Source organism: Rubrobacter sp. M3-4, from assembly GCF_059772285.1.
Genome location: NZ_JCBAJP010000002.1, coordinates 224,613 through 279,389, shown reverse-complemented (window position 1 = coordinate 279,389; position 54,777 = coordinate 224,613). Strand labels below are relative to the sequence as shown.

Sequence of the window (54,777 nt, the reverse complement as noted above, 5' to 3'; positions counted from 1 at the left end):
CCGAAAACATAAACCGCAAACGATTATAACAGCAGCCCTGCCCCCGCCCCGCCAGGCCCCATGGTTTACGCTACGGGCGCACGAAGGACGCCGGGGCCTCAGATCATCTTCTTCCAGTACAGGTAGAAGATCATCGCCACCCCGAGCAGCATCATGACCCCGCTCACGATGTACATGCCATAGGGGTTGTGCTGCGCGAGGAAGTTCTCGTGGCTGAAGTTCATCCCGTAGACGCCGGTGATGAAGGTGAGCGGGAGGAAGATGGTCGAGATGGCCGTCAGCCGCTGCATGGTCTTGTTTATCCTCTGGGTCTGCTGAGTGGTGTAGATCTCGAGAGACCCCGCGAGGTAGTCGCGCATGGTGTCGATCATGTCCACCACCCGGTCGAGGTGGTCGCGCACGTCGTCGTAGTGCATCCGGCTCTCCTCGGGGATGAGCCGGGTGGTCGGCCGAAGCAGCACGCTTATCACGTCGCGCAGAGGCACCGCGAGCCGCCTGAGGGCCGTCAGCTCGTGCTTGAGGTGGAAGAGCGAGTCGAGCACCGGAGAGTCCGCGTCGGCCTCTTCGGCCAGAAGCCTGTCCTCTATGCCGTCGACCATCGCCGAGAGCCGGTTCATTATCGGGAGGTACTCGTCGACGACCGCGTCGAAGACCGTGTGCGCGACGTTGGCCGGAAGCGCCGAGACGAACTCGTCACCCTTGAGCAGCCGCCTCCTCACCCGTTCGAGCTCCCGCAGGGGCCGCGGGTGGACGCACACGACGTAGTTGGGCCCCACGTACATGTCTATCTCGACGGTCTGCACCCGGCGGGTCTTCTCCGAGAGGTGGAAGGAAAAGAGCGCGATGAACAGGTAGTCGTCGTAGATGTCCACCTTGGGCAGATGGCTCCTGGTGAAGCAGTCCTCTATCGTGAGGTCGTCGAACTCGAAGACCTCGCGCAACAGCTCGCCGTAGCGCCCGTTCTGCCCCCCCTCCACACTGTAGATGTCGCACCAGATCAGCGCCTCGGGATCAGCGAGATGCTCGGGCAGCTCCTCCACCCCGACGTCGGTCCGCAACACCCCCGACCCGTCGAGGACCAGGATGTCGACGCTCTCCGGCAGGTTCTTGGTCTTCGTATACTCCACGACGTCACAGATTCTACCAGCCCACCCCCCTCGAACGGCCCACAAACAAAGAGATCCCCCAGACGATGCCTGCCCATCTCTCCATATTGCCGTATAATCATCAAGGTATGATTCGTGGAGATCTTTACAGGAGAGCGAGGTGAAGATGGCAGGAGCCGGAAGACGCAGGCTCTCTGAGGAGGGCTTCGAGCTCGTGGCCGAGCAGTTCAAGGTGTTCGCCGAGCCGATGCGGCTGAAGCTCGTCTATGCGCTCATGGACGGTGAGAAGAAGGTATCCGAGCTGGTGGAGGAGACGGGGGGGCTGCAGGCCAACGTCTCCAAGCACCTCGGGATACTGCTGGACGCGGGGGTGGTGAAGCGTCGCAAGCAGGGGACGAGCTCCTACTACCGCATAGCGGACGAGAAGGTCTATGAGCTGTGCGATCTCATGTGCGGCTCGGTGGAGAGCCGGCTCTCCGGCCGTCTGGAAGGGCTCGTGCTCTCCTCCTGAGGATATCTGCAAGACAAGAAGAGGGGGGCGGGTCGTACGACCCGCCCCCCTCTTCTTTACTCCAGAATCGGCCGGGGATACCCTCTCAGGCCACGCGCCCCTCGAAGGGGAGCCCCTCCTTCTTCCAGCTCCTGACGCCCCCCGAGACGTTGGCGACGTCGACGCCCCCCTCGGAGAGCATCTTCGCCGCCATCGCGCTGCGGCTCCCGGAGCGGCAGATCGTCAGGATCTGGCGCTCCTGCGGAAGATCCTGGCGGCGCTCCTGCAGCTCGCCGAGCGGGATGTGCAGCGCACCGGGGACCCGGCCGGCCTCCCACTCGTCGTACTCGCGCACGTCGAGCAGCACGGCGCCGTCGGAGGAGAGCTTCTCGTAAGCCTCGCGCGGGGAGAGGTCCGGCACCGAAGACCCGCCGCCGAAGAGCCACCCGAACATCAGGCGGCCTCCCCGGCGAAACGCTCGAGCCCGAAGGCCTCCTCTATCATCCCCTTGGGCAGGGCCCCGACGACGGCCTGCGGCTGTTTACCCGGCTCGAAGAAGGCGATCGTCGGTATGCTCGATATACCGAACCGCCCCGCTATACCGGGCTCGGCGTCGACGTTCACCTTCGCCACCTTGACCCGGCCGTCGTACTCCTCGGCGATCTTCTCCATCACCGGCGCCACCGCCCGGCAGGGAGCGCACCACTCAGCCCAGAAGTCCACGATCACGGGGACGTCGGAGTTCAGAACTTCCTCCTCGAAATTCTCTTCTCCGACCTGTACCGGAACTGCCATCTCTCGAAAACCTCCCGTCTCTGAAAATCCTCACGAAGCCCGGCGGGCGAGCTCCTGGTCGATGCGCGGCCGGTCGAAACCGACGATCCACTTGCTGCCGATCTTTATCACCGGCACGCCGGCAGAGCCCGTCTTGCGCACCAGATCCCGCGCTGCCGCCGGGTCACGCTCTACGTTGATCTCTTTGAAAGGAACCCGCTTCTCCTGCAGGTACCGCTTCGCCCTCCTGCACCACGGACAGCTCGACGTGGTGAAGACCACGACCTTCGACATACCGCCCCAGAACCTCCTTACTCCTCACCACCGGTGAGCTCGCCCACGATGCGCTCGAAGTCCCCCCGGACCCGCCGCGCGATCGGGTCGAGCTTCTCGTTGCCCACCACGGAGAGCATGGTCTCGGGCTCGACCGCAGCCACCACCGTACGCCCATCCTGCCGGTAGACGGCCAGGTTGCACGGTAGAAGCGCCCCGAGGTCGGGCTCGGCCCCCAGGGCCTCGTTCGCCAGCGGCGGGTTGCAGGCCCCGAGGATCACGTACGGCTCACGCTCCACCCCAAGCTTCTCCTTGAGCTTCGCAGCAACGTCTATCTCACAGAGTACCCCGTAACCGGCCTCCGCCAGCAGGCTTCGCGCCCGCTCGACGACCTCCTCGAAAGGAAGCCCGGTCCTGCCGGAGATCACATACCCTTCACGCGTCACGCTCATCTTGTTAGAACCTCCCACTCGCACTCACTTTACGAGGCTTTATATTACTACATACTCATGCAGATACAAGAAGGCCTGGAAATGGTGCAGCAAGGGGCCGAAATTCTGGTAGAGGATCACGGAGGAGAGCCCGATGAGGAAGAGGGCGAGCCCCCGCTGCAGGCCGCGTTCGGGCAGCGCGCTCGCGAGGCGGGCGCCGGCCAGGCTCCCCGCGACAGCCACTGCGACGAAGGCGGCCAAAAGGGGCCAGTCGAGGCTCACCTGCCCCAGATAACCGGCGAAGGCGGCGGCGGAGTTGAGGAAGATCACCAGCAGCGAGGTTCCCGCAGCCTCCTTCATCGACATGCGCGCGGCGAGGACGAGAACGGGGACGATCAAAAACCCCCCTCCGACCCCCACGAGGCCGGTGAGCACGCCGACGGCGAAGCCCAGCGGGGCGAGCACGATCACCCTCCTCAGCCCGCCCGGTGCCTCCGCTCCATCAGATCCTCCGCCCCCCCTCGCGGCGTCGCGCACCAGCATCATCACCGCCGCCGCCAGCATCACCAGGGAGAACAACAGCATCTGCTCCGGCCCGCTCATGAACCGGGCCAGGTGCGCCCCAGCAAAGGCCCCGGCCATCGTCAAAAGCCCGAAGGAGAGCGCCAGCTTCGTGTTTATGAACCCCCTCCTGAGATAGGCCCAAGACCCGAGCAGGCTCGTCAGACCAACCATCACCAGGCTGGACGCCACCGCCTCCTTTACCCCGAAACCAAGCAGATATATGAAGACCGGCACCGCCAGAATGGACCCCCCGGCCCCCATCACGCCCAGAGAAACCCCTATGAGCGCCGCAGCCCCAAGCCCGACGAAAACCATCTCTCCCATGCACCAACCCTTCACTCGCTCTTAATTTCCTATATAACGATTAAGTTGATGAAGGATATTCTACGTGAGCGATGAGGTGATGGAGCGTGGGATGAGAAACATTTCACGTACTTTTTACGCCGACGGGTTCAGAGGAGCCAGATCCCGGCTCTCCAGGCGAAGTAGAGGCCGGAGACGAGGAGGAGTAGGCCCAGGGCTTTCTCCACGGCGAGGCGGTAGGCGGTTCTCAGGCCTCCCTTGCCGCCGACCAGCGAACCTCCGAAAGTACCTGCGACGACGAGCACGGCCCCCTGTCCGAGGCCCAGGGCGAGCATGGTGAGGGCTCCGACGAAAGGGTTCCCGCTCGCGGCGACGGCGGCGAGCGCGGAAGGGAGGATCAGGGCACAGGACGGACATCCGGCAAGCCCGGACGGAAGCCCCAATAGATACGCCCCGAGCATCCCCCGGCGGGCCTTCTCCGGGTCCGGTGAGGTGAACAGCGGCAGCTCGAAGCGCACCAGCCCGAGCAGCCTCAGCCCCATCACCAGCAGAAACGGTGCGAGCAGACCGTACCAGAGCCACACCGAGCGGTTGAGCAGGTTCATGAGAGCCAGCCCCGCAAAACCGAAAGCCGCCCCGAGCAGCATGTACGTGGTGCTCATCCCCAACACGAACGCGGCGCTGATCCACGACGCCCGCAGCCTGGTCCCAGATCCACCACCGGCCGTACATCCCACCACGACCGGCATCATCAGGTACGTGGCCGGGGTCAGCCCGAGCGCCACACCGGCCACCGCCGCCAGCCCGACCCCCACCACAGACCCCTCCCGTAGATACCCTATCCCCCACGACATGTACGGCTCGAGCCATACCAGCAACCGCGCCACGAGGTCCAGTATCCACCGGCCTGCCTGGTCCACGACACCCTCCCACGAACTTTGTATGAATACATCGTCAGATAGCATTATAATGCCGGCCATGGAACCTTCCGGCACATATCCTTTTCTGAGGGAATCGGGCCTGCGCGGGATGATACGGGGAGCTCTCTCGCTCCTCGCCGCTCTGGTGTTTCTGGCGGTCCTCTCCGGGTGTGGTGCGGGGTCCGGTGGTGGAGGGAGTTCGTCTGCAGGTACGTCGGGGGCGCAGGCGGAGGTTGGTGGAGGGAGGCTCCTCGGGTCGCCCTCCCTGGGGCGCCGGGATGCACCGGTGACCATAGTCGAGTACGCCGACTTTCAGTGTCCGTACTGCGGGCGGTTCGCCCGTCAGGTGGAGCCCAGGATCGTCGCCCGCTACGTACGCAGTGGTGAAGTCAGGCTGGTGTGGCGTGACTTCCCCTACCTTGGTCAGGAGTCGGTCAACGCCGCGCTCGCGGCGCGGGCGGCGCAGGCCCAGGGCAAGTTCTGGGAATACCACGACCTGCTCTACGAGAACCAGGGGCGTCCCAACTCCGGGGCGTTCTCGGATGCGAAGCTGATCTCGCTGGCCCGGCAAGCCCACCTCGACGTCGGGAAGTTCAGGTCTGACTTCGAGGGAGCGAAGTACGCGGGAGCGGTAAAAAGAGACTTCGCCCGGGGGCAGAGCCTGGGGATCTCCGGCACACCCACCTTCTTCATCAACGGCCGAAGGCTCGTCGGGGCGCAGCCCTACCAGGTCTTCGTCCGGGCGATCCGGCAGGCCAGCAGGGAATCCGGGCGCTGAACCATGGTTCAGGCCTCTCTGGCCGCCGCGTTCTTCGGTGGTCTGCTGTCGCTCCTGAGCCCGTGCAGCGCGCTTCTGCTCCCGGCGTTCTTCGCCTACGCCTTTCGGGAGAGACGGCGGCTCCTCGGGATGACCGTGGTCTTCTACGCCGGGCTCCTCGTCACGCTCGTCCCGCTCGGCATGGGTCTGGCCGCCGCGAGCAGGCTCTTCTACGGGCACCGCCAGGCCCTCATCGTGGCCGCGGGAGCGCTCATGATCGCCTTCGGGGTAATGCAGGTCGCCGGGAGAGGATTCGACCTCGGGTCCGCGGTACGCCTGCAGCAGAAGATCCCGGTCGGCTCCGCGCTCTCCACGTTCGCCCTCGGGACGGTCTACGGATTCGGAGGGTTCTGCTCCGGCCCGATACTCGGCGCCGTCCTCACCATCGCAGCGTCCTCCGCGAACGCGCCGTACGGGGCGCTGCTGCTCGCGGTATACGCAGCGGGGATGGCGGCGCCGCTCTTCGCGCTGGCGCTCCTGTGGGAGAAGATGGATCTCGGGCACAGGCGCTGGCTGCGGGGGAAAGAGGTCTCGCTCGGCAGGTTCCGGTTGCATAGCACGAGCCTGATCTCGGGGGCCATGTTCTCGCTGCTCGGGGTCCTGTTCATCGCCACCGGGGGCACCGGCAGCCTTCCGGCACCGGCCGGCGAAGGCCTCTCCCTCACCCTGCAGAACGCGCTGCAGAGGCACGCCGGTGCGGCCACCGCATCGCTGATCGCCGGGCTGTCGCTGATCGCTCTCCTGGTCCTCCGGAGGAGGAAGTCCAGGAGAAAAGAAGACCAACGAGGGTGAAAGGCGCCGGGATCAGGCCCTCAGGCGACCATTATGTAGGTGATGAAGGCCGTCCCGAAGAGCAGCACGCCGAGCGCGATCAGCAGGTACAGCGTCACCCAGCTGGTGAAATAACCCTGTCTTATGTTCCTCCTGAACCTGATGAACAGGATCAGGGCCACGACCTCTATGAGCCCCCCGATCGCGACAACCGTGAGCCCGATGAACGAGAGCTCCGACAGAGACACACGACCGTGCCCTCCAAGCAGGATGCTCGAGGCCTGGGCGATCGCGTGCAGCAGTACACCGAAACCTATGGCGTTGAGGCCGCTGCGCACCCAGGAGAGCATGGTCCGCTCGCTGGCGAGCACCTCCCGCCAGAGCGTCTCCCCTTCCGGAATCTCGCCCCGCACCCTAGCCTCCCACCAGAGCGTAGACGATGAAGGCGGTGGCCAGAAGAAGGCTGCCCACGACCACCACCATGTAAGGGGCGAAGCTCGCGAAGAAGTACCCCTCCCGGATCATGCGCCGGTTGCGGAAGAACTGTATGGAGCCGGCGATCAGGGTCACGCACCCCAGGGCGACCATCAAGATGCCGAAGATCTCCGAAGCTCCCGCTCCCCCTCCCTGTGTGCCGGCCACCAGGGCACCGGCCCGCTCGACGACGAAGCCCACCGAGATCAGGCCGACCCCCGTCCTGACCCACGCGAGTAGGGTCCTCTCGTTGGCCAGGTGTTCTCTGATCTCCGCGTCTCGCGAAGGTCGCTCGGCCTTCCCCTCGAGCATCCCGCGCCAGAAGGACTTCAAGCTCCGCCTCCGGTCAAGGTCCCGCCGCCTCTCACCACACAGCGAAAGGATAACACCCCTCTATCCCCGCCTCAGCCGCCTTCGGGCCGGACGAAGAACATCTCGCGGGCGGGACGGAAGGGACGGTCGAAGACCTCCGGCCGCCTGAGCCCGTTCTTCAAGGGGCCGGGTCGGGTCATCGCGAGCCACCGACGGTAGACCTCGAGGCTCTTCTTCGTATCCACGTAGACGTCCCCGTAGCGGTCTCCCTCGCGGGCCTTCTCGACGAAGACGGCCTGATGCCAGCAGTGCATCCCGCTTATCGGGTCTGGATGGACCGGGAAGGTGAGGTTCTGGTGCACCCCGCCGTCCCCCCAGAAGATGCGCTTGGTGTCGGGGTCGGAAGACTCGTAGGGCCCGGGGCCCTCGATCTGGCGCATCCTCCAGGTGCCGTCCTCGGCCCGCTCTATCTCGACCAGGGCGTTCGACCAGCGGTCCGCCTGGTCCTGCCTCCTGCGCCAGCGACCCAGGTGGTGCGAGCAGGCGACGACACCCGGCGTTATCCCCTCGGTGACCCACGCGTGGTTCACCGAGTAGCCGATCTCGGTCACGACCCGAACCAGGTCCCCGGTCTCTATGCCGCGCTCCTCGGCGTCCTTCGGGTGGATCCAGAGCGGGTTCTTGTTGGAGATCTCGTTGAGCCACTTGGAGTTTCCGCTACGGGTGTGGATGAGCGTGGGCAGACGGAAGGTGGCGTTGAGGACGAGCTGCCCCTCCTCGAGGTTCTCCGGGTGGACGTGGCTCTTCTCGTAGCAGGGCGTGGCGTACTCGGGCCAGCCCCACTCGGCGAGCGTCCGGGAGAAGATCTCGAGCTTGCCGCTCCTGGTCGGGAAACCTTCGCGGGGTTCACCCTTCACCTGCACCCCGACGTGCGGCAGACGGCGTTTCTCCCTTATGACCCCCTCGCTGCGGCTCTCTTCGGTGGTGAGGGTGCCGTCCGGTTCGACGCGGGCACCCTCCACCTCCTCGGGAGAGAGGATGCGCATGTGGCGCTCGTACGTCTCGCGCTTTATCTCGAAGGCCCCGTAACGTCTCATGTACTCGAGCGGCGTGAGCCCCTCCTCGGCGGCCTTCTCCGGCAGGCCGGGTACGGCGTTCTCGAAGATCCAGCGGTAGTACTCCTCGACGGTGAGTTTCTCGCCGGGCCGGTAGGGGCTCTCGAAGTGTTCCCGGATGCCCAGAGCCCCGTCCGGGTCTATCTTCCAGGAGAGCTCGATCCAGAACTCGTCGTCCTCCCAGACCTCGCCGGGGTTGGCTTCGTAGGTGTAAGTGATCTTCTCCCCCCGCCGCCTCGCCGCCTCTCTCAAGACCGGCTGCCTGAAAGACAGCCAGGTTCCCGAGTGGGTCTCCTGGCTCATCAGGTCGTGACGCTCCGGGCCGTGCCCCAAAGGAAGCACGTAGTCGGCGAAGTACGCCGTCTCGTTCCACGTCGGCGTCAGGGCCACGTGGCAGCCGACGTACTCCTCGTTCTGCAGGACCTCCATCCAGCTGAAGCCGTCCGGGAAGGTCCACACCGGGTTGATGACCCGGCTGAAGTACACCTCCATCCTCCCACGCCCTTCCATGAGGAAATGCGGGATGAGGAAGCTCATCTCGTAGTTGGCGAGCGGGTACTCGTCCGGGTAGTTGAGAGAGTTCCACGCCTTCTGCGGCTCGGGGTGCTTCCAGAACTTCGGCACCCACTTGCTCCAGCCGTTCGGGTTGGTCCCACCCTTGCGGCCCCAGCTCCCGGTGAGGACGTTCAGGAAGACGAGCGCCCTGCCGGCCATCCAGCCGTGCAGGTTGGCCGCCGTCGCCGCCCGCCAGGTGTGCGAGGCGACGCGCGGCGCGGCCTCCCCGATGACCCGGGCGACCTCGACTATCTTCCCGGCCTCGACCCCGCTCTCCCTCTCGGCGTACTCTGGGGTGTAGGAGGCATAATCCTCTTTCAAAGCCTCGATGAAGGCGTCGAAGGAGTCCTGCTCCCTCTCCGGATGTTTGTTCTGCATGTACTCGGGCCAGTTGGTCCAGTCGCGCAGGTACTCCGCGTCGTAGAGGCCCTCGTCGAGGATCACCTTCGCCATCGCAAGGAAGAGGGCGGCCTCCGAGCCCGGACGGGCCGGCAACCAGTAGTCGGCCATCGCCGCCGAGTTGGAGAGGCGGGGGTCGACGACGATGAGCTTCGCCCCCTTCATCTTGCCCTCGATGATGCGCTGGGCGTGCGGGTTGAAGTAGTGGCCGGTCTCGAGGTGGGAGCTCATCAGTATTATGGCCCGGGCGTTCGCGTGGTCGGGGGAGGGCCGGTCGAAACCACCCCACACCTGGTACCCGAACCGCCCGCCGGAGGAGCAGACGTTGGTGTGCGAGGTATGGGCGTCCACGCCCCACGCCTTGAAGACGCGGTCCATGTGCTCGAGCTCGAAGCCGGGCCGGCCGACGTGGTAGAAGATCTCGTCGCGCCGCCCCTCCACGATGGCCCGGCGCACCCGCTGCGCTATGTCTTCGAGTGCTTCATCCCAGGAGACGCGCTCCCACTGTCCCGATCCGCGCGGCCCCTTCCTCTTCAGAGGGTAGAGGATGCGGCTGGGGTCCTTGATCTGGTTGATGGTCGCAGGTCCTTTGGCGCAGTTGCGTCCGCGGCTCCCGGGGTGCAGCGGGTGCCCCTCGAACTTGCGGACCTCGCGGCTCTCTTTGTCTATGTAGGCGAGCAGCCCGCAGGCGGCTTCGCAGTTGAAACAGACGGTCGGGACGATCTGGTAGCTCTTCTTCTGTCGGCGGGTCCACCCTTTCGCCTCGTACTCCGTCCAGTCGTCCCACCGCTCGGGCGGGGGATATCCGGTGAGCGAGCTGCCCGGCGCGAGCCGGCGCACGTCCCCCCGCTCCGGCTGGTCCACGTCGGGAATGATGTGGAGTTTCGTCGCCACCCGCTCGATGAGCGGTCTTTTCGGTTCCACGCGAGTCACTCTCTCCTCCTCCTACCTTCAGGCCAGCGGGATGAGCTGCGGGGCCTCGACCCAGGCGTGCTCGGTCGCGAAGATCCCGACGAGCGCGAAGACCCCGGCCGCGGCCGCGAGCACCGGGACCCCGAAGAGCGCCGAGAGCCCGACGAGCCCGAGCGGAACCAGGCTCCCCAGCCCGACCGAGACCCCCCAGAAGAGCCTCCGGTAGCGCCCCTTGTAGATCATCTCGGCCGCGCGCGCCGCATCGCGGTCGGGGTGCCTGACGCCGAGCTCGGCCCAGAAGACCAGCAGCCCGACGAGAAGCCCCGCCGCGAGCACGGCCGAGAGCATGCCCTGCAAAGGAGCGAGCCCCCCGACGAACAGCGAAGCGATCAGAAGCATCCCGGCCCCGGCGACCGCGGCGTGGGTGAGCATGTGCACCGGGAGCGCCGGGCTCTGCCAGAAGCTGCGCCCCTTGGACTGGGCGAAGAGGTACGCGGTGTAGACGGCCGTCGCCCCGGCGGCGGCGACGAGCGGCCAGGCGAGCACGGCGGTCGCCTCCTGCCCCACCTCGTCCGGGAGAACCCCGAAGAAGGCGAGCGCCTCGGCGACCATCCAGAGCCCGAGCAGGGCCCCGAAGCCGGTGATGATGTACGCGCCCTTTACCAGCCAGCTCCTCCACTGCGGCCGCAGCAGGACGTAGTGGAAGCGGTCCGGCCGGTCGAGGTCGAGGATGAGAAGCGCCCCGGTGGCGAGCAGGAACACGAGCCCGAGCAACGCCCCACTCCACAGGGCCACCCCCGAGAGCGCCACCCCGAGCCCGGCCGCGAGGAACGTGATCCCGGCCGCACCGGCCGATATCGCCTTGGTCCAGACGTAGGCGGGAACCTCCCGGCCCCACATCACGCCCTTGTTCGGCTCGTCGTAGGTGCGCCGCGCCCGCTCGGGTTGGGGCTCCGGCTCGCCACGACCCGGCTTCTTCCCGAGCGGGATGATCCCCTGCAGCACACCCCCTCCGCCGGCGTTCGGGCTGTCCGGGGCGTGGTGCCCGACGCCCCGCCTCTGGTTGGACCACATGTAGTCCGACGCGACGGGGGCGTCGTCGGGGGTGAGCGCGGCCTCGTCCCCGTTTATGTAGAAGAGCTTCGGCTTCGTACCCTTCTCCGGCCTGCGGGTGGTCACCTTCTCGCGGGAGAGGAGGCGGCTGATCTCGGTCGTCGGATCGTCCATGTCCCCGCTTATGATCGCGTGCTCCGGGCAGACGTTGACGCAGGCGGGCTCGAGTCCCATGTCCACCCGATGGGCGCAGTAGTTGCACTTGGCCGCCGTGTGGCTGTCGGGATCTATGTACAGGGCGTCGTACGGACACGCCTGGGTGCAGGCCTTGCACCCGATGCACCGGTCGCTGTTGAAGTCCACGATCCCGTCGTCGCGGATGTACAGCGCCGTCACCGGGCAGGCTTCGACACAGGGCGCGTCCTCGCAGTGGTTGCAACGCATCACGTGGAAGGCCCGCTGGGTGTCGGGGAATTCCCCCTTCTCGATGTACTTCACCCAGGTCCGGTTCACCCCGAGCGGCACCTCGTGCTCGGCTTTGCACGCCACCGTGCACGCGTGACAGCCGATGCATTTTCGGTTGTCTATGATGAAGCCGTAGTTCGCCAAGGAACCTCCTCTTCTATCTCCACACGCCGCTGGGGACGCTCACGCGCTCACACCCGGCTCCCCGCCGAGCGGAGCAGGTAGAGCGTCATTACACCCCCCGCCAGAATGAGGACCCCACCGACCAGCGCACCGACCGACATCCCCCCGGTCTCCGGCAGCCCGGGAGCCCCGGCAGGGTCGAGGATCACCCAACCCACCCCGGCTCCTTTGATGGGATGGACGAGCTCGGTGCCGCTTATCTCCGGCGGCACGGGGTTCTTCGTGATTCGAATCGGGCTGCCCGGCTCTACGTCGTAGTAGCCGCTGCTCGTGGAAATGGCCGGGTTGTCGATCACGGCTTTCACCGGCGCCTCGAACATGCCCACCAGTTGACCGGTCTTGAGGTCCGTCACCCGGAACGCAAAGTTGGTGACGACGACCTCACCCGCCGGAGCGTAAGGTTGAAAGGTGGAGTTCTCCCCCTGCAATATCTCGAAACGTACGGGATCCGAGAAAGCATTGGCAGGTATCTCAGCCTTTATCTCGCCGTTGCCAACGGTCGCAGCCTGCCCCGGCTGCAGGTCCGCGGACGCCACCACCCGTCCGAAACCGAACCGGGAGAGATCGGGCACGGCCTGCTGGGCGGCCGCCGGAACGGCGAACGCCAGGATCGTGACGAGAACCACAGCCGAAAAGAATGCCGGTTTCTTTCGGATCATCTTCCCCAACCCTCCTGCACCATCGCGGCCTCCTCCAACCAATCTCCTCGTAACCCTCCTACAGATAGAACTCTCCCGGCCATGCTAGCAACGCCCCGAGAGCCGAACCATACTCGCCCCCCGAACGAGCCATAGGCTCCTCCTATACAATCTCCGTCACCGGGGCACTATACTTCTTGCGGGTACGGATTCTCGGGGAGCAAAAGATGTACGAAGAGCAGGGAACAGGCCTGAAGGTTCGCAACGGCAACCTGGAGATCGCGCGCCTGAACGCGAAGGTCGCCTCCATAAAGCTCTCCATCCGGGCTCTTCTGGGGTGGGGTGCGGCGATACTCCTGATCTCGGGGCCGCTCTCCGCGCTCACGCACCTGTGGTGGCTGGTGCTGATCTTCGGGGCGATCCTCCCGCTCGCGGTCGGGGCCGGCAGCCGCCTCTCGGGACTTGCTCAGACCAGGGCCCGCCTCGCCGCCGAGGCCGACGGCGAGAAGGAGCTCCTGCTCGCGCTCGAGCGCTGCGGGTCGCTCACGCCCGCCCGGGCGGCGATAGAGACCTCCCTGAACGTCTCTGAAGCGGACCGCCTGCTCGGCGAGCTCGCCGCGGCGGGTTACCTGGAGGTGCGCGTCGAGGACGGCAGGATCACCTACACCCTCTGAGAGAGATCCCGCCGACAGATCCCGAGCAGGTACTCGAAGAACTTCCGCTCCGTCGGGTTCAGCTCCGCCGAAGGGTTGCGGATCATGGTGAACCGCCGCGGGATCGAGAACCCCTCCGCAACCGCCAGATGCCCGGCCTCTATCTCCAGGCGTATCGTCTCCCGCGAGAGCAGCGAGAAGCCGAGCCCGGCCTCTATCGCTTCCTTGATCGCCCCGGTGCTCCCCAGCTCCATCCGCACGTCCAGCACGATCCCCATCTCCGAGACCGCCCGCTCTATCACCTCCCGCGTCCCCGATCCCTTCTCGCGCGAGATGAACGGCTCAGAACCGAGCTTCCCCGCCTCCACACCCTCCCGCACCCACGGATGACCCGGCGCGACCACCACGACCAGCTCGTCCTCCAGCAGCGGTACGCTCTCGAACGTCCCCCGCACCTCACCACCCTCTATGACGCCGAAGGCAACCGTCCCCCGCCCCACCAGCGACAAAACCTCCCTGGTGTTGCCCACGAAGAGCTCCGGCAGCACCCCCGGCTCCCGCTCCCGAAACCCCCGCAACCATACCGGGAACAGATGCTCCCCGAGCGTCGAACTCGCCGCCACGTACAGCCGGGAATCCCTCCGGCCACGCAGCGTGTGCAATACCTCCTCCACCCCCTCAACCTCGTCCAGCGCCCGCCGCGCCTGCTCGTAGAGCAGCCTCCCGTGCTCCGTAGGTTCCACCCCACGCCGCGAACGCTTGAGAAGCGGTACCCGCGCCTCCCGCTCGAGCTCCGCCAGACGCTCGCTCACGCTCGGCTGTGACAGGTACATCCGCTGCGCAGCCCCCGAGACGCTCCCCTCCTCCACCGCCGCACAAAACGCCTGCAGAGACCTGAGCTTCATGACCCCTCTCTCATCTTCGCTTTTATCTCATATATTACTATACTAATATAGTTTGAGACTATGAATATCCCCCCGGTCTCGCGACGATCTGCGCGAAAGCACACATAGGATATTCTTATGTTTATATAATAAAATCCATTACATTTGATGGTGGCCGTGGACGGGGTGGTTGCTAGCATTACCCCTAGAGCGGAGACGTAGAAGCCCGCAGGAAGGAGGAGCCATGCCGGAGGTGAGGAGTACGTTGCTGGCCGGTGGTGCGCTTGCGGTCGCGGCTCCGGCGGCGGCTGCGGCCGTGGCGAGCCGGGAGCTCAAGAGCGAGGCGCGGGGGAGGGTGGTCATCGTCGGCGGGGGGACGGCCGGGCTCACGGTTGCGGCCCGTCTGGCGCGTAAGCTACGGCACCCCGAGATAACCGTTATAGAGCCCTCCGAGCAGCACATGTACCAGCCGGGCTGGACGCTGGTCGCCTCGGGGGTCTTCCCGAAGGAGCACTTCATAAGGAAGGAGGAGGACTACATCCCGCGGGGGGTCACCTGGATCCGGGAGCGGGTCGAAGGCTTCGAGCCGGAGAAGGACCAGCTCGTGACCGAGAGCGGGCGCAGGGTCGGCTACGACTACCTCGTCGTCTGTCCCGGGCACCAGCTCGACTACGACAAGATAGAGGGTCTCGACGGGCATCTGGGCCGGGACGGGCTCTACAGCAACTACACCGCCGAAGGTGCACAGAAGACGTGGGAAGGCATCCGCAGCTTCCAGGGTGGGACCGCGATCTTCGTCGAGCCCGCCGGTCCGATAAAGTGCGGTGGCGCACCGCAGAAGATCTGCTACATGGCGGACTCCTACTGGCGGCGCACGAAGATCCGCGAGCGGGTGAACCAGCTGTTCGTGAACGGCAAGCCATCCCTCTTCTCGTCACCGTACTACCGCGAGGCGCTCGAAGGCGTGATGCGGCGCAAGAACATACAGACCATCTTCAACCACAACCTCGTCGCCGTGGACCCGGAGAAGAAGGAGGCTTACTTCGAGGTCAAGGAGGGCGAGGAGACCAGACGGGTCACGATGTCCTACGACTTCCTGCATTTCTGTCCGCCGCAGAGCGCCCCGGACTTCATCAAGAGCAGCCCGCTCGCCAACGAGTCCGGCTACGTCGAAGTGGACAAGCACACCCTGCAGCACGTGCGCTACCCGAACGTCTTCGCGCTCGGGGACGCGAGCAACCTGCCGACCTCGAAGACCGGCGCGGCCATACGCAAGCAGGCCCCGGTCCTGGTGTACAACCTGGTGCGGGCCATGGAGGGTGTGGACCTCAAGATAGACTCCCACGACTACGACGGATACACCTCCTGTCCGCTCGTCACCGACTACGGGAAGATGATGCTCGCCGAGTTCGACTACACCCTCAAGCCCCGGCCCACCGTTCCACCGTGGGAACACGACTCCCGCAAGGAGACCTACACGAACTGGCTCATCAAGACCCGGGCCCTGCCGGCGATGTACTGGAACGGGATGCTAAAAGGCCTCGCCTGAGCCCCTCACGCCCGGGCATTGGGAATGAGTGATACAATAACCCCGTATCATCCACAGGCCGCGCAGCAGCAGGAGGAGGCAGAAGCCTACACGTAAGACGCCGGGCGGCAGGGAGCTCTTGCAGCGTAGCGGTCGGCCGCAGCGCGAACCGGAAAGTCCGGACCGGACGGAGGACCCATCGGCCGGGGTTGCTTGCAGCCCGTTTATATCGGAGGGCGGGGAAAGAAGGGGTATGCGCAAAGGACAGAAGGTCTTCGAGATGGTCGATGAGGTGTTGCTCCGGCAGGTCGAAGAACGCATCGAACGGTACGGGGAGACGCCCAGGATCGCATTCGAGAGGGTCAGCTGCACCGAAGGCGGCCGGCTGCTGCTTGAGCTTCGGGATGGTCCCCACGGCGGCGAACGGGCGGCGAGCTGGCAGCAAGACCTTGCGAAAGAGCGAGCGAAAAAACGCGAGGAGGCTCTGGGCCATCGGCTCCCGTGAGGCAGACCGGCGGAAGGGAAGCAGCGTGGGCGGCACGCCCGTCCCGGAAGCCTGGGTCGGGGAGTCCGTGGACCTCGTTTTCATCTCGGGAGCAAGCACGGAGTACATCAGCGGCCGGCTCGAAGAGGTCAACGACCGGGGCGTGACCCTCTCGTCGCTGACCCACGTCGGACAGCCGAAGCAGCTCCTGTTCTACCCGTGGAGCGCCATAATCCAGCTGTCCCTCCCGGCAGAGAGGTAGCAAAGCACGAGCAGCAGAGCCCGGTCCAAAACCAAGGCGGCGGAGATTTCACCACGACCCACAACTTTGACCACCCCATCTTCCCGGTCCCCGGCGGACGATGGTTTTTTCGGTTGCGTGGGACGCCCGCACGGACCGGGGACGGGGCCACGTCATCCGGGGGTTTCCCGAGCCCCCGTGGACCCGTAAGGAGGGTTTGGAGTTGGCGGCAGGAACGGTTTTCATGATCTTACAGGCGGCCGGGGTCGGGGTTGCGACGCTCGTCGTCATCGTTGTCGTCGTCATCGTCGGGGTGTTTCTGTTGACGAGCGCGGTCAAGATCCTGAAAGAGTACGAGCGTGGTGTGGTGTTCCGGTTGGGGCGAGTCTACGAAGGAGGCGCCAAGGGACCCGGTCTGTTCTTCCTGGTCCCGCTGGTGAACAAGATGGTCAAGGTGGATCTCAGGACGGTCACGATGGACGTGCCCCCTCAGGACGTCATAACCCGCGACAACGTGCCGGCCCGGGTCACGGCGGTCATCTACTTCCGGGTGGTGGACCCGAACAAGAGCGTCATCGAGGTGGAAGACTACGTACAGGCGACCTCCCAGATCTCGCAGACCACCCTGAGGAGCGTACTGGGCAAGAAAGAGCTGGACGATCTGCTCGCCAACCGCGAGGCCATCAACGCCGAGCTGCAGAGCATAATAGACGAGCAGACCGAGCCCTGGGGGATCAAAGTCAGCGTCATAGAGGTCAAAGACGTCGAGATCCCGCAGCAGATGCAGCGGGCGATGTCCCGCCAGGCCGAGAGCGAGCGGGAGCGGCGGGCCAAGATCATCGCGGCCGAGGGTGAGTATCAGGCGGCAGACCGGCTCAGGCAGGCAGCGGACCGGCTGGATACCCCGACCGCCGTCCAGTTGCGCCTCTTCCAGACGATATCCGAGATCTCCACCGAGCAGAACTCGACGATCATACTCCCCGTACCCATAGACCTGTTCCAGCCGTTCATCGATGGGATCAAACCCCCGTCGGAGCAGGCATTCACCCACGAGGGTACCGGAGAGGGGCAGGGAGGGTAGGGTAGAACGAAAGCTTCGGACGCCCGCACCCTTGAAAGACCCGGCTCACCCTTCGAGCAGCAACGCCACGAGCAGCCCGGAGAACGCCGTGAGGGCCGCCACGAGCCCTATCGCCCACGAGAGCCCTAAAGCGTCGGCGATGATCCCCGCGGCGAGCGCCCCCACCGCGTAGCCGAGGTCGCGCCAGAACCTGTAGACGCTGAGGGAGCGGGCACGCCAAGCGGGCCGGGAGTGGTCCGAGACGGCGGCGATGAGCGTCGGGTAGACCATCGCGGTGCCGAGGCCCATGATCAGGCTGCCCACGAGCCACCACCCGAAGCCGCGGGTCGCGAGGACGAGGAACATCCCCACCGCCTGCACCCAGAGGCCGCCGGCGATGAGCCCCTTGCGCCCGATGCGGTCGCTCAAGGGGCCCGTCACGACCTGCAGCATACCCCAGACGAACGGGTAGACGGCTTTGAGTATGCCGATGCGTTCCACGCCGAGCCCGAAGGCTGCGAAGAAGAGGGGGAACACACCCCAGCTCATCCCGTCGTTGAGGTTGTTGACGAGCCCGGCCTGCGAGCAGGCGAAGAGGTTGCGGTCCCCGAAGGAGGTCGCAGAGAAGACCTCCCGGAAGGTCGGCTTATCTTCATCCTTCGGTCCGGTCTGGCTCGCCTCCAGCCGGACGTGCTCGTGGGTATCGCGTACCAGCAGGGCGGAGAGGAAGAGCCCCGCGAAGACGTAGAACACTCCCAGGTAGAAGGGCTGGGGCCTGAGCGCATACGCCGAGGCGATGTAGCCGGTGAGGAAGGCCGTTATGCCCAGGGAGGCGTAGCCGGCGAACTCGTTCATCCCGGTGGCGACCCCCCGGAAGCGGGGACCGACGAGGTCTATCTTCATGTTGACGGTCATCGACCAGGCGAAGCCCTGGTTTATCCCGAGGAGAACGTTGGCGAAGACCACCCACCCCCACGACGGTGCGAACATCAGGACGAAGGGGACCGGGACGCCGAAGATCCAACCGGCCACCAGAAGGCGCTTCCGGCCGAAGGCGTCCGCCAGAGGCCCCACCGCGAGGTTGGAGAGGGCCTTGACCACCCCGAAGGAGACGATGAACGAGAGGATCGCGCTCTTCGCGACGAGCCCGAAGACCTCCGACCCGATGAGCGGCACCACCGTACGCTCCAGACCCACCATCCCCCCGACGAAGGCGTTGACGAGCACCAGGAGCGAGAACTGCCCCAGGTTCTCCTTCAAGCCCAGCCGGACAGGGCCTCTCACGAGACCCCACCGTCCCGCCGGAGCCGGCGGGCCCGGAAGCGTCAGCCCCAGGACGTCTCGACCGGGAAGCCGGCCGCCCGCCACTCGGGGAACCCCTCGGCGAGCCGGACCGCGCTGTAACCTCTCTCGCTCAACATCTCCACCGCCTCGTCGGAGAACACGCAGTAGGGTCCGCGGCAGTAGGCGACGATCCGCCGGTCCGGAGGCAAATCTCGCAGACATCTCTCCAGCCGCTCTTCGAGCTCCTCCACGGGCAACGAGCGAGCCCCGGCGATGTGCCCGGCCCGGTACTCTTCTTCGGGCCGTACGTCGAGCACGACCACCTCCCCTCCACGCATCATCTCCCGCAGCTCCTCCGCGCTCACCTCCTCCAGAGATGCCCGGTCCTCGAGGTAGTCGCCGACGAGCCGGTCTATCTCCGCGAGGCGCTCCTCCCCGATCTCCCTGAGCATCCTCCACAGCTCGAAGACCCGCCCGTCCGCCAGCCGGTAGCGGACGTAGAGCCCCTCCCGCCGCGCCTCGACCAGCCGCGACCGACGCAAGACCTGCAGATGCTGCGAGACGTTCGCCACAGGCAGCTCCATCTGTCGCGCGATCTCCTCGACCGTCCTCTCCCCCTGCGCCAAGAGGTCGATCATCTCCAGCCTCCTCGGGCTCGCCAGCGCTTTCCCCACCCGCGCGAACTGCTCGTAGAGCAGATCCTTGAACTCCCGGTGTTCCCTCTTGTTCATATATTCAACATAATAATTGAATAAAAGACGCGCGTCAAGGGAGGCGGTGGTTCCGGGGGCTACGAGCGGAGGGAGCGCCAGTTTTCGAAGGCTCGCTCGAAGGCGGGGGTGATCTCTGTGGAGGGTCCCTCGAGCGTCACCCTGGCGCGGCCCTGGGGCGGGAGGCCGTCCGGGTAGCGCAGCGAGATATGGCTGTAACGTCCGGAGCCGTGGCCGACGAAGCATTCCGGTGCGGGGAGGTGGGTCTCCGGGGAGTCGAGGATGCCGAAGCGTTCGAGTATCGCATCGGCTGCGGTGCGTCCCGCGGCGGCGGCTCCGTCGGCGGTACGGGGCAGCGCGGTGGCGGCGGCGTCCCCGATCACGAAGAGGTTCTCCTCGGTGGTCTCGAAGGACCGGGAGATCTCGACGAGGGGACCGCCTCCCGGCAGGTGCGCGAGCAGCGGGGACCTCCGGTGCGGGGGTACGACGAGCGCGAGATCGAAGCGGAGGTCGCGTCCGTCGGCGGATCGGAGGGTTCCCTCCCCGAGCGAGGTGAGGTCGGGTTCGAAGCCGGTGAGGATCTCCACCCCTTCGGCGGAGCAGGAGGAGCGGAGGAAATCCGTCATCTCCTGTCCGAGCGACTGCAGGGGCTCCTCCTCGGGGGTCGTCAGCACGACCCTCACCGGGCGGGATGTACTGCGGTAGAGGTTCGCGAGCTGCATCGCCATCCCGTAGGGCGCCGGAGGACAGCGGTAGGGCAGAGAAGAGATCACGACCGCGACCACGCCGCCTTCGAGGTCCCGGACCGCCTCCGAGGCGCGCTGTGCCCCTTCGGGGTCCCAGAAGCCGAAAACACGGGAGGAGGAAGGAAGAGCCTCGAGGTCGAGCGCGAGCCCCGGCGCGGCCACGACGGCGTCGGCTCCGATCTCCCCATCCTCGAGCTTCACCCCGCTCCCCGAGACACCCCGGGCCTCGCCGTAGACGACCTCGACCCCCTCGAGCGCGAGAGGAGCCCTCCAGCGCGAAGCCGGCCCCTCGCCGAGCAGGGTGGGGATCGTACCGGGCAGGTAGAGCGGACCACCCGGTCGCTCGACGAGCACTACTTCTACCCCTGAGGGCGTACGCTCCCGCAGGCGCCGCGCCGCGGCCACGCCCCCCGGCCCCGCCCCGAGTATCACGACCCTCCGTCCGGACATCCCTCGCGCCTCCTTCAGCTGCAGCTTCAAAATCTTACTGTCACGTATGATCATATACTGATGGTTTGTTTCATGCGAGAGGAAGAGGTGGGATGAGCGATAGGCTCGAAGAGCGGCGGACGAGCAGGCGCCGGCAGATTCTGGAGGCGGCGTGCCGCTGTTTCGCCCGCGGAGGGTTCAGGGAGACGGCGATGCTGGACATATGCCGGGAGGCGAACCTGAGCATAGGCACGATCTACCGCTACTTTCCCGACAAAGAAGCGCTCATCCTGGCCGTGGCGGAATACGTCTGCGGGAAGGACACGCTCACGCTGGAGAAGGCGGCCGGCACGCTCGGCGGGTCAGGAGGAGCCTGCGAGAACGCGAAGACGCTGGAAGGCCTCCTGCGCAAGCAGGAACCCCGCTGGCTGGGTCGGTTGAGGATCGAGCTGTGGTCCGAGGCGCTGCACAATCCGCCGGTGCGGGCGCTGGTCACGCGCTGCATGCGCGACACGCTGGACCAGATATACACGCAGACCGGTCCCGTCCCCTCCCCCGAAGACCCTCGCTACGCGCTCGCTCTGCTACAGGGGCTCGCCCTCCAGCGCGAGATCCTGCGGAGCGGGCGATCGGTGAGGGAAACGGGCGCGTCAGACATATAGACTCATCCTATAAAAATTTCGGTTATTGCATCCCCGGTCCGGAAGAAGGCGGTGCTAACATCAGTGAGCGGAAGGTGCGTCGGCCGGGCGGGGAGAGGATGTCTGCAGAGAGTGGCTGGTACAGCAGGTCGATCGGGGCCCCGGGCCCCGTGAGCCGTCTCTCCGTGCGGCGTGGAGAAGATCACGTCTTCCTCGAAGAGCCGGACGCCGAGGAGTGCGGTCCCCGGCTCCGGGAGTCCGAATGGCGCAGGGTCCTCGGCACCGCGGACGAGATGGGCTTCAGGCTGAGCCGCAGGCGCTATGGACGAGGAGATCTCGCGTACTGGCGCGGTGAGCCGACCGACGGGCTGTACGTGGTCACCATGGGTGCGCTCATGGCGCGCAGAAACCGTCCGAACGGCAAGGAGGCGACGCTGAGGATCCTGGGTCCCTGGGATCATTTCGGTCACGTCCTGCTCACGGAGAGATCCGGTACCATCCCCGCCACCAGCACGCACGCCGTGGTCGCCTCGGAGGAATGTGAGACGGTCAAGGTACCTAAGGCCTTCCTGAGGAGGATATGTGAACTCCACCCCGCGCTGGTCTTGAGCCTCGTGACGCTCGACAACCTCAGGCTCGTGGATCAGGAAGAGATGGCCCGGTGCCTGGTGCCGCGGCGGGTCAGGAACAGGCTGCTGGAGCTCTTCCCCATACTGACAAGCAAGTTCGGGGCGCCCACCGAGAGCGCGGAGTACGCGGAGATAGGGCTGAACCTGACCCACCAGAACCTCGCCGAGATGGTCTCGGCGACCCGCGAGTCCGTCACGGTGGCGCTCGCGGAGCTGTGCAGGGAGGGGGTGGTCTGCGCCTCCGCCGGGCGCATACAGGTCCACTCTTCCCTCGCCCAGAGTACGGGCTGGATACCGCCTCCTCCCCGCTGAAGGCGGCGGGACCGATCCCTGCGCACCAGGGAGATCCACCCTCCCCTCCGAAATGTGGATGGAATAGAATGACGGAGGGAGAGAAGAGGAGGTGTGCGCCAGTTGAAGGACGGGCTCGAACCATCGAGGCTCTACCGCCGCTGCGACCCGGAGAGCCTGCCGTTCAGGACGACCGAGGAGCTCGAGGATCTCGACGGCGGCATGGGACAGCCCCGGGCCGTGGAGGCCGTCCGCTTCGGCATCGGGATAGACCGACCCGGGTACAACATCTACGCCCTCGGGCCGCCGGGAGCCGGCAAACACGCGCTGGTCAGGCACTTCCTCGAAGAGGAGGCCGGGAAGAGGCGTCCTCCCTCCGACTGGGTCTACGTCCACGACTTCGAGCGTCCCTACAGGCCACGGGCGATAGAGCTGCCCCCCGGGATGGGGGTTCGGCTGCGCCGGGACATGGAGCAGCTCGTCGAGGAGCTCAGGCCGTCGCTCTCGAGCGCCTTCGAAGGCGAGGAATACCAGGCCCGCCGCCGGGCGATAGAGGAGGAGTTCTCCGAGAGATCCAACCGCGCCTTCGCCGAGCTGAGGAGGAAGGCCCAGGAGAGGGGGCTCGCGCTCCTGCAGACCCCGATGGGATGGGTCTTCGCCCCGCTGAGGGAGGGGCAGGTGCTCTCGCCGCAGCAGATCCAGCAGCTTCCCGAGGAGGAGCAGCGGCGTCTGGAGCAGGAGGTGGAGGAGCTGCAGCAGGAGCTGCAACGGGTGCTCTCCGAGGAGATCCCGCGCTGGCAGCGCGAGATGCAGCGGCGGCTGAAGGAGCTCAACCGGGAGGTCACCAACTTCGCGGTTGGTGCGCGGATAGAGGAGCTCGAGGAGAAGTACTCCTCCTTCGAAGCGGTGAAGCGCTACCTCGAAGAGGTGCGCCGCGACATCGTCCAGAACGCGCAGGAGATCCTCTCCCCCGGACAGGGGCACGAGGACGGAGAGAGGCAGCAGGAGCAGATGCACGTCCCGGCCGCCCGCCGCTACCAGGTCAACGTGCTGGTCGACCGCAGCAGGCTCGAAGAGGCCCCCGTCGTCTACGAAGACAACCCGACCTACCAGAACCTGCTCGGGCGGGTGGAGTACATGGCCAGGATGGGCGCGCTGGTGACGGACTTCAACATGATCCGGCCCGGCGCGCTGCACCGGGCCAACGGGGGGTATCTGATCCTAGACGCCCGCCGGCTGCTCACGCAGCCCTTCGCCTGGGAGGGGCTCAAGCGAGCGCTGCGCTCCCGGCTTTTGCGCATAGAGTCGCCGGGACAGATGGTCGGGCTCATCAGCACGATCTCGCTCGAGCCCGAGCCCATCCCGCTCGACGTGAAGGTGGTCCTCCTCGGGGACCGTCTGCTCTACTACCTGCTCTCCGCGCTCGACCCGGAGTTCGGGCAGCTCTTCAAGGTCGCAGCGGACTTCGACGAGGAGGTGGACCGAAGTGAGGAGAACGCCCTCCTCTACTCGCGGCTCATCGCTTCCATCGCCCGGCGGGAGGGTCTGATGCCGTTCGACCGCACCGGGGTGGCACGGGTGATAGAGCACGCCTCCCGCATGGTCGGCGACTCGCGCAAGCTCCTGGTGCACGTCGAGAGCCTCGCCGACGTCCTGCGCGAGGCCGACTACTGGGCGCGCCAGAACGGGAACGGCGCGGTCACCGCCGCCGACGTTCAGAAGGCCATAGACGCCCGCACCTACCGCTCGGATCGGCTGCGCGAGAAGGTGCAGGAGCAGATCCTGCGCGGCACCCTCCTCATAGACACCGAGGGCGAGCGCGTCGGGCAGGTCAACGGGCTCTCGGTGATAGAGCTCGGCGGTTTCGCCTTCGGGCGTCCGAACAGGATCTCGGCCCGCATCCGCATGGGGCGCGGCGAGGTCGTGGACATCGAGCGCGAGGTGAAGCTCTCCGGCCCCATCCACTCCAAGGGCGTCATGATCCTGGCCGGCTTCCTCGGGGGGCGCTACGCCACCCGCCGCCCGCTCTCGCTCTCAGCGAGCCTGGTCTTCGAGCAGTCCTACGGCGGCGTGGAGGGAGACTCGGCCTCCTCCGCCGAGCTCTACGCGCTGCTCTCCGCGATAGCCGAGCTGCCGGTGAAGCAATCGCTCGCGGTCACCGGATCGGTGAACCAGCACGGCGACGTGCAGGCCATAGGCGGGGTCAACGAGAAGATAGAAGGTTTCTTCGACATCTGCCGCAGAAGAGGCCTCAACGGGGAGCAGGGCGTCCTGATCCCGGCCTCCAACGTCGACAACCTGATGCTGCGGCGCGACGTGGTCGAGGCCGTCGAGCGCGGAGATTTCCACATCTACCCGGTGGAGACGATCGACGAGGGGATCGAGCTCCTGACCGGGGTTCCGGCCGGGGAGCCGGACGAGGAAGGCAACTATCCGGAGGACACGGTGAACGGCATGGTGGAACGAAGACTCGCCGAACTCGGAGAGAGGATGCGTGCTCTGGCCCGGCAGTCCTCCCGGGAGGAGAACGATGGCTGAGCGCCACCCGCTCGCACGGCGGGTCGTCGTGGTCCTCGACGCCTCGCCGGAGAACCCCTCCCTGCTCGAGGCAGCAGCGGATCTGGCCCGCCGCCTGCAGAGCGAGCTTCTGGCGACCTTCGTCGAGGATGCGAACCTGATGCGGCTGACGGAGCTGCCGTTCCTGAGGGCCGTGGACCCGTTCTCGGGCGCGGCGCGGGAGCTGAACAGCTCCACGATGGAGCGGGCGGTGCGGGCCTACGCCACCCGCGCCGAGGAGACGCTCAGCCGCATCGCCGCCGGCACGCGGCTCAGATGGTCGTTCAGCACCGTGCAGGGTACGGGCTTCTCGGGCGTGCTCTCCTCGGCCTCGGACTCGGATCTGGTGATCCTGGGGGGCACATCCGGTGCGGCGACCCTCTTCTCGCACGAACCTCCTCCCCACCGTCCCGGCCCCGTGCTCGTCCTGCGCGGCCGGCTCCGCCCGGGAGCCCCGGTCGTGGTGCTCTACCCGGGGCCCGAAGCCGGCTCGCGCTCTCTGGAGGCGGCGTCGTTCCTGGCGGAGGCCTGGGACTCCCCGCTCGTCCTGCTCACGCCACAGGAGACACCCGGCCGTCTTCCCCCCATGCCACCCGGACGGCCGCAGGTGAGGCTCAGGAGCCTCCCGGAAGCCGACGCACCTTCGATCCTGGAGGCGATCCGGGAGGAGGGCGATGGAGCCTTGCTCGTCCTGCCCGTGGGCACGGACCCGAAACTCCTGCGTGAGCTCCTGGAGTCCGGGCGATGCCCGGTCATGATCGTTCCCTGACCCTGCCGCGCATCCGTAAAGGCTCCCGCCTGGAGACGGATTCTCCCTCGAAGAGGATCGCGTGGAGCGCCATCCCCGCGAGCATGGCGGCGACGAAGGCGAACACCGGCCACACCCCGCTCACGAGAGCCACCACCGCGGGCCCCGGGCAGAAGCCCCCGATCCCCCACCCGATACCGAAGACGGCCGCGCCCCCGACGAGCTTGCCGTCGATGGTCTTCTTCTCCGGAAGCTCGAAGCTCTGCGCGAAGACCGGCCGCTCACGACGCATTATCCGGCGGAAGGCGAAAAACGTCACGATCACCGCCCCGCCCATGACGAAGGCGAGCGTGGGGTTCCAGCGACCGGCGACGTCCAAAAACCCGATCACCTTGGCCGGGTCCGTCATCCCGGAGACCGCAAGCCCGAGCCCGAAGAGAAGCCCGCTGAAAAACACCGCGAGGTTCTTCATGCCACCTACCCCTTCAGAGAACGTGGCGCGTGACGAAGACCGTGATCACGGCGACGACCATGAAGACGAGCGTCGCAGAGATCGAACGCCGGGAGAGCCGCGCCATCCCGCATACCCCATGCCCGCTGGTGCAGCCAGAGCCGAGACGGGTCCCGAACCCCACCAGAAGCCCGGCAAGGATCATCGCGGGCCAGGACGCCTCCAATTGAACCCGCATCCCCCCACCGAATACCTCGTAGATCACCCCACCAGCCAGAAGCCCGGCCACGAAGACGGCCCGCCAGCCCCCCCTCCATCCCAGAGGCCTCAAGAGCCCGCCGACGATGCCGCTTATCCCCGCAACACGCCCCTCGAAGAGCATCAAAAGAGCCGCCGAAATCCCGATGAGAATGCCCCCCAAGAGCCCACTCACCGGAGTGAAGCCTCCCATCGGCTGGTACCTCCTTCCCGTCTTCCACCTTCACTCAGATCATAATATAACGAATCATTCAAAAAGTACAGAGGAACGACAAAGAATGATACGAGCCATCGTGAGAGACCGCGAGCGTCGGGTATAAGTATCTTTTATATCAGCTTCGGATCCGCATTATTGTTGCACGCCGGCAGGAATGCTATACAGGCCCCAGGAAAGGGTCGGCAGTAAACATGAGGGGGCCACAGTCCTGCCATGAGTAAATTTACTATATAGTGATATAATTCGGCCAAGGCTGAAAGCGAGCGAGGAGGAGAAGGTGCTTTTCGAGAGGATCTACGACGAGGATCTTTCGCAGGCCAGCTACTTCATAGGATGTCAGGCGAGCGGCGAGGCCGTGGTGGTGGATCCGAGGCGGGACATCGGGGTCTACCTGGAGATGGCGAAGAAGAACGACATGCGCATCGTGGCGGTGACCGAGACGCACATCCACGCCGACTATCTCTCGGGCTCGCGGGAGCTCGCCGAGGCGACGGGGGCCACGCTGTACCTCTCCGACGAGGGGGACGAAGACTGGAAGTACGGCTTCGGGGACGTCAAGCTGCACGACGGGGACGAGATAAAGATCGGCAACATCACCCTCCGGACGGTGCACACCCCCGGGCACACGCCGGAGCACATCTCGTTTCTGGTCACGGATGGGGCGCTGACCGACGAGCCGGGGTACCTGCTCAGCGGCGACTTCGTATTCGTCGGCGACCTCGGTCGGCCCGACCTGCTGGAGGAGGCTGCCGGCATCGCCAACACGCGCGAGAAGGGTGCCCGGGAGATGTTCGCGAGCCTCCGGGACAAGTTCATGCCGCTGGCCGATTACGTGCAGGTCCACCCCGCGCACGGGGCGGGGAGCGCGTGCGGGAAGGCGCTCGGCTCCGTTCCGAGCAGCACGGTCGGCTACGAGAAGATGTTCTCGTGGTGGCGCAAGCACGTGGAGTCCGGCGACGAAGAGGGTTTCATGCAGAACCTGCTCGAAGGCCAGCCGGACGCGCCGGTCTATTTCGGTAGGATGAAGCGTCACAACAAGCAGGGACCGGCGCTGCTCGGTGAGCTTCCACGACTCGAGCGCTACGATACGGCGGAGCTCGCCCGTCAGCTACGGAGCGGCGAGATGATCCTGATAGACACGCGTCCTCTGGAGGAGTACTACCAGGGAGCGATCGTTGGGGCCATCAGCATACCTCGCGGGGACCATCTGGCGACCTCCGCCGGGTGGGTCATAGACCCCGAGCAGGACGACAGGCCGATCGCGCTCCTCGCCCGGGACGAGGAGGACGCCGAAGAGATGCGGGACCACCTCCTCCGGGTCGGGATAGACAACGTCAGAGGGTATGTGACGAGCACAGAAGGGCTTCCCAAGGAACCCGTCGAGCTCGTCACCCCAGAAGAGCTGGAGAAGATGGACGGCGGGGCCTCGGTGCTCGACGTGCGGGCCAAGAGCGAGTACGCCGAAGGCCACATCCCCGGTGCGTCGCAGCTGCACGTAGGGAGGGTGCGGTGGCACCTCGAAGATCTGCCCCAGGGCCGACCGCTCGTCGTCCACTGCCAGACCGGCCGGCGCGCGGCCATAGCCGCGAGCGCGCTGCGTCTGCACGGTGTGGACGAGATCATCGAGCTGGAGGGAAGCTACGAGGGTTGGGTCGAGGCCCAGCAGAAGACCAGGACGGCCTAGGCGAACACAGAGAACGAGCATCCGGCACGGCCTGCCCCGCGGCGCTATCATAGCGTCGCGGGGCAGGTCGGTTTCAGGGGAAGACAGCCGAAAGACGGAGGAGTGCGGATGCTCTCCAAACGCAAGCTTCTCGAAGAGTCGATATCCCACGCCCGGGGGCAGCTCCCCAGGGAGTCCCTTCCGCAGGCCGAGAAGTTCATACGCCAGTATTACGAGTGGGCCGCGCCGGAAGACCTGGACGAGCATTCCCCGCTGGACCTCTACGGGGCGGCGGTCGCACACTGGAAGTTTGCCAGCAGACGACGGCCCGGGGAGACCAGGGTGCGCGTGTACAACCCCCGATTCGAAGACGACGGCTGGCAGTGCGCGCACACCGTCGTCGAGATAGTCGCCGACGACATGCCCTTCCTCGTCGACTCCGTGCGCATGGAGGTGAACCGCCAGGGCTTCTCCGTCCACCTCATCCTGCACCCCATCATGCGGGTGCTGCGGGACGAGGAGGGCCGGCTGCTGGAGATCCTGGGACCGGCAGAGCGTCGCGAGGATGCGATCCCGGAGTCGATCATGCACGTGGAGGTAGACCGGCACACCTCACCCGAGGCGCTGGAGTCCCTGCGCAGCGGTCTGTCCCGCGTGCTTTCGGACGTCAGGGCGGCGGTGGAGGACTGGCCCGCGATGCGCGAGAAGCTGCGCGAGGCGGCGGAGAGCCTGAAGCGCGGGGAACCGCCCGCGACCCCGGAGGAGGTCGAGGAAGCCCGGGCGTTTCTCGAGTGGCTCGACGACGACAACTTCACCTTCCTGGGCTACAGGGAGTATGGGGCGAAAGGAGAGGGCATCGAAAGCTCCGGGCTCGGCATCCTGCGCGAGGGGCGGGACGACCACCCGGACAGCCTGCCCGCCGTGGAGGGAGGGCGTCCCGGCCTCATGACGCTCACCAAAGCGAGCTCGCGCGCGACGGTCCATCGCCCCTCGTACATGGACTACGTGGGCGTGAGGATCTTCGACGGGGAAGGCCGGGTGGTCGGAGAGCGGCGCTTCCTCGGGCTCTACACCTTCTCCGCCTACAGCGCGAGCGCGATGGAGATCCCGATCGTGCGCCGCAAGGTGCGGGAGGTGCTGCGGAGGGCGGGCTTCCCTCCGGCGAGCCACAACGAGAAGGATCTGGTGGAGATCCTGGAGACCTACCCCCGCGACGAGCTCTTCCAGATCTCCACGGAAGAACTCTTCGAGATCTCGATAGGCATCCTGCACCTGCAGGAGCGGCAGCGGGTGCGCATGTTCGCCCGGCGCGAGGAATTCGGTCGCTTCTTCTCTTGCCTGGTCTTCGTGCCCCGGGACCGCTATAACACCACGACCCGCCAGCGGATGCAGGACATCCTCAAGGAGGCCTTCGGGGGCACGCACGTCGAGTACGACGTCAGGCTCTCGGAGTCGGTCCTGGCGCGGCTGCACTTCACCGTCTACACCCCGCCGGGAGGAGGAATCCCGGAGTACGACCCGCAAGAGATAGAAGAACGCCTCGCCGGCGCCGTACGCTCGTGGAGCGACGACCTCTACGACGCCCTCGTCGAAAAGTGCGGTGAGGAGGAGGGGGTGGAGCTGTTCCGCCGCTACCGGGACGCCTTCCCGCCCGGCTACCGGGCGGGATTCCTCGCCCGCGCCGCCGTGGGCGACATCCGCAGCATCGAAGATCTCGCCTCCGAAGAGGACATCGGGATGAGCCTCTACCACCCGCTGGAGGAACCGGAGGACTTCCTCGGGTTCAAGCTCTTCAAAAAAGGCGAGCAGATCCCGCTCTCCCGGGTGATGCCGCTGCTCGAGAACATGGGGGTGGAGGTCGTCGACGAGCGGCCGCACCGGGTGGAACCCGCGGGCGAAGAGCAGGTCTGGATCCACGATTTCGGCCTCGTGCACCGCTCCGGCGAAGACCTGGGGGCCGCTCGGACCAAGCGGCTCTTCCAGGAATGCTTCGCGCGCGTCCTGTGCGGGGAGGCCGAGAACGACGGGTTCAACCGGCTGGTGCTCCTCGCCGGGCTCTCGTGGCGCGAGATCTCGGTGCTGAGGGCATACTCCAGGTACCTGCGCCAGACGGGGACCACCTTCAGCCAGCGTTACATGGAGGACGCTCTGGTGGACAACCCGCACGTCGCCCGGCTCCTCGTCTCCCTCTTCGAGCACCGCTTCGACCCGAAGGGTACGGCCAGGGAGGAGGAGACGGCCAGGCTCCAGGAACGGATAGAGGAAGAGCTCGAGGAGGTCGCGAGCCTGGACGAGGACCGCATCCTGCGTAGCTTCCTGCACCTCATCCTCGCGACCGTACGCACCAACTACTTCCAGAAGGATGCCTCGGGCAAAGAGCGATCCTACCTCTCGTTCAAGTTCGATCCCTCTCGTGTCCCGGACCTCCCGCTCCCGAGGCCGCGCTTCGAGATCTTCGTCTATTCGCCCCGCATGGAGGGGGTCCACCTGCGCGGCGGTGAGGTCGCCCGGGGCGGCATCCGGCACTCCGATCGCCGGGAGGACTTCCGCACCGAGATCCTCGGACTGATGAAGGCCCAGATGGTCAAGAACGCCGTCATAGTCCCGGTCGGGGCCAAGGGAGGCTTCGTCGTCAAGCGACCACCAGAAGACGGCGACCGGGACGCGATGCGGCGCGAGGCCGTCGAATGCTACAGCACGCTCATCCGGGGCATGCTCGACCTCACGGACAATCTCTCCGACGGACGGGTCGTCCCACCCCCCGACGTGGTGCGCTACGACGGCGACGACACCTACCTCGTCGTCGCGGCGGACAAGGGCACGGCGACCTTCTCGGACATCGCCAACGAGATCTCCCGGGAGTACGGCTTCTGGCTCGGCGACGCCTTCGCCTCCGGCGGCAAGACAGGCTACGACCACAAGGAGATGGGCATCACGGCGAAAGGCGCGTGGGAGTCGGTCAAGCGCCACTTCCGCGAGCTGGGCAAAGATATCCAGAGGGAAGACTTCACCGTGGTCGGCATCGGGGACATGTCGGGGGACGTCTTCGGCAACGGCATGCTCCAGAGCGAGCACATCCGTCTCGTCGGGGCCTTCGACCACCGGCACATCTTCCTCGACCCCGACCCGGACCCGAAGCGCAGCTACGCCGAGCGCAAACGCCTCTTCGAGATGCCCCGCTCCTCGTGGGACGACTACGACCGCTCGGTCATCTCCGAGGGAGGCGGCGTCTTCCCGAGGACGGCCAAGTCCATACCCCTCTCCCCCGAAGCCCGGAGGCTCCTCGGGGTCGAAGAAGAACGCCTGACCCCGAACGAAGTGATAAGCGCCCTGCTCAAGGCCGAGGTGGACCTGCTCTTCAACGGCGGGATAGGCACCTACGTCAAGGCCTCCGACGAGACCAACGCCGAGGTCGGAGACCGCTCCAACGACGCGGTGCGGGTCGACGCCCGCGAGCTCAGGTGCCGGGTCGTCGGGGAGGGTGGCAACCTGGGCTTCACCCAGCGCGGGAGGATCGAATACGCGCTCGCGGGCGGCAGGATCTACATGGATGCCATAGACAACTCCGCCGGGGTGGACACCTCCGACCACGAGGTGAACATAAAGATCCTGCTCGACTCGGTGGTCGAGGCCGGGGACATGACCGAGAAGCAGCGCAACGAGCTCCTCGCCGGGATGACCGACGAGGTGGCCCGTCTCGTGCTCCTGCACAACTACCGCCAGACGCAGGCGATAAACAACTCGCTCGCCCAGGCTGCCTCGATGGCCGACGTGCACGCCCGCTACATCCGGACGCTGGACGCCTCGGGCAAGCTGGACCGGAGGCTCGAATTCCTCCCGGACGAAGAGGAGATAGCCGAGCGGCGTTCCCGTGGGCTCGGCCTCACCGCACCGGAGCTCGCGATACTCCTCTCCTACACCAAGCTCACCCTCTACCAGGAGGTCCTCGCCTCCGACCTCCCGGACGACCCGTACCTGACGCGGGAGCTCGAAGGATACTTCCCCTCCCCACTGCGCGAGAACCTGCGGGACCAGATACGCCGCCACCGGCTGCGCCGGGAGATCACCGCGACCAGCCTCGTGAACGGCATGGTCAACCGCTGTGGCACGACCTTCACCTACCGGCTCGGCGACGAAACCGGAGCATCCCCGGCGGAGATCGCCCGCGCGTACGTGGCGGTCCGGGAGATCTTCGACACGGACCGGGTGTGGGAGGAGATAGAAGCGCTGGACAACGTCGTCGGGACCGGGATCCAGACGCGGATGTTCCTCGACGTCAGACGGCTGGTCGAGCGCGCGACGCGCTGGCTCTTGCGCAACCGGCGCACCCCCGACATCGGGCGGACGGTGGACCGGTTCTCCGGCGGCGTCTCGGAGCTCTTCGAGCGAGTACCCCGGCTCATGCCGCAGGAGGAGCGGGATGAGCTGGAACGAGAGGTGGAAGAGCTCTGCGGCGAGGGCGTCCCGGAGCGTCTCGCCTGGAGGGTGGCCGTCTCGAACGTGATGTCCTCCGCTCTGGACATCGTGGACGTGGCTGCGGAGCGCGGTGAAACGGTGGAGGATGCGGCATCGGTCTACCTGGCCCTCGGCGACCGGCTCAGGCTGCACTGGCTGCGCAGGCACATAGAGGTCCTGCCGCGAGACAACCGCTGGCGCACGCTCGCCCGCGCGGCGCTGCGCGACGACCTCTACCTTCAGCAGGCGGAGCTGACGGCGGCCGTGCTCTACGACACGCGACGGGACAGCCCCCCGGAGGAGCGGGTAGCATCCTGGCTGGAGGCCAACCGTCGACCGGTCGAGAGGACCCTTCAGGTCCTGCGGGACATCAACTCGAGCGGCACCTTCGACCTCTCCACGCTCCCGGTGGCGCTGCGCGAGGTGCGCAACCTCCTAACCTCCTCGGGAACGTCCGGGCGAGCAGAACGCGGCTCCGTGGGTTAATATCTTCCCGGCATGCACCTGCCCGGCATGACAGTGGTCCCGGCCTACGCGGCGATCGTCGCCACCGTCGCGGTGATCGTCACCCTGATCGCGCTCTACACCGTGGTCTCATCGGTGGCGGACCTGATCAGGGGCGTCCCTGGAGAGGCGGAGGGACCACCGGAGTCCAAAGACTCCGACTCCGGCGGCTGAGCGGCGTCACTCCTCTTCGGGCCGGAGCGGCACGACGCCCTCCGATCCCCCACGGCCGGAGAGCGGTCCCCGGCCGTCTAGCAGCCGGGAGAGAGCGAGGCGGACCTGCCTTCGGCTCCTGTGATACGCCGCCCTGAACCCCAGCATCGGCAGGGCGAAGGCGGGGACGACGCCCAGGAAATAGAGCGCATCCTGAAAACCTCCCATCGCCGGCAGAACGGCGAGCGTCGCACCTGCGATCCCGCCGAGCGAGAGCATGTGAGCCCGCTGCCCGCCGAGCTCCGAGATCAGGACGATCCTGCTCCAACCCCCCGGCAGGCGTTCGGTGCGCACCTCGATGCGCCTGGCCCTGCGGAGCGGCCCACCGCCGCCCTGCGAGGCCTCTCCGCCGGACTCCCACACCGACCCGGCATCGCTCCTGTAGGCCGCGCGCAGGCCCTCCGCGGCCAACGCCGCCTCCACGATCTCGAGCACCTCGTCCACCGGGAGCTCCACCTCCCGCACCAGGCGCACGAGCCCCGGGCCGTAGAGACGCCGGGCCAGGGAAGGAGATTCCGCTACCGCCCCGCCCCCAAGCTCGCCGAGCGCCCGCATCACGTCCTCCTCCCGGATGCCGGCGGCCGCGGCGAGCCGGACCACGACCTCCACGGGAACCTGCGGCGAGACCCCGAGCATCGTCCTGCCGCGCGCCGCGTTCAGCTCCGCCGCCCGGCGCAGGACGACCTCCACCTCCACCGGTCCGAGGCCCTCCGGCCGCTCGCCGCGTCGCTCCAGCGCCACTACAGCCTCTGGTCCTTGCGGGCCTGTACGGAGAGGATGCGCGGCGCGTCCCTCAGATAGGACCAGCCGGAGAGGAGCGTCAGGATCACCGCGGCGAACATCACCCACCATCCCACCTGCGCCAGCACGTGCCAGTCTCCGATGCGGGCGTAGGCCAGCAGCAGGAGGAAGACACCGAGGCTCTGCGCGTTCATCTTGGCTTTCCCCCAGCCGTTCGCCGCGATGACCTCTCCTCCCTCCAGCGCCGCCATCCTGAAGCCGGTGACCGCGAACTCCCGGATCACCATGATCGCCGCCATCCAGGAATCCATCAGGCCCTTGTCCACCAGCACGAAGAACAGCGAGGAGATGAGGGCCTTGTCGGCGATGGAGTCCATGAGCTTGCCGAAACCGGTGACCTTGTTGCTCCTGCGCGCCGCCACCCCGTCGAAGTAGTCGGTCAGGAGGGCCCCGACGTACAGAACGAGGGCGAGCGTCCGGGCGTAGGGGAAGGGCAGGTACAGGGCCACCATGACCGGCACCACCGCCACCAGGCGCGCCAGGGTGAGCTGGTTTGCGAAGGTCATCCTCTCTCTCCCTCGAAGGCCCTTCCCGAAACCCGGCGCAAACTTAACACCTCCCGACCCGGCGCTCAAGCGAAGGGAAGACTACTCGGCCGCCTGGTAGTCCCGGATCTGGGCGACCGTCGGATGAGCGAAGTACTCCAGCGCCCAGTCGAAGGCCTGCCTGACCCTGCCCTGCGGGCTGTCGAGCCGCACCAGGTAAGCTCCGCGCCAGAACAGCGAGGCCAGCCTGCCGCTGAACTTCACGCCGAAGACGTCGTTGACGGCGAAGTGGCTCCCGAGGTCTATGAGCTGTCCCTGAGAGCGGTACTTGAACGGCTTGAGTTCCCGGCCGTCTATCGCGGCGAGGATGTTCTTGGCCAGGTGCTTGCCCTCCTTGACCGCCGCCTGGGCGTTCGGCGGCACGAAGCCGTCGTCCGGGTTCGGGATGGTCGCGTTGTCCCCGAGCGCCCAGACGTTCCTGAACCCCTCGACCCGCAGGTACTCGTCGACCTTTATCCCCTTGGTCTTCTCCACCAGCGGGAGCCCGAGCTTCTCCACCAGAGAGTTCGGCCGCGCACCGGCGGTCCAGATCACGTTCTGGGTGTGTATCTCGCGCCCGTCCTTCAGGCGCACGCGGTCCTCGGTGACCTCCTCGGCCATCGCGTTGGTCAGGACCTCGATGTCGCGGGCGGCGAGCTGGCCCCGCGCGACCCGCCGCAGCCCGGCGTCGAGCTCGGGAAGGATGTTCGGCAGCGCGTCGAGCAGCATGATCCTGAACCGGTTGGGGTTGACGTTCGGGTACTCCTGGGCGAGCACCTCGTGGATCAGGACGTGCAGCTGGGCCGCCGTCTCCACCCCGGTGGCCCCGGCCCCGATCACGACGAAGGTGAGCGCGCTCTCCGGGATCTCCCCTCCCTCGAGCACGGCCTGCTCGAAGCGCTCTATGACACGGTTGCGGATACGCACCGCGTCGCTTATCCCCTTCATCGGCAGGGCATGCTTCTCTACGCCGGGGATGCCGAAGAAGTTGGGCTCGGCCCCGAGGGCGAAGACCAGATGGTCATAAGGAAACTCGTGCCCGTCGGCGGTCACGGTCCTCTTCTCGAAGTCCACGTCCTCGACCTCGGCCCGGCGGAAGCTGGCCCCGAGGTGGATCAGGGTCCTCCGCAGGGGCTGTGCGATGTTTCTCACGCCGACGTCACTCGATACGACGCCGGGCACCATCGGCCAGAAGGTCAGATAGTTCTCGCGCGAGATGACCATCACACCGACGTCGTCCCGCTTGCGGGTCATCTCGCAGATGCTCTTGGCGACGTTGTAGCCGCCGAAACCTCCACCCAGGATCAGAACCCGATTCTCGAAGTCCGCAAAACGCGGCTTCTCCCAGGGCGCATAGCGTGGCTCGGAGCTTAGCGCCCACCTGAGACCACCTACGGCCAGAGCGGTACCACCCAGAGCAAGCCCTCCCTTCAAAAGGTTATTCATCGGTCGAGACCCTCCAGATCTACTAGCCATCAATCAGAAAACGACCGCTCGCGCAACATCTCATTCTACCCCCGGAGGTGGCCCGGCGTGGTGTCAGGCCTCACCCACCGCGACACGCACGACCCTCTCCCGCGGCCCGTCGAACTCGGCGAGGAACACCCCCTGCCAGCGCCCGAGCTCGGGCTCCCCGCCGCTCACGACGAGATACTGACTGGCGCCGAAGAGGCTGGTGAGAAAATGGGAATCGCTGTTGCCCTCCGCATGCCGGAAATCCACGTCGAGCGCGTCGAGAAGGGCCCGGCAGGCGGCGGCGAGATCCTCCGGGACATCGGGGTCGTAGTCCTCGTTCAGGGTGACGGCGGCCGTGGTATGCCCGGAGGAGACGATGCAAAATCCTTCGTCCACTCCGGACTCCTTCACCGCCCGCCTCACCTCGTCGGTTATGGATACGAGCTGGTAGCGGCGGCTCGTACGCACCGGGATCTTCGTCACCTTCAATCCGAGACCTCCCGCGGTTCGGTCACGCCCTCCCTCAGGAGGGCAGGGCTTCCATCTCCAGCGACTCCCAGAGATACAGAGAGGCGAGCGTCCTGTACGGCCGCCAGGGACTGGCGATCTCCTCCAGCTCCTCAGGACCCGGCAACTCCGTGAGCCCGTAAGCCCGCATCACGGCCCTCCGTATCCCGAGATCCCCGACCGGCAGCACGTCGGGCCGGCGCAGGTGGAAGATGAGGAACATGTCGGCGCTCCACCGTCCGAGCCCTCTGACCGCGACGAGCCGCCCGCGCACCTCCTCGTCCGGAACCCGCTCGAGCTCCACGAGGTCCAGCCGGCCGTCGAGCACGTGCCGGGCGAGGTCCTTCAGGTAGAGGATCTTGCGCCCGGAGAGCCCGCAGGCCGCAAGCTCCTCCGCCGGCCGCTCGAGCACCTCCCCCGGCGTCGGTACTCGCCCCCCGAAGAGCGCGGTGACCCTGGCGTAGATCCTCTTCGCCGCCCGGGTAGAGAGCTGCTGCCCGATTATGGAGCGCAGGAGGGAGCCGAAGGCATCCTCCGGACGCCCCCTCCGGCGGGCCTCCTCACCGAGCGGCCCGAGGGTCCGCACCAGACGGGACATCACCGGGTCCCCTCCGAGCCCGCACAGATGGGCGAAGCCCGGCGAGGCCGGTACGTCCCCCAAAGCCTCCTCCTAGCGGCCGAAGAAGAGCTTGGCGGCTGGGCTCATCATGTCCGGGTTCCAGAGGGGATCGAAGGTGAGCTGGGCGTTTACCGTCTCCACCCCCTCTATGGAGAGCACCTCGTTCTCGACCTGCTCCTGGATCATGTCCCCAACCGGGCACATCGGGCTCGTCAGGGAAAACACCACGTCCACGTGCCGCCCCTCGTCGTGGATGCCGATGTCGTAGACGAGCCCCAGCTCGACCAGGTCCATCCCGAGCTCGGGGTCTATTACGTTCCTGAGCTGATCCCTCACACGCTCTTCGGTAAGCACCTTGCCTTCACCTCTCGCTAGCCAGCCTCGCGGCTAATTGTAATGTCAGTGGACTCCTTTTCCAGCGGCTTCAGCCAATCCATAATGCAATCATCGAAGGATAGATCCCCCGGAGCTTGCGGCGCGGGGCTACTGCGTATACTCGCTGAACTACGGGGTGACGACGGCCGGGAGGGGTCTCCTACACGGTGATCACGACCAGATACGACGACATGGTGGTTCCGTACACCCCGGCCTTTCTGAAGGGGCCGGCCTCGCGGGTCTCGAACATAACCATCCAGGACTACTACCCGCTCGACACCTCGGACCACCTCCTGATTCCCTACGACGAGAGAGCCTACGCCTTCATCTTCGACGCGCTCTCCCACCCGGGACCGGCGAGGCCCTGACCGGAGGTCTCCGGCCAGGGCCTCTTCTCTCTCCGTCGGCCCTCAGTCCTCGTAGTAGTCGAGGCCCGTGTGGTGGATGACCTCCTCACCCATGATCGTGCGCAGGGTGTTCTTCAGCTTCATGAGCTGGATGAAGAGGTCGTGCTCCGGATAGAGCTCCGGCGGGACCATCGGGCTCTTGAAGTAGAACGAGAGCCACTCCTGGATGCCGCCCATCGAAGCCCGCTGCGCGAGGTCGAGGAAGAGCGCCAGGTCGAGCACGATCGGGGCCGCCAGGATCGAATCGCGGGCGAGGAAGTTGATCTTTATCTGCATCGGGTAGCCGAGCCACCCGAAGATGTCTATGTTGTCCCAGCCCTCCTTCGCATCACCCCGCGGCGGGTAGTAGTTGATCTTGACCAGGTGGGAGAGCTTGCCGTAGAGCTCGGGGTAGACGTCGGGCTGAAGGATGTAGTCGAGGACCGAGAGCTTCGAGACCTCTTTGCTCTTTAGGTTCTCCGGAGCGTCGAGCACCTCCCCGTCGCGGTTGCCGAGGATGTTGGTCGAGAACCAGCCCTCCATCCCGAGCATCCTGGCCTTGATGCCGGGCGCCACGACCGTCTTCATCCAGGTCTGGCCGGTCTTGTAGTCCTTGCCGGCTATCGGGACCCCCCGCTCGTTGGCGAGCTGCACCAGCGCCGGGATGTCCGCCGCCAGAGAAGGAGAACCGTTGGCGTAGGGCACCCCCTCCATGATCGCCGCGTAGGCGTAGATCATCGCCGGAGAGATGGCAGGGTCGGACTCGTCGAGCCCCCGCTCGAAAGCCTCCACGCTCTCGTGAACGTCCTGCACCTGCAGGTAGGCCTCGGTCGAGGCACAGCTGACCATCACCACCCGCTCGAGACCGTTCTCCCGCTTGAAGCGCCTTATGTCCTCCCTCACCTGCTCGGCAGCCTCCCGGAGCGAGGCGTAACTCTTCCTGTGCGTCGCCTCGAGCTTGCCGACGTAACGCTCGTCGAAGACCGCCGGCCAGGGCTTTATCCGCTTGAGCTCGTCCCGCACGGCGTTGAGATGCTCCTTCTCCAGCACCCCCGCGACCGCGGCAGCCTCATAGGCGTCGTCCGGGAATGCATCCCACCCGCCGAAGACGAGATCCCCAACATCCGCCAGCGGAACGAAATCCTTTATCTTGGGGTTGCGGTCCTCCGTACGCTTGCCGAGCCTGATGGTCCCAAGCTGAGTCAGAGAGCCCACCGGCTCCCCAAGCCCCTTCTTCATCAGCTCAACCCCGGCAATGAACGTCGTCGCCACCGCACCCATGCCGGGCATCAGAACCCCGAGCTTCCCCTCCGGGGGCCTTATCTCTCTCGCAGAACTCATCATCCTCCTTTCTAAATGCATACCTGACCGCACAAAACCAAGCGAACCGAGTATACCGCACGCCAGACTTCATAAGCTTTCGTTCTTTTTACTCCAACAGAGGTTCATTGGGTGTAATGATTGAAAGATCATGTGTTGCGAGTTAACATTGAGGTAACTTTCCTGAGGGCGACGAGCCTGAAGCCGGATCCGGCCCGGGCATGCCTTCCGGGCGGGTTTCTTTCTGCATCCGGCGGGCTCTTGCGTAGAGCCGGAGGTGTGAGGATGATGGCGCACGAGTCGAAGACTGGTGCGGCGGTACTCGCCGCTGGGTTCGGAGAGAGGATGAAGGATTGCGGCAGGCCCAAACCGCTGGTTCGGGTGGGAGGCCTGACGCTCCTGGAGCGGACCGTCCGCACGCTGAGGGCCGGGGGACTTGAGGGGCCGGTGGTGGTCGTAGTGGGTCATCGGGCCGAGGAGGTCGCACGGTTCTGCGAGGAGCGCGAGCTCGCGGTGAGGGTGGTCGAGAACCCGGACTATCCGAGGGGGAACGGAACCTCCGTTCTGGCGGCGATGGACCATCTCCCGGAGAGGTTCGTGGTCTCCATGGTGGACCACGTGCACAGTCCGGAGTCGGTCCGCAGGCTCCTCGCCCACCGGGGAGAATTCGTCGCCGCGGTGGACAGCCGGCCGCTGTTCGCCGATCCTGCCGAGGCCACGCGGGTGAGGCTCGAAGACGGGGAAGTGGTGGACTTCGGCAAGGGGCTCGCTCCCTACGACGCGTTGGATGCGGGTCTCTTCCTGTGCTCCCGCGGCGTGCTCAGGAAACTCGCCGGTGAGGAAGACGGACCGCTCTCCTGGAACGAGCTCAAGCGGAGGTGGCTCGCGCAGGGCGGGCGGATAGAGGCGGTGGACCTCGACGGAGCACCGTGGACCGACGTGGACACCCCCGCGGACATCGAGCGGGCGGTGGACGCGATACTGACCTGGGCCGCGGCGGGGAACGACGGGCTAGTCTCGCGCCACTTCAACCGCAGGCTGAGCCGCCGGATGACCCGCCGGCTGCTCGACGCCCCGGTAACGCCGAACCACGTGAGCCTGGCGAGCTTCGCGCTCGCCGCGGCGGGCGCGCTCTCGATCCTGCGCGGCCAGAAGAAGACTGGTGGGGCGTTGTTGCAGCTCTCCTCAGTGGTGGACGGCTGCGATGGGGAGCTGGCGCGGGCCCGGCTCGAGTCCTCCCCGCAGGGCGGCGTGCTCGACGCCGTCCTGGACCGCTGGGCGGACGCCCTCGTGATCTCCGCGCTGGCCCTGAGCAACGGAGCGGCGCGCACTCTCGGGCACCCCGCGCTCGCCGGCGCGCTGCTCGTGTCGTACACCAGGGCCCGGTGGGAGGCCACGATCGGCAAAATACCGCGCAACTTCACCGGCGTGGGCGCGACCCGGGACGTACGCCTGGCCCTCCTCGCCCTCGGGGCCTCCCTCGGGAAACCCGCGCTCACCCTCGGGGTCGTCGCCCTGATCTCGAATGCCGAGGTGGTGCGCAGGCTCGCCGGATTGTGAGCACCCGCGAGAAGGAGTTATCCACCGTTCGGGCAGGCTTATCCACAACATGTTGTGGATAAGTGCCGCCGGGCTCTCAGCGCGGTTTCCAGCCCAGACGCACGAGTAGACCGGCGGTCATCGCCGCCGTCGCCCCCCATATGTTGTGATCGCCGACGGAGAAGACGGGAACCGCGTACTCGCGCCCGCCGCGCCTCCAGACGATCTCTCTGAAGGTCTCCGGGGCCATCAATACTTCGAGCGGTACGGTGAAGATCTCCTGCACCTCTCCGGGGGAGGAGAGGGAGAGTTCCGTCCCCTCCGGCAACAGGCCGACGTAGGGGCTCACCAAGAAGCCCGAAGCCGGGATGTACATCTTCTCGAGCCTTCCGAGCACCTCGACGCGGGAGGGGTCGAGCAACACCTCCTCGTGCGACTCCCGCAGCGCCGTCTCCAAAAGCGAGGAGTCCTCCGGCTCGAAACCTCCTCCAGGGAAAGAGATCTGGCCGGCGTGGTTGCGCAGCCCCTCTCTCCTCAGGGTGTAGACGATCCTACCCTCGCCCCGGACGACCGGGATGAGGACGGCGGCCTCACGCGCGGATACGCCCTCCGGCGGCACCCGCGGACGCCGCTCCCCGGTCTCGAGATCCCGCGGGGAGAACCTCTCGTACACCTCGCGCCAGTTGGGCAGAGGACGGGACAAGGCTTCGCGCAGGCGCTCTTCGAGCCCGTTCTCCATGCGGGTAATATATCCCATGCGACACCTCAGGTACCCCGGCTTATCCGTCTGGAGAGGTCCCCATCCTGTGTATCGAGCGTGGTGGTCGGGAAAGGTATCCTGATCCCTTCCTCCCGGTAGCGGGCGTGCACCCGCTTGACGAACTCGTGCAGGATGAGGTACTGCCCGACGACCTCTCTGGTCCGCATGATCACGCTGAAGTCTATGCTGTAGGCTCCGAAATTGTTGTAGCGAACGAACGGCTCGAACTCGGGCACGCCCCCCTCCACCTCGGACATGACCTCCGTCGCTACCTCGACGGTTACGCGCTCGACGTGTGAGAGGTCGCTGTCGTAGCTCACCCCGAGCGGGACCACGACGGACATCTCCTGCTCCGGACGGTGATAGTTGGTTATAGTCGCGGCGCTCAGCGTGGAGTTCGGCACGATCACCATGTTGTTCGGAAGAGCCCGGATGGTGGTGTTGCGCCAGTTTATGTCCTCGACGTAGCCCTCCTCCCCGGAGGAGAGCTTTATGTACTCCCCCGGACGGACCTGACCGGAAGCGAGGATCAACACACCCGAGATCAGGTTGGAGAGCGTCTGCTGCATCGCGAGCGCGAAGGCCAGCCCCCCGACACCGAGCGTGGCGATGATGGGCGAGACGGCTATCCCGAGAGACTGCAAGACGACGAGCATCCCGACCGAGATCACCGTGACCCGCGCCACGTTCGGCAGCAGCGAAGACGACGGCAACCCCCGCATCCTCCAGGAGTAGATGCCGACCAGATCCCCGGCGATCCGCGCCGCGACGAGCACAGCGGAGAAGATGAGGGCGGAGAACAGGACGTTGTCCGCGAAATCCCTGGCCGTCGGCTGCAACGGTATCTTGGCCAGCGCCAGGTACAGCCCTCCCATCAAAAACCACAGCGTCACGACCCACCTGAAGGCCCGGACGACCATCTCCCCACCGCGTACGCCAGCCGCCGCCAGGTAACCCCGCACCTTCCTCAAGAACAGCCGCTCGAAGACGAATCCGATCACTACGGCCCCCACCACGATGGCAGCGGGGACGACGATGTCCGAGAGCTGGAGGTTTGCGAACGAGGTCACCAGCTCCCTCAGTCCTGCGCGAGACCCGATCTCCCAACACCTCCCCGAGTTCGCTAGTACGACACCGCGGGCATCATACCCGCAGAGGGAACCCCTCTAATCTAACCCGGGCTGCACCGGCACACAAACCTGGACCGAAGATCCGTTCACCGCAGGTCCTCCCACCTCCGGCTCAGCGCAAGAGCGCCGGCAGATAGATGATGACGAAGACCCCGACGAGGGCGACCACGCTCCCGACAACCTCGAAAAGGTCCGGCCTCACCCCGTCCACCACCCATCCCCACAACACCGAGAGAACGATGAAAACCCCACCGTAGGCGGCGTAGATCCTCCCGAACCCCCCAAGCGCCGCCGGTTGCAGCGTCGGCACCACCCCGTAGAGGACTAGTATCAGCGCCCCCGCAACGGCAAACCACACGCTCCGGCCATCCCGCAGCGTGATCCACACCAGATACCCGCCACCGATCTCACACAACCCCGCCAGAACGAAGTAGATGACGGATCGAACGACGTCCAAAACCACCCCACCTCCCCTAGACTCCCAACCGCCCCTACACCTTAGCACCGGAATTTGACCTCGCTCACACCCAAACGCCTCAGGGCTTGATCCACCACCGCCCACCCCCTATCCTGTCCCGCAGTTATTGCTAATGATTGTCATTAGTAAAAACATGAGACAGAGGAGGTGAGCGCAGCGTGTTGGGAGCATTCGTCACGCTCCTCCGGGAAGCGTTCGAGGCGAGCCTGCTGGTAGCGATAGTCCTGGCGTACCTGGCGAAGATCGGGCACCGGGAAGGGTTTCGGGCGGTATGGGGCGGTGTCGGGGTGGCGATCGGGCTCTCGCTGGCGGTAGCCGGGGTACTGTTCGCCACGGCGAGCGAGCTCGAGGGGGCCTCGGAGAAGATCTTCGAGGGGAGCGCGATGCTGGTCGCGGTGGCGGTCCTGACGTACATGGTGCTGTGGATGCGCCGGGAGTCGAGGACGATCTCGAGCACCCTGCGCGAGGGAGTGGACGCGGCGGTGCGCAAGGGCAGCTCGCTCGCGCTCGGGCTGCTGGTCTTCACGATGGTCCTGCGGGAAGGCATAGAGACCGGGCTCTTCGTCTTCGGGATCACGCAGACCTCCACCCCGCTGCAGGTCGCGATCGGCTCCGTGGCCGGTCTCGGGGCTGCGGTGGCGCTCGGGTACGCGGTCTACGCCGGGGGGCGGAGGATAAACCTCGGTGCCTTCTTCAGGTACACGGGGGGTTTTCTGATCCTGGTCGCCGCCGGGCTCCTCGCGCAGGCGGCGCGCGCCTTCGAGGAGGCCGGAACGATCCCCGCGATCCTCTACCCGCTCTGGGATCTCACGGGTGCTCCGGTCGTGGGGATGGGCACCTTCTTCACCACGGTCTTCGGGAGCGTCTTCGGGTGGGATCCGAAGCCGGACCTCCTGGAGTTCCTCGTGTGGGCCGTCTACCTCCTCGGGGTGGGGTACGCCTTCCTGCGCCCGCACCGGGAGAAGTCCGCCGCCCCCCGCGCGGCGGAGGCCGGGGAGTAGCAGGTGGCGGTGCGCAAGGCGCCGCTCTTCGCGGCGATCTCGGTTCTTCTCGTGATCCTCGCCGGTTGCGCCGACCGCCAGCTCGTCACCTCGAGGCCGGCCCCGGCGGAAGACGAGGCGTCGGAACGAGCGAGACAGCCCGAGTTGGCCTCCACACCCGGGTTGAGGAAGGCCGCCGCCGAATACCAGCGGTACGTCGAGGGGCAGACGGAGCTCCTCGTCCGGCGGACGGAGAAGTTCTCCAGCGCGGTGGAGAGGGGTGATCTCGAGGGAGCCCAAAAGCTCTACGCGACCTCCCGGGTACCCTACGAGAAGATAGAACCCGTCGCGGAGAGCTTCGGGAACCTCGACCCGCGGATAGACGCCCGGGAGAACGACGTCCCGAGCGACGAGTGGACGGGGTTCCACAGGATAGAGCACGCCCTGTGGGCCGAAGGGACGACCAGGGGCATGGACCGGTACGCCAGGGAGCTCTTACGAGACACCAGGAGGCTGGAGGAGAAGGTGCGAAGCGTAAAGCTCCAGCCGTCGGACATCGTCTTCGGCTCGGTCGAGCTCCTGAACGAAGTCTCATCGTCGAAGATAACCGGGGAGGAGGAGCGTTACTCGCACACCGACCTCTACGACATAGCGGCGAACGTCGCGGGATCGGAGGCCGCCTTCCGGACGCTCGAGCCCGTCCTGCGCGAGAAGAACCCCGATCTCGCCCGCAAGATAGAAGCTCGCTTCGCCGGGGTGGAGGCAGAGCTCGAGAAATACCGTCGGGGAGACGGCTGGGTCGGTTACCAGGAGCTCTCCAGAGACGAGCGCAGGAGGTTGAGCCAGAGGATAGACGCGCTCGCCGAGCCGCTCTCGCGGATGGGCGAGGTGCTCGCGAAGAGAGGTTAGACGGTGACGCGGGAGAAGATCAGCCGGAGAGAGCTCCTCACCCTCGCCGGAGCCGCGGGGAGCGGGCTCGCGCTCGGGGCCGGCGGGACCAGGGTGCTCGCCGCCGGTACGCAGAGCCGCACCGAGCCCTTCCACGGCGAGCACCAGGGAGGCGTAGCGACCCCCCAGCAGGAGAGGCTGCACTTCGCCGCCTTCGACCTCACGACGGAAGACCCGGCGGAGCTTCGCGAGCTGATGCGTGGGTGGACCGAGGCCGCGGCCAGGATGTGCGCCGGGACACCGCTCGGAAAGGAGAGTTCCACACCCTACCTGCCGCCGGACGACACGGGTGAGGCGCTTGGGCTCGATCCAGGCAGGCTCACGATCACCTTCGGCTTCGGGCCGACCATCTTCGAGAAAGACGGCGAGGATCGGTTCGGGCTCAGGAACCGGCGTCCTGACGCCCTCGTCGAGATCCCCCCGCTCCCCGGTGATGAGCTCGATCCCAAGAGGTGCGGCGGGGATCTGTGCGTGCAGGCCTGTTCCGACGATGCCCAGGTGGCCTTCCACGCGGTGAGGAACCTCGCCCGGGTGGGGCGTGGGGTGGTCGTGATGCGCTGGGCGCAGCCCGGCTTCGGGCGCGCCTCGAGCACGAGCCGCACCCAGCAGACCCCCCGCAACCTGATGGGCTTCAAGGACGGGACGAACAACATCCGGGCCGAAGACGAGGAAGAGATGCGGCGGTACGTCTGGGTCGGGAGGGAAGGACCGGGCTGGATGCGCGGCGGGACGTACCTGGTCGCCCGCCGGATACGGATGCGCATCGAGGTCTGGGACCGTTCCTCGCTCACCGAACAGGAGCAGACCATAGGACGCCACCGCAAAAGTGGGGCACCGCTCGGCAAAGAGGACGAGTTCGACCCCGTAGACCCGGGGCTCCTTCCGTCCGACTCCCACGTCCGTCTCGCGCACCAGAACGAAGAGCAGAAGATCCTGCGCCGCAGCTACTCCTTCACCGACGGCATGGACCCCGAGACCGGCCAGCTCGACGCCGGGCTCTTCTTCATCTGCTTCCAGCGCGACCCGCGCAGACAGTTCATCCCGCTACAGCGCCGGCTCGGCTCACGAGACCGGCTGATGGAGTACATCGAGCACGACGGGAGCGCCATCTTCGCCTGTCCGCCCGGAGCGCGCAGGGGGAGCTTCGTCGGCGACGGCCTGCTCCCCTCATGAAGCAGGCCCAGCCCGGTAGAATTATCCTCCGAACGCCGAGGGACCAGGAGGACACATGAACGTTTTCGGGCTGGACATAGGCGGATCAGGGATCAAAGGTGCCCCGGTGGACATCGAGACGGGCCGGCTGCTCTCCGAGCGGGTCCGGGTGGGCACTCCGCAACCGGCGACCCCGGAAGCGATCGTAGAGAGCGTGCTGGAGGTACTCTCGCACTTCGACTGGGAAGGTCCGGTCGGATGCGGGTTCCCCGCCGTGATCAAGGACGGCGTGATCCAGACCGCGGCCAACGTCGACGGCTCGAACATAGGCTTCGACCTGCGGAAGACCCTGCAGAAGCGCCTGGAGAACCCGGTGAGCGTGATAAACGACGCGGACGCCGCGGGACTCGCGGAGATGCGCTGGGGCGCGGGACGCGGCGTGCGGGGGGTTGTGCTCATGCTGACCATCGGAACGGGAATCGGGAGCGCGCTGTTCGTGGATGGGGTGCTGGTCCCGAACACCGAGCTCGGGCACATCGAGATCGACGGCCACGACGCAGAGACCCGGGCCTCCGACGGCGCCCGCAAACGGCAGGACCTGAGCTGGAAGAAATGGGCCAGACGCCTCGAGACGTACCTGAACCGCGTGGAGGATCTGCTGTGGCCGGACCTCATCATCGTCGGAGGCGGGGTGAGCAAGAAGTCCGAGAAGTTCCTGCCCCACATCAGCACCAGAACCGAGGTGGTGCCGGCGAAGATGCACAACCAGGCCGGGATAGCCGGAGCGGCGCTCGCCGCGCTGCCCGAAGCGTCACCTCAGCTGATCGACTGAGCGATCAGCGGTAGGAGCCGCGGATCAGACCCATCGCCTCCGCCCGGCGGGCGTCGTCCTCCGCCAGCACCCCCCGGAGCGCCGACGTGACCGTGATGCTGCCGGGTTTCTGCACCCCGCGGGCGGTCATGCAGAGGTGCTCGGCTTCGATCACCACTATCGAGCCCTTCGAGTCGAGTCCCGTATAGAGGTCGTCCGCGATCTGCTCCGTCAGACGCTCCTGCAGCTGCGGGCGCCGGGCGTACCCCTCGACCAGCCGCGCGATCTTCGAGATCCCCACGACCTTACGGTCGGGGATATACCCGACGTGGGCCTTCCCGACGAAGGGAACCAGATGGTGCTCGCACATGCTGTAGAGGTTTATGTCCCGCACCAGCACGAGCCCGTCGTAGCCCTCGGTGAAGCCGATCTCCAGGTGGTCCACCGGGTTCTCGCGCAGGCCGGAGAAAAAATGTTCGTAGGCCTCGGCCACGCGGGAGGGGGTTCCGATGAGCCCCTCGCGCTCCGGGTCCTCTCCTATCGCCTCGAGGATCTCGCGCACGGCCAGCTCGATGCGCTTCCTGTCCACCGCCGGGCGCCCCGTCTCCTTCGCCATACGCACCTACCCCTGCACCAGCCGCGGCAGGGGCCGCAGGTCCGGGATCTCGGCGACGGCCTCCGGAGCCTCGGCGGCACCCGAACGGTCGACGAGGACGGCGTCGATGCCGGCCTCGGTAGCACCGCGTACGTCGGCCACGGGGTCGTTGCCGACGTGGACGACCCTCCCGCGCTCCTCTTCCATCCCGCTCATCCTCAAAGCCTCCTCGAAGATCCCGCGCCCCGGCTTCTCCTCCCCCACCACGGCGGAGACCACCAGGCCGTCGAAGTAGTCCGACCAGCCCAGATCGTCGATCACCTCCTCGAGGAGCACGTCCCAGTTGGAGACCACGTAGAGCCGACAGCCGATGCGCCTGAGCTCCCCGAGCACCTCCTCCGTCTCCGGGTAGGGGCGGAACGAGATCCTGCGTTCCGCTATCTCCGCCAGCACCTCCACCGGGGCATCGACCCCGAGCGCCCGTGCGGTCCTCTCGGCGTTCGCGCGTTTGAAAGCCTCGAGCTCCTGCCTGGTCGGATAGTTTATGTTCTCCGAGATGTGCGTCCGCATGCTCTCCCGTATCGGACCCGCCGCCACCTCGACCGTGATGGGGCCGTCCTTCGCGTAACGTTCGAGGTCTCTCACGTAGCCCTCGATGTCGAGGTCGACCCACAGGAGCGTCCCGTCCACGTCGAGGAAGACCGTATCATAACGCACCTTCAAAACGCCTCCCTGAAAAATCTGCCTGCCCGGAGCGTCGCGGCAGAAGACTAGTATACGCCCCTCCCGGCGCGTCACAGGATCTCGGCATCGTACCCGTGACGTTCGGAGAGCTCGTCTAGCAGGTGTCCGAGGTGCTCAGAGGATTCGTAGGAGACGTAGAAGTAGACCGAGCGGGGATAGGAATCTTCTGGCTCCGAACGCACGTACTCGTAATCCAGGCCGAGCTCGTCGAGCAGGTCGCGCACGGTCTCGACGTCGGACTCCTCTTCTATGTTCCCCACCCGCAGCAGCCTGTCCCCGATCTCCATCGTCAACCCTCCAGGATCACAACTCGAAGCCCACGAAGCGTCCGTCCTTCTGCAGAAGCTCCCCGTCGGCGTAGAGCTCCCCGCCCTGCCGAAGGTCGCAGATCAGATCCCAGTGCACGCCGGAGGAATTCCTGCCGCCGGTCTGGGAGTAGGATTGCCCGAGGGCGAGGTGGACGGTGCCGCCGAGTTTCTCGTCGAAGAGGATGCTCCTCGTCGCGCGCGGGATCTCGTAGTTGGTCCCGATCCCGAGCTCCCCCAGATAGCGCGCGCCCTCGTCGGTATCGAGCATGCTCAGCAGGTACTCCTCGCCCTTCTCGGCCGAAGCCTCGACCACCCTCCCTTCCCGGAAAGTGAGGCTCACCCCCGAGACCTCCCTCCCGCCGACCGCCGTCGGGACGCCGAAGTAGATGCGTCCCTCGGCCGAATCTTCGACGGGACCGGTGAAGATCTCCCCGCAGGGCAGGTTGTGCTGGCCGGAGTCTTCGAGGAACTTCCGGCCCTCGACGGAGAGCGTGAGGTCGGTCTGCGGACCCACGATGCGTACCTCCCTCGCCCGCTCGAGCCTCTCCGCGAGCCTCCGCTGCTCGGAGGAGCGAGCGCGCCAGAAGGAGGCCGGATCCTCCCTGTCGAGCGCCAGCGCCGAGAAGACGAACTCTTCGTACTCGCGGAGGCTCATCTCGGACTCCTGCGCGAGGGCGTTGGTGGGGTAGAGCGTGAGGATCCAGCGGTCCCGCTCGATCACGAGGTCCGTCAGATGCTTGTCCCGGAGCGCCAGCGCGCGCTGTTTCTTCGGGTCGACGCCGGAGAGGGCACGGGTGTTCTCCGGGGCCATGATCTGCACGAACGCGTCGGCCTGCTCGTAGATGGACTGCATGATGGCGGGGGTCTTCTGGTAGTGGGCGTCCCTGGCGTGCTCGAAGAAGACCTCCTGCAACCCCGGGAGCGAAACCAGCGTCACCGGTACGGCGCCGGCGTCCAGCACGCTGGCGTAGACCTCCCGGATCAGCGGGGCGGCCGCGGCTCCCCCGGTGATGAGGACCTGCTCCCCTTCCCGAACCCCCGCGGAGTACCGGACCATCATGTCGGCGAGCTTCGTGAGCCTCTCGTCTCTCATACGACACCTCTCCTACGAACGAGAATCGGACAGAAAGAGAGGGTATCATCCCCCCGCGGGCCGCAGGGAAGGCATGAGGGACATCCCCTTCCCCCGTGGCCGTCGAATCCGGGACTGCTACCCTCCGACATCTGAGAGGTGCCGGGCACATGGGCAAGGCGACCAAAAAGCGTTACACGAGGCTCACGTTGCTCGCGGGGATCGTCCTCCTCTCCGCCGGCCTGGTTGCCAGCGGGCTGCCCGGAAGCGGGCACGCGCCGCAGGAGCACCACCGCGGGCACCGGAAACCGGCGTCCGCGGGCGCTCCTCACCCCACCCCCATCGCGTCGTCCATTACCGGGGCTGCCTACTCGAGCGTCGCTCCGGAGCTGCCGGGCCTTCTCCCCGGCGGGGTCTACGGGGCGCGGCAGAGCGTGATCGACCCCCGCTGGGCCTCGGTCCGCGTCTCAGCGGACCGCCCGGACGGTTACTACGCCGTCTTCCTGCACCGGGAAGGCGGGCTCTGGCACGCCCGGAGATCCGTGCTCGTGCAGCGGAACCCAGACCCGGAGAAGGGCAACCCGAGGGACATCGAGGCCGTCCTCGGGAGCGTGCCGGAGGACCTCAAGCGCCCCCTGCTCGCGAGAGGTCCGCAGCCCCGGCCGACGAAACCCGGCGAAGCCGCGATCCGGGCCCTCGAACGGGCGCTGCCGAAGAGCCGCTGGGAGGTGATCTCGACGCACGCCTCCGGCCCCTACCGGGTCGTGAGGCTCGCTGAAGTAGAGGGAGGACGTTCCACACGCGTCTACCTGGAGCGATCCCGGGGAGTGTGGAAGGTGCTGGGCATCGGCGAGAACCTGACCGAAGCGGACCTCCCGGGCTTCCCGAAGGACCTCGTCGCCTCCGCCCCTCCCCTCTCCCCCGAGAAGGCCCGGGTGGAGCCGGCCCGGCCGGTCTTCACGGGCCACCCGGACAGGGAGCGCATCATGCCAGGCCTCGAACGGGCGCTGAGATACGTCAGGAGGTACCCCGGCATAGCCGGCTTCTACGTCATCGACCTCGAGAACGGCTCGGGATACGGCATAAGGCCGGATGAACCGTTCTTCAGCGCGTCGGTCATCAAGGTCGCCGTGATGGTCGCCGTCTTCCGCCGGATGGACGAGGGCAGGCTCTCCTACGGAGAGGAGCTCGCCATCACCCGGGAAGACAAAGCCCCCGGCGCCGGCGGGCTGCGCTGGGAACCCGTGGGGACCAAACTCCCTGTAAGGGACTATCTGTGGCTCATGATCACGCGCTCGGACAACGTCGCGACCAACGTGCTCACCCGCGCCGTCGGCGGCCGCGGGTACGTCAACCGGGTCGCCCGCTCGCTGGGCGCCCGCCACACCGTCCTCTACCAGAAGCTGAGCGACAACCGCGCGGCCGTCCCCGCCCTGGACAACCGCACCACCCCCCGCGACATGGCGACCATCCTGGCGGAGATCTACGAGGGCCGGGCCGCGAGCCGGGAGAGCTGCCGCAGGATGATCCAACTGCTGCGGCACAACGACATGGAGTGGTGGATGGAGGCCGGCGTACCGCCGAGCGTCAAGGTCGCGAACAAGGGAGGCTGGCTGGACAGCACGTTCAACGACGCGGGGATCGTCCTCTACCGCAAACATCCCTACGTCCTCGCGGAGTTCACCAAGTACGGGACCAACGACCTCGGCAGAGGGGGAGCTTTTCTGGCCGACGTGTCGAAGGTCGTCTGGCGGGCGGAGTCCGGTGTATCCCTCGCCGCCTACGAGAAGCAGCGGTCTTCGGACGGGCGTACGACATCGTCCCCCTCCCGCTGAAACCCACGCCGGGCCCCGCTACCGGCGGGCGCGGAAACCCTCCATCCCCTCGCGCACGTACTCGAGCGTGGCACGCATCCGGTAGAGGATCTTCTCCTCCTCCGGCGCCCCGAGGGCTTCGGGGTGGAGCTCCAGGCTCACGGCCCCGGCGTACCCGAAGCCCTGCAGCGCGTGCAGGAAACGCCGCAGAGGCAGCCTCCCCTGCCCGGGCAAGAGATGCTCGTCCCCGCCTTCGAGCCGGGAGTCCGAGAGATGGACGTGCCTGAGCTCCCCCGCGAGCGCCGGGAGGACCTGCAGGATGTCCACGCCGCTCGCGGCGCAATGGCTGGTGTCGAGCGTCACCCCACCCATCCCCAGCAGCTGCTCCGGCAGACAGCGCCCCGGCGTGCGACGGCCCAAGGGGAACCGTCTCACCACCCGGGGGATGAGGTTCTCGACCGCCACGGCAACCCCCTCGGCCCGGACCCGCGCGAGGACGCGCTCGCGCCAGCTCTCCAGATCTCCCTCCTGCGGCGGATGGGCGACGAGCACCCTCGCTCCCACCTCGGCGGCGAGCGAGGCCGCGCGCACCAGGGTCTCGTCGCGGTCCACCCCCCACATCCCGCGCCCGAGCGGCGGGTGCAGCGCGCGGATCGGCAGGCCGTACTCCTCCGAGAGCGCACGGAGATACTCCGGCTGGTGCGTATCCCACCTGTCGTCCATCATCACCTCGACGCCGTCGTATCCGGCCCCGGCGACCCAGCGGAAGATCCTCACGAGACCGAAGGTATGGAGCGAGCCGGTGCTGAAGAGGACCGGGATCACACGCCCCTCCCGCGCAGCCGGAGGAGCTGGTCGACGGTGCTCGGGGAGTGGTTCTGGTAGTGGTTGTTCGCGTAGAGGAAGACCTCACGTCCCTCGGCGAGGAAGCGGTCCATCCGCCGCGACCACCACAACAGATCCTCCGTCCGGTCACGCAGGGGTCGCGTGTGTCCGGAGGGGAACTCCCGCCGGTCCCCCAGGAGACGGATGTAGACGAAACCCGCCGTGGCCACCTCGAGCCGGGGCATGCCGGGGGAGTCGACGAGCACGAGCGCCACCCCGCGCCGTCGCAGCATCTCCTCGATCCCGTATTCCAGCCAGCTCCGGTGGCGCACCTCGACGGCGTAACGCGGCCCCTCCGGGAGCCGGTCGAGTAGGTACTCCAGACGGGAGGCAGCGTCGGACTCCAGGTAAGGTGGAAGCTGCAGAAGGAGGGGTCCCAGGCGATCGCCGAGCAACCCCATGACGCCGACGAAACGCTCCACCGGCTCCTCGCACCCCGCGAGCATCCTCTCGTGCGTGACCTCGCGAGGGAACTTCGCCGCGAAAGAAAAACCCCGCGGTACCGTACGTCGCCAGCGCCGCACGGTCGCTTCACGCGGAACGCCGTAGAAGGTCGAGTCGATCTCTACGGTGGCATAACGCCGGGCATACCGCGCGAGCCGGCCGCCGGGCGGAAGACCGGGCGGGTAGAGCGTTCCCTCCCAGTCGGCATAAGACCAACCGGAGGTTCCCGCGTAGAGACCCGGCTCGGGCGGATGTACCTCCGGATCTTCCTCGAACAAACTCTGCTGCACGGGCTCTTCCACAGGCTCCACCAGGTAGGGGATGCTACCACAGCCGGTGCGGACGGGGTGTATATACTCCTCATCCCGACAGGACACTACGAGTACGAACCCACGGAGGAGACCGCTTGAAGATATTCTACAGCGACCGCTTCGTCCTGCCCCTCCCCGAAGGGCATCGTTTCCCGATGCGAAAGTACGCGATGCTGCGCGAGCGGGTCGAGGCGGCGGGGATCTGCTCCCCCGGAGAGCTGCGTGTGCCACGCCCGGCCACCGACGAAGAGCTGCTGCGCGCCCACGCCCGGGGATACCTCGACAGGGTTAAGACCGGCACCCTCTCCCGCGATGAGATCCGGCGGATAGGGTTCCCCTGGTCTGAGCAGATGGTCGAGCGCTCGCGGCGTTCGTGCGGGGCCACGCTGGAAGCCTCCGCAGCGGCCCTCGAGGAGGGCTTCGCTGCCAACCTGGCCGGTGGCACCCACCACGCCTTCGCCGACCGGGGTGAGGGATACTGCGTCTTCAACGACGTGGCGGTGGCGATCCGGGCCCTGCAACACGAGGGAGGGATAAGGCACGCGCTCATCATCGACACCGACGTCCACCAGGGTAACGGAACGGCGAGCATCTTCGAAGGGGACCCCACGGTCTACACCTTCTCGATCCACGGTGCGAAGAACTTCCCCTTCCACAAGCAGAAGAGCGACCTCGACGTGGAACTGCCGGACGGCACGGAAGACGGCGCGTATCTGGATGCCCTCGCGGAGGGTCTCGAACGGTCCCTCGATGAATCGGAGGCCGAGATCGCCTTCTATCTGGCCGGAGCGGACGCGTTCTCCGGTGACCGCCTCGGCAGGCTCTCGGTGAGCAAGGAGGCCCTCGCGGAGCGAGACCGGATGGTACTCGGCGCATGCCACGAGCGCCACCTCCCCGTCGTCTTGACGATGGCCGGAGGGTACGCACGCGAGATAGAGCACACGGTCGAGATACACTTCAACTCGATAGCGAGCGCGGAGAAGATGTGGCGTCTCGCGAGAGAAGCGACCCGCGGTTGAGGTCAGATCCCCCATATATGGCATGTAATAACCAAAAGTGGTACATATAGATTAGAATTTAGCCTCTATGGGAGAAGGTACCATGGGAAGCAGACGGGTGGCGCTGAAACCGCACGCGGACAAGATCCGCCGCTGGGTGGAGGAGGGGCGGGGAGACGAGTGGATCGCGCAGGAGCTGAACACGACCCCTTCGAGCGTGCAGAGCTTCCGCTCGCGCAATTCGATCTACCGGCGGGACCCGGTGCGTCGAGGAGAGCTCTCGGAGCATCGGGCCGTTCTGCGCGAGGTTGAAGGTGGGATCCTGATAGAGACCGACGCCGCCGGTTCTGACGTCTTCGACCGAAGATGGCGCGAGTATCTGGGGCACGGTCCGGCGGAGGTACACCTGGTGATCACGCGGGACAGGATCTACCTAGAGAAGGCGCGTTAGGGCGTGGGTGACGAACGGCGCGTGAGGCTCGAGATGCCGCTCGAGGAAGCCGAAGCGCTGCACGCGGCGCTCGAGGAGCTGCTCGAGGGCGAACGCGCAGACGAGCGTGTGGCGCACCTCTACAGGTTGCTCGGCTGGCGCATCCTCGCCTCCCGCCAGCGGGGCAGCGG

General features: G+C 66.4%; 59 protein-coding genes (1 of these 59 cut by a window edge). 25 read left to right on the top strand and 34 right to left on the bottom strand.

Going from position 1 to position 54,777, the window contains the following annotated elements:
* Positions 1-98: 98 nt before the first annotated feature.
* Complete coding sequence (locus AC6EKW_RS03700) at positions 99-1,127, bottom strand: magnesium transporter CorA family protein (protein WP_273887030.1); 1,029 nt, start codon at positions 1,125-1,127, stop codon at positions 99-101.
* 145 nt (positions 1,128-1,272) lie between these two features.
* Here AC6EKW_RS03700 and AC6EKW_RS03695 point away from each other — a divergent pair, with 145 nt between their 5' ends.
* The gene (locus tag AC6EKW_RS03695; protein WP_273887094.1) at positions 1,273-1,617 is read left to right on the top strand and encodes an ArsR/SmtB family transcription factor; all 345 of its coding nucleotides are present in this window, start codon (positions 1,273-1,275) and stop codon (positions 1,615-1,617) included.
* Between the two features lie 85 nt (positions 1,618-1,702).
* Here the strand turns inward: AC6EKW_RS03695 and AC6EKW_RS03690 are convergent, their stop codons facing one another.
* The 6 genes from AC6EKW_RS03690 to AC6EKW_RS03665 form a co-directional block, all read right to left on the bottom strand.
* Positions 1,703-2,050: a rhodanese-like domain-containing protein gene (locus tag AC6EKW_RS03690; RefSeq protein ID WP_273887029.1), complete on the bottom strand. Its 348-nt coding sequence runs from the start codon at positions 2,048-2,050 to the stop codon at positions 1,703-1,705.
* A complete protein-coding gene (gene trxA, locus AC6EKW_RS03685; RefSeq protein WP_273887028.1) occupies positions 2,050-2,391 on the bottom strand; it encodes a thioredoxin in 342 nt (113 codons plus the stop codon). The genes AC6EKW_RS03690 and trxA overlap by 1 nt, the downstream gene beginning before the upstream one ends.
* Before the next feature lie 30 nt (positions 2,392-2,421).
* Positions 2,422-2,664, bottom strand: coding sequence for a glutaredoxin family protein (locus tag AC6EKW_RS03680; protein WP_273887027.1), 243 nt, complete (start codon positions 2,662-2,664; stop codon positions 2,422-2,424).
* A gap of 17 nt (positions 2,665-2,681) precedes the next feature.
* Positions 2,682-3,095, bottom strand: coding sequence for a DUF302 domain-containing protein (locus tag AC6EKW_RS03675; RefSeq protein WP_273887026.1), 414 nt, complete (start codon positions 3,093-3,095; stop codon positions 2,682-2,684).
* A 39-nt stretch (positions 3,096-3,134) separates the two neighbouring features.
* The gene (locus tag AC6EKW_RS03670; RefSeq protein ID WP_498513729.1) at positions 3,135-3,962 is read right to left on the bottom strand and encodes a sulfite exporter TauE/SafE family protein; all 828 of its coding nucleotides are present in this window, start codon (positions 3,960-3,962) and stop codon (positions 3,135-3,137) included.
* Between the two features lie 128 nt (positions 3,963-4,090).
* Positions 4,091-4,861, bottom strand: coding sequence for a cytochrome c biogenesis CcdA family protein (locus AC6EKW_RS03665; RefSeq protein ID WP_273887024.1), 771 nt, complete (start codon positions 4,859-4,861; stop codon positions 4,091-4,093).
* Between the two features lie 109 nt (positions 4,862-4,970).
* Here AC6EKW_RS03665 and AC6EKW_RS03660 point away from each other — a divergent pair, with 109 nt between their 5' ends.
* On the top strand, positions 4,971-5,639 hold the full coding sequence (locus AC6EKW_RS03660; protein ID WP_273887023.1) for a DsbA family protein: 669 nt from the start codon (positions 4,971-4,973) through the stop codon (positions 5,637-5,639).
* A gap of 3 nt (positions 5,640-5,642) precedes the next feature.
* On the top strand, positions 5,643-6,470 hold the full coding sequence (locus AC6EKW_RS03655) for a cytochrome c biogenesis CcdA family protein (protein ID WP_273887022.1): 828 nt from the start codon (positions 5,643-5,645) through the stop codon (positions 6,468-6,470).
* A gap of 20 nt (positions 6,471-6,490) precedes the next feature.
* On the opposite strand, the gene AC6EKW_RS03650 is transcribed toward AC6EKW_RS03655, so the two are convergent.
* From AC6EKW_RS03650 to AC6EKW_RS03630, 5 genes are all read right to left on the bottom strand, one after another.
* Positions 6,491-6,862 carry a YidH family protein gene (locus AC6EKW_RS03650; protein ID WP_273887021.1) on the bottom strand — a complete coding sequence of 124 codons (372 nt, stop codon included), beginning with the start codon at positions 6,860-6,862 and terminating at the stop codon, positions 6,491-6,493.
* A 1-nt stretch (position 6,863) separates the two neighbouring features.
* Entirely contained in the window at positions 6,864-7,256 is a 393-nt protein-coding gene (locus AC6EKW_RS03645; RefSeq protein ID WP_273887020.1) for a YidH family protein, read from the bottom strand.
* Between the two features lie 71 nt (positions 7,257-7,327).
* Positions 7,328-10,228 (bottom strand): molybdopterin-dependent oxidoreductase, encoded by a 2,901-nt coding sequence (locus AC6EKW_RS03640; RefSeq protein ID WP_498513728.1) that lies wholly within the window; start codon positions 10,226-10,228, stop codon positions 7,328-7,330.
* Between the two features lie 27 nt (positions 10,229-10,255).
* Entirely contained in the window at positions 10,256-11,878 is a 1,623-nt protein-coding gene (locus tag AC6EKW_RS03635) for a 4Fe-4S dicluster domain-containing protein (RefSeq protein WP_498513727.1), read from the bottom strand.
* 47 nt (positions 11,879-11,925) lie between these two features.
* Positions 11,926-12,576, bottom strand: coding sequence for a hypothetical protein (locus tag AC6EKW_RS03630; RefSeq protein ID WP_498513726.1), 651 nt, complete (start codon positions 12,574-12,576; stop codon positions 11,926-11,928).
* A gap of 206 nt (positions 12,577-12,782) precedes the next feature.
* Between AC6EKW_RS03630 and AC6EKW_RS03625 the strand changes: the two genes are divergently transcribed.
* Positions 12,783-13,229, top strand: coding sequence for a hypothetical protein (locus AC6EKW_RS03625; RefSeq protein WP_273846163.1), 447 nt, complete (start codon positions 12,783-12,785; stop codon positions 13,227-13,229).
* Here the strand turns inward: AC6EKW_RS03625 and AC6EKW_RS03620 are convergent.
* Positions 13,217-14,113, bottom strand: coding sequence for a LysR family transcriptional regulator (locus AC6EKW_RS03620; protein WP_498513725.1), 897 nt, complete (start codon positions 14,111-14,113; stop codon positions 13,217-13,219). The genes AC6EKW_RS03625 and AC6EKW_RS03620 overlap by 13 nt on opposite strands.
* A 223-nt stretch (positions 14,114-14,336) precedes the next feature.
* Here AC6EKW_RS03620 and AC6EKW_RS03615 point away from each other — a divergent pair, with 223 nt between their 5' ends.
* From AC6EKW_RS03615 to AC6EKW_RS03600, 4 genes are all read left to right on the top strand, one after another.
* Positions 14,337-15,641, top strand: a complete 1,305-nt coding sequence (locus AC6EKW_RS03615) for an NAD(P)/FAD-dependent oxidoreductase (RefSeq protein ID WP_498513724.1) — start codon at positions 14,337-14,339, stop codon at positions 15,639-15,641.
* 232 nt (positions 15,642-15,873) lie between these two features.
* Entirely contained in the window at positions 15,874-16,125 is a 252-nt protein-coding gene (locus tag AC6EKW_RS03610; protein ID WP_273887014.1) for a hypothetical protein, read from the top strand.
* Between the two features lie 25 nt (positions 16,126-16,150).
* The gene (locus tag AC6EKW_RS03605) at positions 16,151-16,366 is read left to right on the top strand and encodes a hypothetical protein (RefSeq protein WP_498513723.1); all 216 of its coding nucleotides are present in this window, start codon (positions 16,151-16,153) and stop codon (positions 16,364-16,366) included.
* A 223-nt stretch (positions 16,367-16,589) separates the two neighbouring features.
* On the top strand, positions 16,590-17,426 hold the full coding sequence (locus AC6EKW_RS03600; RefSeq protein WP_498513753.1) for a slipin family protein: 837 nt from the start codon (positions 16,590-16,592) through the stop codon (positions 17,424-17,426).
* A gap of 45 nt (positions 17,427-17,471) precedes the next feature.
* Here AC6EKW_RS03600 and AC6EKW_RS03595 read toward each other — a convergent pair whose 3' ends face one another.
* The 3 genes from AC6EKW_RS03595 to AC6EKW_RS03585 are packed head-to-tail and all read right to left on the bottom strand — an operon-like array spanning position 17,472 to position 20,595.
* A complete protein-coding gene (locus AC6EKW_RS03595; protein ID WP_273887011.1) occupies positions 17,472-18,689 on the bottom strand; it encodes an MFS transporter in 1,218 nt (405 codons plus the stop codon).
* 41 nt (positions 18,690-18,730) lie between these two features.
* On the bottom strand, positions 18,731-19,420 hold the full coding sequence (locus tag AC6EKW_RS03590; RefSeq protein ID WP_273887010.1) for an ArsR/SmtB family transcription factor: 690 nt from the start codon (positions 19,418-19,420) through the stop codon (positions 18,731-18,733).
* Positions 19,421-19,479: 59 nt separating this feature from the next.
* Positions 19,480-20,595 (bottom strand): NAD(P)/FAD-dependent oxidoreductase, encoded by a 1,116-nt coding sequence (locus tag AC6EKW_RS03585; RefSeq protein WP_498513722.1) that lies wholly within the window; start codon positions 20,593-20,595, stop codon positions 19,480-19,482.
* A gap of 92 nt (positions 20,596-20,687) precedes the next feature.
* On the opposite strand from AC6EKW_RS03585, the gene AC6EKW_RS03580 reads away from it, so the two are divergent.
* From AC6EKW_RS03580 to AC6EKW_RS03565, 4 genes are all read left to right on the top strand, one after another.
* Positions 20,688-21,236 (top strand): TetR/AcrR family transcriptional regulator, encoded by a 549-nt coding sequence (locus AC6EKW_RS03580; protein WP_273887008.1) that lies wholly within the window; start codon positions 20,688-20,690, stop codon positions 21,234-21,236.
* A 98-nt stretch (positions 21,237-21,334) separates the two neighbouring features.
* Positions 21,335-22,156, top strand: a complete 822-nt coding sequence (locus tag AC6EKW_RS03575; protein ID WP_498513721.1) for a Crp/Fnr family transcriptional regulator — start codon at positions 21,335-21,337, stop codon at positions 22,154-22,156.
* 93 nt (positions 22,157-22,249) lie between these two features.
* Positions 22,250-24,673 carry a Lon protease family protein gene (locus AC6EKW_RS03570; protein ID WP_498513720.1) on the top strand — a complete coding sequence of 808 codons (2,424 nt, stop codon included), beginning with the start codon at positions 22,250-22,252 and terminating at the stop codon, positions 24,671-24,673.
* Complete coding sequence (locus AC6EKW_RS03565) at positions 24,666-25,460, top strand: hypothetical protein (RefSeq protein WP_273887005.1); 795 nt, start codon at positions 24,666-24,668, stop codon at positions 25,458-25,460. The genes AC6EKW_RS03570 and AC6EKW_RS03565 overlap by 8 nt, the downstream gene beginning before the upstream one ends.
* On the opposite strand, the gene AC6EKW_RS03560 is transcribed toward AC6EKW_RS03565, so the two are convergent.
* Together AC6EKW_RS03560 and AC6EKW_RS03555 are read right to left on the bottom strand one after the other, a co-directional pair.
* Complete coding sequence (locus AC6EKW_RS03560) at positions 25,444-25,911, bottom strand: DUF6691 family protein (RefSeq protein ID WP_273887004.1); 468 nt, start codon at positions 25,909-25,911, stop codon at positions 25,444-25,446. The genes AC6EKW_RS03565 and AC6EKW_RS03560 overlap by 17 nt on opposite strands.
* A gap of 13 nt (positions 25,912-25,924) precedes the next feature.
* Positions 25,925-26,341, bottom strand: coding sequence for a YeeE/YedE family protein (locus tag AC6EKW_RS03555; RefSeq protein ID WP_498513719.1), 417 nt, complete (start codon positions 26,339-26,341; stop codon positions 25,925-25,927).
* Between the two features lie 301 nt (positions 26,342-26,642).
* Here AC6EKW_RS03555 and AC6EKW_RS03550 point away from each other — a divergent pair, with 301 nt between their 5' ends.
* From AC6EKW_RS03550 to AC6EKW_RS03540, 3 genes are all read left to right on the top strand, one after another.
* A complete protein-coding gene (locus AC6EKW_RS03550) occupies positions 26,643-28,049 on the top strand; it encodes an MBL fold metallo-hydrolase (protein WP_273887002.1) in 1,407 nt (468 codons plus the stop codon).
* Positions 28,050-28,157: 108 nt separating this feature from the next.
* The gene (locus tag AC6EKW_RS03545) at positions 28,158-32,969 is read left to right on the top strand and encodes an NAD-glutamate dehydrogenase (protein ID WP_498513718.1); all 4,812 of its coding nucleotides are present in this window, start codon (positions 28,158-28,160) and stop codon (positions 32,967-32,969) included.
* A 27-nt stretch (positions 32,970-32,996) separates the two neighbouring features.
* Positions 32,997-33,161, top strand: coding sequence for a hypothetical protein (locus AC6EKW_RS03540; protein ID WP_273887000.1), 165 nt, complete (start codon positions 32,997-32,999; stop codon positions 33,159-33,161).
* Between the two features lie 6 nt (positions 33,162-33,167).
* Here the strand turns inward: AC6EKW_RS03540 and AC6EKW_RS03535 are convergent, their stop codons facing one another.
* The 6 genes from AC6EKW_RS03535 to AC6EKW_RS03510 form a co-directional block, all read right to left on the bottom strand.
* Positions 33,168-33,941, bottom strand: a complete 774-nt coding sequence (locus AC6EKW_RS03535) for a hypothetical protein (RefSeq protein ID WP_273886999.1) — start codon at positions 33,939-33,941, stop codon at positions 33,168-33,170.
* Positions 33,941-34,507 (bottom strand): CDP-diacylglycerol--glycerol-3-phosphate 3-phosphatidyltransferase, encoded by a 567-nt coding sequence (pgsA, locus tag AC6EKW_RS03530; RefSeq protein WP_273886998.1) that lies wholly within the window; start codon positions 34,505-34,507, stop codon positions 33,941-33,943. Before pgsA ends, AC6EKW_RS03535 begins: the two co-directional genes overlap by 1 nt.
* An 81-nt stretch (positions 34,508-34,588) precedes the next feature.
* On the bottom strand, positions 34,589-35,971 hold the full coding sequence (locus AC6EKW_RS03525; protein WP_498513717.1) for an NAD(P)/FAD-dependent oxidoreductase: 1,383 nt from the start codon (positions 35,969-35,971) through the stop codon (positions 34,589-34,591).
* Positions 35,972-36,064: 93 nt separating this feature from the next.
* Complete coding sequence (locus AC6EKW_RS03520) at positions 36,065-36,463, bottom strand: secondary thiamine-phosphate synthase enzyme YjbQ (protein ID WP_273887093.1); 399 nt, start codon at positions 36,461-36,463, stop codon at positions 36,065-36,067.
* A 40-nt stretch (positions 36,464-36,503) separates the two neighbouring features.
* Entirely contained in the window at positions 36,504-37,148 is a 645-nt protein-coding gene (locus tag AC6EKW_RS03515) for a DNA-3-methyladenine glycosylase family protein (RefSeq protein WP_273886996.1), read from the bottom strand.
* Between the two features lie 9 nt (positions 37,149-37,157).
* Positions 37,158-37,460, bottom strand: a complete 303-nt coding sequence (locus tag AC6EKW_RS03510) for a metal-sulfur cluster assembly factor (RefSeq protein WP_273846204.1) — start codon at positions 37,458-37,460, stop codon at positions 37,158-37,160.
* A gap of 188 nt (positions 37,461-37,648) precedes the next feature.
* Between AC6EKW_RS03510 and AC6EKW_RS03505 the strand changes: the two genes are divergently transcribed.
* Positions 37,649-37,849 carry a hypothetical protein gene (locus AC6EKW_RS03505; RefSeq protein ID WP_498513716.1) on the top strand — a complete coding sequence of 67 codons (201 nt, stop codon included), beginning with the start codon at positions 37,649-37,651 and terminating at the stop codon, positions 37,847-37,849.
* 42 nt (positions 37,850-37,891) lie between these two features.
* Here the strand turns inward: AC6EKW_RS03505 and AC6EKW_RS03500 are convergent, their stop codons facing one another.
* On the bottom strand, positions 37,892-39,208 hold the full coding sequence (locus tag AC6EKW_RS03500) for an inositol-3-phosphate synthase (RefSeq protein ID WP_420542023.1): 1,317 nt from the start codon (positions 39,206-39,208) through the stop codon (positions 37,892-37,894).
* 264 nt (positions 39,209-39,472) lie between these two features.
* Between AC6EKW_RS03500 and AC6EKW_RS03495 the strand changes: the two genes are divergently transcribed.
* A complete protein-coding gene (locus tag AC6EKW_RS03495) occupies positions 39,473-40,747 on the top strand; it encodes an NTP transferase domain-containing protein (protein WP_498513715.1) in 1,275 nt (424 codons plus the stop codon).
* Positions 40,748-40,823: 76 nt separating this feature from the next.
* Here AC6EKW_RS03495 and AC6EKW_RS03490 read toward each other — a convergent pair whose 3' ends face one another.
* The 3 genes from AC6EKW_RS03490 to AC6EKW_RS03480 form a co-directional block, all read right to left on the bottom strand.
* Positions 40,824-41,465: an NUDIX hydrolase gene (locus tag AC6EKW_RS03490; protein WP_498513714.1), complete on the bottom strand. Its 642-nt coding sequence runs from the start codon at positions 41,463-41,465 to the stop codon at positions 40,824-40,826.
* 26 nt (positions 41,466-41,491) lie between these two features.
* Entirely contained in the window at positions 41,492-42,556 is a 1,065-nt protein-coding gene (locus AC6EKW_RS03485; RefSeq protein ID WP_273886991.1) for a mechanosensitive ion channel family protein, read from the bottom strand.
* Positions 42,557-42,728: 172 nt separating this feature from the next.
* The gene (locus tag AC6EKW_RS03480) at positions 42,729-43,073 is read right to left on the bottom strand and encodes a YnfA family protein (RefSeq protein WP_498513713.1); all 345 of its coding nucleotides are present in this window, start codon (positions 43,071-43,073) and stop codon (positions 42,729-42,731) included.
* A gap of 179 nt (positions 43,074-43,252) precedes the next feature.
* Here AC6EKW_RS03480 and AC6EKW_RS03475 point away from each other — a divergent pair, with 179 nt between their 5' ends.
* The 4 genes from AC6EKW_RS03475 to ppgK are packed head-to-tail and all read left to right on the top strand — an operon-like array spanning position 43,253 to position 47,006.
* Complete coding sequence (locus AC6EKW_RS03475) at positions 43,253-44,095, top strand: FTR1 family iron permease (protein ID WP_498513712.1); 843 nt, start codon at positions 43,253-43,255, stop codon at positions 44,093-44,095.
* 3 nt (positions 44,096-44,098) lie between these two features.
* Positions 44,099-44,983 (top strand): iron uptake system protein EfeO, encoded by an 885-nt coding sequence (efeO, locus tag AC6EKW_RS03470; protein ID WP_498513711.1) that lies wholly within the window; start codon positions 44,099-44,101, stop codon positions 44,981-44,983.
* 3 nt (positions 44,984-44,986) lie between these two features.
* Positions 44,987-46,195: an iron uptake transporter deferrochelatase/peroxidase subunit gene (efeB, locus tag AC6EKW_RS03465; protein WP_498513710.1), complete on the top strand. Its 1,209-nt coding sequence runs from the start codon at positions 44,987-44,989 to the stop codon at positions 46,193-46,195.
* A 55-nt stretch (positions 46,196-46,250) separates the two neighbouring features.
* Complete coding sequence (ppgK, locus tag AC6EKW_RS03460) at positions 46,251-47,006, top strand: polyphosphate--glucose phosphotransferase (RefSeq protein WP_273886986.1); 756 nt, start codon at positions 46,251-46,253, stop codon at positions 47,004-47,006.
* Between the two features lie 4 nt (positions 47,007-47,010).
* Here ppgK and folE read toward each other — a convergent pair whose 3' ends face one another.
* The 4 genes from folE to AC6EKW_RS03440 form a co-directional block, all read right to left on the bottom strand.
* Positions 47,011-47,601 carry a GTP cyclohydrolase I FolE gene (gene folE / locus AC6EKW_RS03455; RefSeq protein WP_273886985.1) on the bottom strand — a complete coding sequence of 197 codons (591 nt, stop codon included), beginning with the start codon at positions 47,599-47,601 and terminating at the stop codon, positions 47,011-47,013.
* A 6-nt stretch (positions 47,602-47,607) separates the two neighbouring features.
* A complete protein-coding gene (locus AC6EKW_RS03450; protein ID WP_273887092.1) occupies positions 47,608-48,297 on the bottom strand; it encodes an HAD family hydrolase in 690 nt (229 codons plus the stop codon).
* Between the two features lie 77 nt (positions 48,298-48,374).
* The gene (locus AC6EKW_RS03445) at positions 48,375-48,611 is read right to left on the bottom strand and encodes a hypothetical protein (protein WP_273886984.1); all 237 of its coding nucleotides are present in this window, start codon (positions 48,609-48,611) and stop codon (positions 48,375-48,377) included.
* 16 nt (positions 48,612-48,627) lie between these two features.
* The gene (locus AC6EKW_RS03440; RefSeq protein WP_498513709.1) at positions 48,628-49,725 is read right to left on the bottom strand and encodes an aminopeptidase; all 1,098 of its coding nucleotides are present in this window, start codon (positions 49,723-49,725) and stop codon (positions 48,628-48,630) included.
* Positions 49,726-49,874: 149 nt separating this feature from the next.
* Here AC6EKW_RS03440 and AC6EKW_RS03435 point away from each other — a divergent pair, with 149 nt between their 5' ends.
* Positions 49,875-51,539: a serine hydrolase gene (locus tag AC6EKW_RS03435; RefSeq protein WP_498513708.1), complete on the top strand. Its 1,665-nt coding sequence runs from the start codon at positions 49,875-49,877 to the stop codon at positions 51,537-51,539.
* Between the two features lie 18 nt (positions 51,540-51,557).
* Here the strand turns inward: AC6EKW_RS03435 and AC6EKW_RS03430 are convergent, their stop codons facing one another.
* Complete coding sequence (locus AC6EKW_RS03430) at positions 51,558-52,343, bottom strand: sugar phosphate isomerase/epimerase family protein (RefSeq protein ID WP_273886981.1); 786 nt, start codon at positions 52,341-52,343, stop codon at positions 51,558-51,560.
* Positions 52,340-53,137 carry a DUF72 domain-containing protein gene (locus AC6EKW_RS03425; RefSeq protein WP_498513707.1) on the bottom strand — a complete coding sequence of 266 codons (798 nt, stop codon included), beginning with the start codon at positions 53,135-53,137 and terminating at the stop codon, positions 52,340-52,342. Before AC6EKW_RS03425 ends, AC6EKW_RS03430 begins: the two co-directional genes overlap by 4 nt.
* 116 nt (positions 53,138-53,253) lie before the next feature.
* On the opposite strand from AC6EKW_RS03425, the gene AC6EKW_RS03420 reads away from it, so the two are divergent.
* The 3 genes from AC6EKW_RS03420 to AC6EKW_RS03410 form a co-directional block, all read left to right on the top strand.
* A complete protein-coding gene (locus AC6EKW_RS03420) occupies positions 53,254-54,177 on the top strand; it encodes a histone deacetylase family protein (RefSeq protein ID WP_498513706.1) in 924 nt (307 codons plus the stop codon).
* An 82-nt stretch (positions 54,178-54,259) separates the two neighbouring features.
* Positions 54,260-54,607: a hypothetical protein gene (locus AC6EKW_RS03415; RefSeq protein WP_273886978.1), complete on the top strand. Its 348-nt coding sequence runs from the start codon at positions 54,260-54,262 to the stop codon at positions 54,605-54,607.
* 3 nt (positions 54,608-54,610) lie between these two features.
* Positions 54,611-54,777: the 5' portion of a hypothetical protein gene (locus AC6EKW_RS03410; protein ID WP_273886977.1), read on the top strand. The gene runs 127 nt beyond the window's last position; 167 of the gene's 294 nt are visible here — the first part of the coding sequence; its start codon is at positions 54,611-54,613; the stop codon falls past the right edge of the window.

What these genes read in the sequence shown, in the direction of transcription:
- AC6EKW_RS03695 (WP_273887094.1), top strand. Translation starts at nt 1,273, where the DNA reads ATGGCAGGAGCCGGAAGACGCAGGCTCTCTGAGGAGGGCTTCGAGCTC.
- AC6EKW_RS03690 (WP_273887029.1), bottom strand. Translation starts at nt 2,050, where the DNA reads ATGTTCGGGTGGCTCTTCGGCGGCGGGTCTTCGGTGCCGGACCTCTCC.
- trxA (WP_273887028.1), bottom strand. Translation starts at nt 2,391, where the DNA reads ATGGCAGTTCCGGTACAGGTCGGAGAAGAGAATTTCGAGGAGGAAGTT.
- AC6EKW_RS03680 (WP_273887027.1), bottom strand. Translation starts at nt 2,664, where the DNA reads ATGTCGAAGGTCGTGGTCTTCACCACGTCGAGCTGTCCGTGGTGCAGG.
- AC6EKW_RS03675 (WP_273887026.1), bottom strand. Translation starts at nt 3,095, where the DNA reads ATGAGCGTGACGCGTGAAGGGTATGTGATCTCCGGCAGGACCGGGCTT.
- AC6EKW_RS03670 (WP_498513729.1), bottom strand. Translation starts at nt 3,962, where the DNA reads ATGGGAGAGATGGTTTTCGTCGGGCTTGGGGCTGCGGCGCTCATAGGG.
- AC6EKW_RS03660 (WP_273887023.1), top strand. Translation starts at nt 4,971, where the DNA reads ATGATACGGGGAGCTCTCTCGCTCCTCGCCGCTCTGGTGTTTCTGGCG.
- AC6EKW_RS03655 (WP_273887022.1), top strand. Translation starts at nt 5,643, where the DNA reads ATGGTTCAGGCCTCTCTGGCCGCCGCGTTCTTCGGTGGTCTGCTGTCG.
- AC6EKW_RS03630 (WP_498513726.1), bottom strand. Translation starts at nt 12,576, where the DNA reads ATGATCCGAAAGAAACCGGCATTCTTTTCGGCTGTGGTTCTCGTCACG.
- AC6EKW_RS03625 (WP_273846163.1), top strand. Translation starts at nt 12,783, where the DNA reads ATGTACGAAGAGCAGGGAACAGGCCTGAAGGTTCGCAACGGCAACCTG.
- AC6EKW_RS03620 (WP_498513725.1), bottom strand. Translation starts at nt 14,113, where the DNA reads ATGAAGCTCAGGTCTCTGCAGGCGTTTTGTGCGGCGGTGGAGGAGGGG.
- AC6EKW_RS03615 (WP_498513724.1), top strand. Translation starts at nt 14,337, where the DNA reads ATGCCGGAGGTGAGGAGTACGTTGCTGGCCGGTGGTGCGCTTGCGGTC.
- AC6EKW_RS03610 (WP_273887014.1), top strand. Translation starts at nt 15,874, where the DNA reads ATGCGCAAAGGACAGAAGGTCTTCGAGATGGTCGATGAGGTGTTGCTC.
- AC6EKW_RS03600 (WP_498513753.1), top strand. Translation starts at nt 16,590, where the DNA reads ATGATCTTACAGGCGGCCGGGGTCGGGGTTGCGACGCTCGTCGTCATC.
- AC6EKW_RS03590 (WP_273887010.1), bottom strand. Translation starts at nt 19,420, where the DNA reads ATGAACAAGAGGGAACACCGGGAGTTCAAGGATCTGCTCTACGAGCAG.
- AC6EKW_RS03585 (WP_498513722.1), bottom strand. Translation starts at nt 20,595, where the DNA reads ATGTCCGGACGGAGGGTCGTGATACTCGGGGCGGGGCCGGGGGGCGTG.
- AC6EKW_RS03580 (WP_273887008.1), top strand. Translation starts at nt 20,688, where the DNA reads ATGAGCGATAGGCTCGAAGAGCGGCGGACGAGCAGGCGCCGGCAGATT.
- AC6EKW_RS03575 (WP_498513721.1), top strand. Translation starts at nt 21,335, where the DNA reads ATGTCTGCAGAGAGTGGCTGGTACAGCAGGTCGATCGGGGCCCCGGGC.
- AC6EKW_RS03565 (WP_273887005.1), top strand. Translation starts at nt 24,666, where the DNA reads ATGGCTGAGCGCCACCCGCTCGCACGGCGGGTCGTCGTGGTCCTCGAC.
- AC6EKW_RS03560 (WP_273887004.1), bottom strand. Translation starts at nt 25,911, where the DNA reads ATGAAGAACCTCGCGGTGTTTTTCAGCGGGCTTCTCTTCGGGCTCGGG.
- AC6EKW_RS03555 (WP_498513719.1), bottom strand. Translation starts at nt 26,341, where the DNA reads ATGGGAGGCTTCACTCCGGTGAGTGGGCTCTTGGGGGGCATTCTCATC.
- AC6EKW_RS03545 (WP_498513718.1), top strand. Translation starts at nt 28,158, where the DNA reads ATGCTCTCCAAACGCAAGCTTCTCGAAGAGTCGATATCCCACGCCCGG.
- AC6EKW_RS03540 (WP_273887000.1), top strand. Translation starts at nt 32,997, where the DNA reads ATGACAGTGGTCCCGGCCTACGCGGCGATCGTCGCCACCGTCGCGGTG.
- pgsA (WP_273886998.1), bottom strand. Translation starts at nt 34,507, where the DNA reads ATGACCTTCGCAAACCAGCTCACCCTGGCGCGCCTGGTGGCGGTGGTG.
- AC6EKW_RS03525 (WP_498513717.1), bottom strand. Translation starts at nt 35,971, where the DNA reads ATGAATAACCTTTTGAAGGGAGGGCTTGCTCTGGGTGGTACCGCTCTG.
- AC6EKW_RS03500 (WP_420542023.1), bottom strand. Translation starts at nt 39,208, where the DNA reads ATGAGTTCTGCGAGAGAGATAAGGCCCCCGGAGGGGAAGCTCGGGGTT.
- AC6EKW_RS03495 (WP_498513715.1), top strand. Translation starts at nt 39,473, where the DNA reads ATGATGGCGCACGAGTCGAAGACTGGTGCGGCGGTACTCGCCGCTGGG.
- AC6EKW_RS03490 (WP_498513714.1), bottom strand. Translation starts at nt 41,465, where the DNA reads ATGGAGAACGGGCTCGAAGAGCGCCTGCGCGAAGCCTTGTCCCGTCCT.
- ppgK (WP_273886986.1), top strand. Translation starts at nt 46,251, where the DNA reads ATGAACGTTTTCGGGCTGGACATAGGCGGATCAGGGATCAAAGGTGCC.
- folE (WP_273886985.1), bottom strand. Translation starts at nt 47,601, where the DNA reads ATGGCGAAGGAGACGGGGCGCCCGGCGGTGGACAGGAAGCGCATCGAG.
- AC6EKW_RS03445 (WP_273886984.1), bottom strand. Translation starts at nt 48,611, where the DNA reads ATGGAGATCGGGGACAGGCTGCTGCGGGTGGGGAACATAGAAGAGGAG.
- AC6EKW_RS03440 (WP_498513709.1), bottom strand. Translation starts at nt 49,725, where the DNA reads ATGAGAGACGAGAGGCTCACGAAGCTCGCCGACATGATGGTCCGGTAC.
- AC6EKW_RS03435 (WP_498513708.1), top strand. Translation starts at nt 49,875, where the DNA reads ATGGGCAAGGCGACCAAAAAGCGTTACACGAGGCTCACGTTGCTCGCG.
- AC6EKW_RS03415 (WP_273886978.1), top strand. Translation starts at nt 54,260, where the DNA reads ATGGGAAGCAGACGGGTGGCGCTGAAACCGCACGCGGACAAGATCCGC.